Annotated in this window: 51 protein-coding genes (1 of these 51 running past the window's edge); 13 read left to right on the forward strand and 38 right to left on the reverse strand. The window is 71.8% G+C overall.

Annotated features, from left to right (window positions below):
* Positions 1-2 precede the first annotated feature (2 nt).
* The 3 genes from AC5L35_RS25980 to AC5L35_RS25990 form a co-directional block, all read right to left on the reverse strand.
* A complete protein-coding gene (locus AC5L35_RS25980) occupies positions 3-965 on the reverse strand; it encodes a VOC family protein (RefSeq protein WP_495062312.1) in 963 nt (320 codons plus the stop codon).
* Between the two features lie 58 nt (positions 966-1,023).
* Entirely contained in the window at positions 1,024-1,752 is a 729-nt protein-coding gene (locus AC5L35_RS25985) for a GntR family transcriptional regulator (protein WP_495062313.1), read from the reverse strand.
* Between the two features lie 149 nt (positions 1,753-1,901).
* Entirely contained in the window at positions 1,902-2,591 is a 690-nt protein-coding gene (locus AC5L35_RS25990; RefSeq protein WP_495062314.1) for a hemerythrin domain-containing protein, read from the reverse strand.
* A gap of 113 nt (positions 2,592-2,704) precedes the next feature.
* Between AC5L35_RS25990 and AC5L35_RS25995 the strand changes: the two genes are divergently transcribed.
* Positions 2,705-3,334, forward strand: coding sequence for a TetR/AcrR family transcriptional regulator (locus AC5L35_RS25995; RefSeq protein WP_495062315.1), 630 nt, complete (start codon positions 2,705-2,707; stop codon positions 3,332-3,334).
* Here AC5L35_RS25995 and AC5L35_RS26000 read toward each other — a convergent pair.
* Positions 3,295-4,863, reverse strand: a complete 1,569-nt coding sequence (locus tag AC5L35_RS26000) for an MDR family MFS transporter (RefSeq protein ID WP_495062316.1) — start codon at positions 4,861-4,863, stop codon at positions 3,295-3,297. The two genes, AC5L35_RS25995 and AC5L35_RS26000, sit on opposite strands and share 40 nt — an antisense overlap.
* A 353-nt stretch (positions 4,864-5,216) precedes the next feature.
* Between AC5L35_RS26000 and AC5L35_RS26005 the strand changes: the two genes are divergently transcribed.
* On the forward strand, positions 5,217-6,008 hold the full coding sequence (locus AC5L35_RS26005; protein ID WP_495062317.1) for a transporter substrate-binding domain-containing protein: 792 nt from the start codon (positions 5,217-5,219) through the stop codon (positions 6,006-6,008).
* On the opposite strand, the gene AC5L35_RS26010 is transcribed toward AC5L35_RS26005, so the two are convergent.
* The 8 genes from AC5L35_RS26010 to AC5L35_RS26045 all read right to left on the reverse strand — a co-directional run bounded on the left by AC5L35_RS26010 (position 5,995) and on the right by AC5L35_RS26045 (position 15,049).
* Complete coding sequence (locus AC5L35_RS26010; RefSeq protein ID WP_495062318.1) at positions 5,995-7,008, reverse strand: alpha-ketoacid dehydrogenase subunit beta; 1,014 nt, start codon at positions 7,006-7,008, stop codon at positions 5,995-5,997. The two genes, AC5L35_RS26005 and AC5L35_RS26010, sit on opposite strands and share 14 nt — an antisense overlap.
* Positions 7,005-7,982, reverse strand: a complete 978-nt coding sequence (locus AC5L35_RS26015) for a thiamine pyrophosphate-dependent dehydrogenase E1 component subunit alpha (RefSeq protein ID WP_495062319.1) — start codon at positions 7,980-7,982, stop codon at positions 7,005-7,007. Before AC5L35_RS26015 ends, AC5L35_RS26010 begins: the two co-directional genes overlap by 4 nt.
* Position 7,983: 1 nt before the next feature.
* On the reverse strand, positions 7,984-8,973 hold the full coding sequence (locus AC5L35_RS26020; protein ID WP_495062320.1) for an alpha-ketoacid dehydrogenase subunit beta: 990 nt from the start codon (positions 8,971-8,973) through the stop codon (positions 7,984-7,986).
* Between the two features lie 42 nt (positions 8,974-9,015).
* Positions 9,016-10,047, reverse strand: coding sequence for a thiamine pyrophosphate-dependent dehydrogenase E1 component subunit alpha (locus AC5L35_RS26025; RefSeq protein ID WP_495062321.1), 1,032 nt, complete (start codon positions 10,045-10,047; stop codon positions 9,016-9,018).
* On the reverse strand, positions 10,044-10,913 hold the full coding sequence (locus tag AC5L35_RS26030) for a sugar phosphate isomerase/epimerase family protein (protein ID WP_495062322.1): 870 nt from the start codon (positions 10,911-10,913) through the stop codon (positions 10,044-10,046). Before AC5L35_RS26030 ends, AC5L35_RS26025 begins: the two co-directional genes overlap by 4 nt.
* Entirely contained in the window at positions 10,910-12,235 is a 1,326-nt protein-coding gene (locus tag AC5L35_RS26035; RefSeq protein ID WP_495062323.1) for a dihydrolipoamide acetyltransferase family protein, read from the reverse strand. The genes AC5L35_RS26030 and AC5L35_RS26035 overlap by 4 nt, the downstream gene beginning before the upstream one ends.
* Positions 12,236-12,282: 47 nt before the next feature.
* The gene (locus AC5L35_RS26040; RefSeq protein ID WP_495062324.1) at positions 12,283-13,773 is read right to left on the reverse strand and encodes an ABC transporter substrate-binding protein; all 1,491 of its coding nucleotides are present in this window, start codon (positions 13,771-13,773) and stop codon (positions 12,283-12,285) included.
* 235 nt (positions 13,774-14,008) lie between these two features.
* Positions 14,009-15,049, reverse strand: coding sequence for a helix-turn-helix domain-containing protein (locus AC5L35_RS26045; protein WP_495062325.1), 1,041 nt, complete (start codon positions 15,047-15,049; stop codon positions 14,009-14,011).
* A 121-nt stretch (positions 15,050-15,170) separates the two neighbouring features.
* Here AC5L35_RS26045 and AC5L35_RS26050 point away from each other — a divergent pair, with 121 nt between their 5' ends.
* Both AC5L35_RS26050 and AC5L35_RS26055 read left to right on the forward strand, forming a co-directional pair.
* Positions 15,171-15,557 (forward strand): VOC family protein, encoded by a 387-nt coding sequence (locus AC5L35_RS26050; protein WP_495062326.1) that lies wholly within the window; start codon positions 15,171-15,173, stop codon positions 15,555-15,557.
* 119 nt (positions 15,558-15,676) lie between these two features.
* A complete protein-coding gene (locus AC5L35_RS26055) occupies positions 15,677-16,714 on the forward strand; it encodes a zinc-dependent alcohol dehydrogenase (RefSeq protein ID WP_495062327.1) in 1,038 nt (345 codons plus the stop codon).
* A 3-nt stretch (positions 16,715-16,717) separates the two neighbouring features.
* Here AC5L35_RS26055 and AC5L35_RS26060 read toward each other — a convergent pair whose 3' ends face one another.
* Positions 16,718-18,067 (reverse strand): carotenoid oxygenase family protein, encoded by a 1,350-nt coding sequence (locus AC5L35_RS26060; RefSeq protein WP_495062328.1) that lies wholly within the window; start codon positions 18,065-18,067, stop codon positions 16,718-16,720.
* A gap of 98 nt (positions 18,068-18,165) precedes the next feature.
* On the opposite strand from AC5L35_RS26060, the gene AC5L35_RS26065 reads away from it, so the two are divergent.
* Complete coding sequence (locus AC5L35_RS26065) at positions 18,166-18,699, forward strand: PadR family transcriptional regulator (protein ID WP_495062329.1); 534 nt, start codon at positions 18,166-18,168, stop codon at positions 18,697-18,699.
* 85 nt (positions 18,700-18,784) lie between these two features.
* On the opposite strand, the gene AC5L35_RS26070 is transcribed toward AC5L35_RS26065, so the two are convergent.
* The 6 genes from AC5L35_RS26070 to AC5L35_RS26095 all read right to left on the reverse strand — a co-directional run bounded on the left by AC5L35_RS26070 (position 18,785) and on the right by AC5L35_RS26095 (position 25,822).
* The gene (locus AC5L35_RS26070; protein WP_495062330.1) at positions 18,785-19,198 is read right to left on the reverse strand and encodes a hypothetical protein; all 414 of its coding nucleotides are present in this window, start codon (positions 19,196-19,198) and stop codon (positions 18,785-18,787) included.
* A gap of 78 nt (positions 19,199-19,276) precedes the next feature.
* A complete protein-coding gene (locus AC5L35_RS26075) occupies positions 19,277-19,648 on the reverse strand; it encodes a hypothetical protein (protein WP_495062331.1) in 372 nt (123 codons plus the stop codon).
* Positions 19,649-19,745: 97 nt separating this feature from the next.
* Positions 19,746-22,949, reverse strand: a complete 3,204-nt coding sequence (locus AC5L35_RS26080; protein WP_495062332.1) for a sensor histidine kinase — start codon at positions 22,947-22,949, stop codon at positions 19,746-19,748.
* Positions 22,946-24,298, reverse strand: coding sequence for a hypothetical protein (locus tag AC5L35_RS26085; protein ID WP_495062333.1), 1,353 nt, complete (start codon positions 24,296-24,298; stop codon positions 22,946-22,948). The genes AC5L35_RS26080 and AC5L35_RS26085 overlap by 4 nt, the downstream gene beginning before the upstream one ends.
* 79 nt (positions 24,299-24,377) lie before the next feature.
* Positions 24,378-25,043 carry a response regulator transcription factor gene (locus tag AC5L35_RS26090; protein ID WP_495062334.1) on the reverse strand — a complete coding sequence of 222 codons (666 nt, stop codon included), beginning with the start codon at positions 25,041-25,043 and terminating at the stop codon, positions 24,378-24,380.
* Positions 25,034-25,822, reverse strand: coding sequence for a sensor histidine kinase (locus AC5L35_RS26095; RefSeq protein ID WP_495062335.1), 789 nt, complete (start codon positions 25,820-25,822; stop codon positions 25,034-25,036). The genes AC5L35_RS26090 and AC5L35_RS26095 overlap by 10 nt, the downstream gene beginning before the upstream one ends.
* 213 nt (positions 25,823-26,035) lie before the next feature.
* Here AC5L35_RS26095 and AC5L35_RS26100 point away from each other — a divergent pair, with 213 nt between their 5' ends.
* The 5 genes from AC5L35_RS26100 (at position 26,036) to AC5L35_RS26120 (ending at position 31,100) form a co-directional block, all read left to right on the forward strand.
* Positions 26,036-28,546 carry an Hsp70 family protein gene (locus AC5L35_RS26100; protein ID WP_495062336.1) on the forward strand — a complete coding sequence of 837 codons (2,511 nt, stop codon included), beginning with the start codon at positions 26,036-26,038 and terminating at the stop codon, positions 28,544-28,546.
* Positions 28,547-28,794: 248 nt separating this feature from the next.
* Positions 28,795-29,028: a hypothetical protein gene (locus AC5L35_RS26105; protein WP_495062337.1), complete on the forward strand. Its 234-nt coding sequence runs from the start codon at positions 28,795-28,797 to the stop codon at positions 29,026-29,028.
* A gap of 4 nt (positions 29,029-29,032) precedes the next feature.
* Complete coding sequence (locus AC5L35_RS26110; protein ID WP_495062338.1) at positions 29,033-29,206, forward strand: DUF7455 domain-containing protein; 174 nt, start codon at positions 29,033-29,035, stop codon at positions 29,204-29,206.
* Positions 29,207-29,441: 235 nt separating this feature from the next.
* The gene (locus AC5L35_RS26115; RefSeq protein WP_495062339.1) at positions 29,442-29,585 is read left to right on the forward strand and encodes a hypothetical protein; all 144 of its coding nucleotides are present in this window, start codon (positions 29,442-29,444) and stop codon (positions 29,583-29,585) included.
* Positions 29,586-29,618: 33 nt separating this feature from the next.
* Positions 29,619-31,100 carry a hypothetical protein gene (locus AC5L35_RS26120; protein WP_495062340.1) on the forward strand — a complete coding sequence of 494 codons (1,482 nt, stop codon included), beginning with the start codon at positions 29,619-29,621 and terminating at the stop codon, positions 31,098-31,100.
* Positions 31,101-32,026: 926 nt separating this feature from the next.
* On the opposite strand, the gene AC5L35_RS26125 is transcribed toward AC5L35_RS26120, so the two are convergent.
* Positions 32,027-34,819 carry an ATP-binding protein gene (locus AC5L35_RS26125; RefSeq protein WP_495062341.1) on the reverse strand — a complete coding sequence of 931 codons (2,793 nt, stop codon included), beginning with the start codon at positions 34,817-34,819 and terminating at the stop codon, positions 32,027-32,029.
* A gap of 193 nt (positions 34,820-35,012) precedes the next feature.
* Here AC5L35_RS26125 and AC5L35_RS26130 point away from each other — a divergent pair, with 193 nt between their 5' ends.
* On the forward strand, positions 35,013-35,234 hold the full coding sequence (locus AC5L35_RS26130) for a hypothetical protein (RefSeq protein WP_495062342.1): 222 nt from the start codon (positions 35,013-35,015) through the stop codon (positions 35,232-35,234).
* Positions 35,235-35,623: 389 nt separating this feature from the next.
* Here the strand turns inward: AC5L35_RS26130 and AC5L35_RS26135 are convergent, their stop codons facing one another.
* The 4 genes from AC5L35_RS26135 to AC5L35_RS26150 all read right to left on the reverse strand — a co-directional run bounded on the left by AC5L35_RS26135 (position 35,624) and on the right by AC5L35_RS26150 (position 39,493).
* Positions 35,624-36,457: an alpha/beta fold hydrolase gene (locus tag AC5L35_RS26135; protein WP_495062343.1), complete on the reverse strand. Its 834-nt coding sequence runs from the start codon at positions 36,455-36,457 to the stop codon at positions 35,624-35,626.
* Positions 36,458-36,621: 164 nt separating this feature from the next.
* Positions 36,622-37,902 carry an aspartate kinase gene (locus AC5L35_RS26140; protein WP_495062344.1) on the reverse strand — a complete coding sequence of 427 codons (1,281 nt, stop codon included), beginning with the start codon at positions 37,900-37,902 and terminating at the stop codon, positions 36,622-36,624.
* Positions 37,903-38,058: 156 nt separating this feature from the next.
* A complete protein-coding gene (locus AC5L35_RS26145; RefSeq protein ID WP_495062345.1) occupies positions 38,059-38,235 on the reverse strand; it encodes a hypothetical protein in 177 nt (58 codons plus the stop codon).
* A gap of 181 nt (positions 38,236-38,416) precedes the next feature.
* Positions 38,417-39,493: a PRC-barrel domain-containing protein gene (locus tag AC5L35_RS26150; protein WP_495062346.1), complete on the reverse strand. Its 1,077-nt coding sequence runs from the start codon at positions 39,491-39,493 to the stop codon at positions 38,417-38,419.
* A 630-nt stretch (positions 39,494-40,123) separates the two neighbouring features.
* Between AC5L35_RS26150 and AC5L35_RS26155 the strand changes: the two genes are divergently transcribed.
* The gene (locus AC5L35_RS26155; protein ID WP_495062347.1) at positions 40,124-40,945 is read left to right on the forward strand and encodes a DUF2382 domain-containing protein; all 822 of its coding nucleotides are present in this window, start codon (positions 40,124-40,126) and stop codon (positions 40,943-40,945) included.
* Between the two features lie 106 nt (positions 40,946-41,051).
* Here AC5L35_RS26155 and AC5L35_RS26160 read toward each other — a convergent pair whose 3' ends face one another.
* From AC5L35_RS26160 to AC5L35_RS26170, 3 genes are read right to left on the reverse strand one after another with little or no spacing between them, the layout of a single operon-like run.
* Positions 41,052-41,828: a DUF427 domain-containing protein gene (locus tag AC5L35_RS26160; protein ID WP_495062348.1), complete on the reverse strand. Its 777-nt coding sequence runs from the start codon at positions 41,826-41,828 to the stop codon at positions 41,052-41,054.
* A 2-nt stretch (positions 41,829-41,830) separates the two neighbouring features.
* Entirely contained in the window at positions 41,831-43,636 is a 1,806-nt protein-coding gene (locus AC5L35_RS26165) for a potassium channel family protein (protein WP_495062349.1), read from the reverse strand.
* 10 nt (positions 43,637-43,646) lie between these two features.
* A complete protein-coding gene (locus tag AC5L35_RS26170; protein ID WP_433273187.1) occupies positions 43,647-44,033 on the reverse strand; it encodes a DUF6394 family protein in 387 nt (128 codons plus the stop codon).
* Between the two features lie 125 nt (positions 44,034-44,158).
* On the opposite strand from AC5L35_RS26170, the gene AC5L35_RS26175 reads away from it, so the two are divergent.
* On the forward strand, positions 44,159-44,581 hold the full coding sequence (locus tag AC5L35_RS26175) for a nitroreductase family deazaflavin-dependent oxidoreductase (protein ID WP_495062350.1): 423 nt from the start codon (positions 44,159-44,161) through the stop codon (positions 44,579-44,581).
* 3 nt (positions 44,582-44,584) lie between these two features.
* Here the strand turns inward: AC5L35_RS26175 and AC5L35_RS26180 are convergent, their stop codons facing one another.
* The 11 genes from AC5L35_RS26180 to AC5L35_RS26230 all read right to left on the reverse strand — a co-directional run.
* A complete protein-coding gene (locus AC5L35_RS26180) occupies positions 44,585-45,763 on the reverse strand; it encodes a cytochrome P450 (RefSeq protein WP_495062351.1) in 1,179 nt (392 codons plus the stop codon).
* 125 nt (positions 45,764-45,888) lie between these two features.
* Complete coding sequence (locus AC5L35_RS26185) at positions 45,889-47,508, reverse strand: ABC transporter substrate-binding protein (protein ID WP_495062352.1); 1,620 nt, start codon at positions 47,506-47,508, stop codon at positions 45,889-45,891.
* A 289-nt stretch (positions 47,509-47,797) separates the two neighbouring features.
* Positions 47,798-48,328 (reverse strand): LeuD/DmdB family oxidoreductase small subunit, encoded by a 531-nt coding sequence (locus AC5L35_RS26190; RefSeq protein ID WP_495062353.1) that lies wholly within the window; start codon positions 48,326-48,328, stop codon positions 47,798-47,800.
* Positions 48,325-49,578 (reverse strand): 3-isopropylmalate dehydratase large subunit, encoded by a 1,254-nt coding sequence (locus tag AC5L35_RS26195; protein WP_495062354.1) that lies wholly within the window; start codon positions 49,576-49,578, stop codon positions 48,325-48,327. The genes AC5L35_RS26190 and AC5L35_RS26195 overlap by 4 nt, the downstream gene beginning before the upstream one ends.
* The gene (locus tag AC5L35_RS26200; RefSeq protein ID WP_495062355.1) at positions 49,575-50,837 is read right to left on the reverse strand and encodes an aconitase/3-isopropylmalate dehydratase large subunit family protein; all 1,263 of its coding nucleotides are present in this window, start codon (positions 50,835-50,837) and stop codon (positions 49,575-49,577) included. The genes AC5L35_RS26195 and AC5L35_RS26200 overlap by 4 nt, the downstream gene beginning before the upstream one ends.
* A complete protein-coding gene (locus tag AC5L35_RS26205; protein WP_495062356.1) occupies positions 50,830-51,369 on the reverse strand; it encodes a LeuD/DmdB family oxidoreductase small subunit in 540 nt (179 codons plus the stop codon). The genes AC5L35_RS26200 and AC5L35_RS26205 overlap by 8 nt, the downstream gene beginning before the upstream one ends.
* Positions 51,366-52,445, reverse strand: a complete 1,080-nt coding sequence (locus tag AC5L35_RS26210) for an ornithine cyclodeaminase family protein (protein ID WP_495062357.1) — start codon at positions 52,443-52,445, stop codon at positions 51,366-51,368. The genes AC5L35_RS26205 and AC5L35_RS26210 overlap by 4 nt, the downstream gene beginning before the upstream one ends.
* Complete coding sequence (locus AC5L35_RS26215) at positions 52,442-53,506, reverse strand: aminopeptidase P family N-terminal domain-containing protein (RefSeq protein ID WP_495062358.1); 1,065 nt, start codon at positions 53,504-53,506, stop codon at positions 52,442-52,444. The genes AC5L35_RS26210 and AC5L35_RS26215 overlap by 4 nt, the downstream gene beginning before the upstream one ends.
* Complete coding sequence (locus AC5L35_RS26220) at positions 53,503-54,642, reverse strand: M24 family metallopeptidase (protein WP_495062359.1); 1,140 nt, start codon at positions 54,640-54,642, stop codon at positions 53,503-53,505. The genes AC5L35_RS26215 and AC5L35_RS26220 overlap by 4 nt, the downstream gene beginning before the upstream one ends.
* Positions 54,643-54,659: 17 nt before the next feature.
* Positions 54,660-55,469 (reverse strand): ABC transporter ATP-binding protein, encoded by an 810-nt coding sequence (locus AC5L35_RS26225; protein WP_495062360.1) that lies wholly within the window; start codon positions 55,467-55,469, stop codon positions 54,660-54,662.
* Between the two features lie 14 nt (positions 55,470-55,483).
* Positions 55,484-56,286: the 3' portion of an ABC transporter permease gene (locus AC5L35_RS26230; RefSeq protein ID WP_495062361.1), read on the reverse strand. 73 nt of this gene lie beyond the right edge of the window; 803 of the gene's 876 nt are visible here — the last part of the coding sequence; its start codon lies beyond the right edge, outside the window — the gene reads right to left on this strand; the stop codon is at positions 55,484-55,486.

The following is a 56,286-nucleotide window of genomic DNA, read 5'->3' on the forward strand; positions in this document are numbered from 1 at the left end:
GCTCAGTGGCCGTCGGCCACCTGGATGGGTTCGAGCTGGTCGAGCAGCTCGACGCGGCGCGACTCGAACTGCTCGGGAAGCTGGAACCTCGACCCGAGCTCCCGCGGCGACTCGTCACACGTCCAGCCGCCTTCGGCATGGGTGACGGCGAGCTCGAACAGCGCACCGCCCGGCGTGCGCACGTAGACGGACTTGAAGTACTTGCGGTCCTTCAGCTCGGAGATGTCGGTGTAGCCGACGCCCTCGATCTCGAACTTCAGCGCGTCCTGGTTCTCCAGGGTCTGGGCGTTCCACGCGAAGTGGTGGATCGTGCCTTCCCCGTACCGCCAGGTGCCGGGCTCGTCCCTGCGGTTGACGACCAGCTCCACCGAACCACCCTGGCCGGGCTGTCCCACCTGGTGCACCACCCGGTCGCCCTCCTCGAGGACGGCCTTGCCGTAGAAGGAGTCGGCGAGGAACTCGACCATGTTCTCGGGGTTGGCCACGTGCACGCCGACGCCGTAGATGCCGTGGATGGCGTACTCCTGCGGAACGCCGCCGCCCGTCCACCCGACCCGGCTGTCGTCGGGCACGCCGACGAGGGCGTACTCGATCCCCGTCGGGTGCCGGAAGAGCAGCCGCCGCTGCTCGAGCACCTCGGCGTTCTCCACCTCCACACCTCGGGAGGAGAGCCGCTGCTGCCAGTAGTCCAGCGAGCCCGACGGCACCGCCAGGTGCACCTCGCGCGCCTGGTTGGTGCCGCGGCGGCCCCGGAGACCCGCCTGCCGGAACGGGAAGGTGGTGACCACCGAGCTCGGATCACCGGCCGCGTTGCTGTAGTAGAGGTGGTAGATCGGTAGGGACCCGTCGAACAGCACGGTCCTCTTGATGAACCGCATCCCGAGGGTGCCGACGTGGAAGTCGACGTCCTCCTGAGCCGGGCCGACCGACAATGTGACGTGGTGGCTGCCGTGGACGTGTGCCATCTCCTCCTCCTTCGAGCCGGACGGCTCATGGTGGGGCGGAACTGGTTGGGGCGGAACGTCAGCTGGTGGCGGCCACGAGCGCGTGCGACGAGTGGCGGACCGCCTCGATACCGGTGCGGGCCGCGGCACGGACGTGCGTGACCATGGCGTCGGCCGCGGCGCCCGCCTCCCTGGCTTCGACGGCCTCGACGAGCATCCGCAGCTCGGCCACGGCCTCCGGCGGCCGGCCGGGACCGGACGACAGCGAGCTCGCCCGCAGCAGGCTCACCCTGGCGTGCAGCTGGGACAGGCTCGCCCGCAACGCCGAGTTGCCCGCACCCGTGAGCAGCACCTCGTACAGCACGTCCTTGGCCTTGAGCACGGCCACCGTGCCCTCCCGGCGCTCGACCACGCTCTCGAGCTGGGTGAACGCGCGGCGCAGTGCGACCACCTGGGCGTCGGAAGCCCGTTCGACGAACTTCCTCACGAGGTGCCCCTCGAGGACCTCGCGGAGCTCGTAGAGCTCCTCGGCCTCCTCGGGCGACAGCGCGACGACGACAGCGCCCTTCTGCGGGATGGTCTTGACCAGCCCCTCGGCGGCGAGCTCGCGCAGCACCTCGCGGATCGTCGTACGGGAGACCCCGGTCATGTCGATCAGCTCGCGCTCGATGAGGCGCTGTCCGGGTGCGAATCGGAAACTGAGGATGGCCTCGCGCAGGACGTCGAGCACCTGGCTGCGGAGGGGCGCTGCCACCCGGCCGATCTGCGCGGCGAGACTCGTCACCTGCTCGCTCCCGGCTTCGCTCACCGGCTCAGCGTACGGCATGATCGTCATACAGGGAGCGGCTATCCAGGCCCGGCTGTTCGGACGAACACCCAGGATCGGACACGGACCCACCATAGCGCTCGAAGATCAGTCGCGCGCCACCCCGGCACGGATCCGGCAGAGCGCCCCCCTTACGCGACCCCGAGCGCCTTGCGGCGCGCCTGGTAGCGGCGCAGCAGCACCGGGCGCAGCCAGCGCACCGGCGGCGGGAAGTTCGCCACGATGGTGTCGTAGCCCGGGGCGGGCTCGGGATCGGAGAGCAGGCCGAGGACGAGGTCCGGACCGGACTTCGGAGCCGCCGCCACGATCGCCGCCCGCAGCGTGCGGATCTCGGCCGGGGGCACCTGGGGGAACAGCGCGCGCAGCACGGGCTCCTCGTCGTCCAGGTGCTCGCCGAGGGCGTCGCGGCAGACGACCGCCTTCGGGTAGCCCCTGTCCCCGGCCACCCGCACCGCCACCCGGCGTTCCGCGCGAGTACGTGCCGCGCCGAGCGCGTCGATGGCCTCGGACAGTGCGGTCAGGTCGGCGTCGAGCTCCTCGTGCTCCCGCGTGAGCCGCGTCAGGTCGTCTGCGGAGCCGGGGAAGAGCCGGCGCAGCAGCGGCCAGAACTGCGCGTCCTCGCTCCGGTGGTGATGGTGGAGGAAGCCGCTGTGCCACCGCGCCACCGACACGAGCGCACGGACGTCAACGGGACCGTCGCCCGCCAGCACCTTCAGCGACTGCGCGAGCAGCGCTGATCCGCGCCGCAGGATCGTGTGCACGGCCAGCAGCTCGTCATACATACGCAGGCCTTCGGCGGGGTCGGGCCGCAGGGCGGTCATGGAACACCTCTGATCAGGACGGGCCGGGCGGCGTGGTTCAGGTAAACGCTTGTTTCAGGTGAATGCCGATGCAATCAATACCCTACGCCTGCACCGACCCCTAGACTGCGCGCATGGCTTCGACGCGCTCCTATCGCTCGCCGCGCCGGGAGAGCGACGCGGCCGACACCCGCCGCGACATCCTGAGAGGCGCCCGCGACCTCTTCGCGGCACAGGGCTACGTCCGCGTCACCGTGGCCGACATCGCCAGGCACGCCGGCATCGCCGTCAAGACGGTGTACGCGAGCGCGGGCACGAAGGCCGACATCCTCACGGAACTGCTGACCGACGCCGTCCAGAACTCGGGCGCGCAGGAGACCCTCGCCGAGGTGCTACTGACCGAGGATCTCGACGCGGCCATGCGCGTGCTCGCCCACGGCACGCGCATGGGCAACGAGACGCACCACGAGACCATCCAGATCATGTTCTCGTCGATGGCGGGCAACGACGTCGCCGAGGAGATCTGGCGGCGGTCGACGACCTACTACCGGGACACCCTCCGTCGTGTCGCCGAGCACCTCCACACGCGGGGGCTGCTCGCTCCCGGCGTGGACGTGGACGCGGCCGCCGACCGCCTCTGGTTCTGCTTCGGGATCACCGCCTGGCGCACCCTCGTCGGCGACTGCGGGTGGACCTACGAGGAGGCCGAGCGGTGGCTGGGCCGTCAGGCCGTCGGGATGCTGGGCGACGCCGCCCGCGCCTGAACGTCCTCGGCGAAGGTCAGCTCAGTGGTCTTGCGCGGCATCAGCAGCACGGCCCCCACGATGACGACGCTGATCGCGAACATCACCAGGAAGACGTTGTGCGTGGCGTCGTAGAGGGCGCTGCGGACGAACGCGTCGACCGGAGAGGCCGGATCGAGGTGCCCACCCAGCACGAGGCTGGTGGCGTCGGCACTCGGTGGCAGGTGGCCGGCCACCGCGGCGGGTGGATGCGCGAAGCGGTTCGCGAGCGTGGCGTTGGCGATCGCCCCGAGTACCGCCACCCCGACGGCGCTGCCCATCGAGCGGTTGAACATGTTCGTGCCGGTCACCAGGCCGCGCCGGTTCCAGCCGACCGTCGACTGCACGGCGACCAGGGTGGGGACCGAGGCGAGGCCCAGACCGATGCCGAGCACGAATGCCGCGCCCGCCGTCTCCCACACCGTCGCCCCGATCGGCAGCAGCGCGATCAGCAACGCCCCGACGACGACGAAGACGCTCCCGATGAGCGCGGTGTCCCGGAAGCCGAGCCGCATATAGATGCGCCCGGCCTGGGACGCCGAGAGGGGCCACCCGACGGTCATCGCCCCCAGCGTCAGGCCGGCGACGAGCGCACCGGTCCCCAGCACGCCTTCGGCGAAGGTGGGCAGGTAGGAGCTCATACCGATCAGCAGAGCCCCGATGACCAGTGACGCCAGGTTCCCACCCACCAGCGTGCGCTTGCTGAACACCCACAGCGGCACCACGGGCTCGACGGCCCGCCGCTCGACGAACACGAAGGCGATCAGCATCGCCCCGCTGACGACGAAGATCAGAATGCCCTGCACCGAGCCCCAGCCCCAGGCCACGCCGCCTTCGAGCAGCCCGAGGATCAGCAGCGAACAGCCGAGGGTGAGCAGCGCTGCGCCCAGGTAGTCGATACGACGCTTGCGGCGCTCGACCGTCTCGGTGAACTTGAGGACCAGCACCACCACGGCGATCGCCCCGACGGGGACGTTGACGTAGAAGATCCACCGCCACGTCAGGTACTCGGCGAAGACCCCGCCGAGGGTCGGCCCGATCACCGACGCCATGGCCCACACGGTGGCGAGGTAGCCCTGGACCTTGCCGCGCTCCTCCACCGTGTACTGGTCGCCGACCATCGTCATGCTGATCGGCTGGACGGCTCCCGCCCCGATCCCCTGGATGGCCCGGGAGATGATCAGGACGGGCATGCTCCACGCCGCGCCGCAGAGCACCGAGCCGAGCAGGAACACCGCGATGCCCCAGAGCATCACCGGCTTGCGGCCCAGGACGTCGGCGAACTTGCCGTAGAGCGGGACGGTCACCGCCTGGGTGAGGAGGTAGATCGAGAACAGCCACGGGAACTGTTCGAAGCCGCCGAGGTCGCTGACGATGGACGGGACGGCCGTGGCGATGATCGTGCTGTCGAGGGCCACGAGACCGGTGCTCAGCATCACCGCGATGAGGACCGGCCCGCGCTCCGAGCGGAGGCCGATCCCCTTCGTGCCTGAGGGGACCACTCTGGTCACTGCTGGAACTCCTTGGAGGACGTCGGAGAGCAGGAAGCTGAGAAACGCCCGCTTCTAGTTCGCAATGCTAGTTATTTTAAGGCCCCTGTCGCCTTCCTTCTGGTCCGAGTGGCGCGGCACACCCCGCCACCGCTCCACGGCACATCCGGGCCGTTCCGGCCCACGGCCCGGACCCCATGGGGTGGTCCGCTGAGTGGCACAGTGAGCAGCGTCATATCCCGGGCCGACGCCCAGCTGAGGGCGTCGCCGCCGCCGAGCGGCCCGAATTGCGCGGTTATTTGTTTCAGCCATTGACGCTCGGACTGCTAGGTATCGATCTCATGAAAAGTCCGTGGCGTAGATGTGCCTTTGCCGTGACGGCCGCCGTTGTTGCGACGCTGGCCGCGGCGTGTGGTTCGACGGCGTCGGCCGCGGCGCCGGCACAAGCGCCGAACCTCGCCGACATCATCAAACAGGGCACGGTGCGGGTCTGCAGCACCGGGGACTACCGGCCGTTCACCTATCGCGATCCGCAGGGGCACTGGAGCGGAATCGACATCGAGATGGCCCAGAACATGGCCCAGCGCCTGGGCGTCGGGCTGGACCTCGTCCAGACGACGTGGGGCACCGTGCTGAAGGACCTGGGCACGAACTGCGACATGGCGATGGGGGGCGTCAGCGTCACCCTCGACCGGGCGCAGCACGCGCTCTACAGCGCCCCCTACCTGCGTGACGGCAAGGCGGCCATCGTCCGTTGCACGGACCGCTCGAAGTATCGGACATTGGCCCGGATCGATCAGCCGGGAGTACGCGTCGTCGTGAACCCGGACGGCACCAACGCCGATTTCGACAAAGCGAACATCCACCTCGCCACGGTCGTGAACTTCCCGGACAACAACACCATCTTCGGCCAGCTCCTCGACAAGAAGGCAGATGCGATGATCACGGACGCCAGTGAGGTGCGGTGGCAGACGAAGACGAACCCACAGCTCTGCGGGGAGAGCCTTGACCATCCCTTCACCTTCGAGCAGAAGGCCTATCTGATCCCGCAGAGCGATCCGGCCATGCAGCAATGGGTCGACGAGTGGCTGAACATCGCGCAGAACGACGGCACGTACGCGGCGATCAGCAAGAAATGGACGGGTCAGGTGATCAGCGCGACCTGAGGTCCGTACCGGGGTCACTGCGGCCGAGCGTCGCGAGCACGGCGGCCCGCACCTCGGCCGCACCCGGCAGGTACGCGTCCTCCAGCGGCGGGCTGACCGGGATCGGCTGGAACGGCGCGCCGACCCGCTCGATCGGGGCGTCGAGATCGTCGAAGCCCGCGTGCTGGACGGCCGCGGCGATCTCCGCGCCGAAGCCCCCGTGCTGCACCGCCTCGTGCGCCACGACCAGCCGGTTGGTGCGCCGGACCGACTCGAGGATCGTCTCCAGGTCGAGCGGGACGAGCGTGCGCGGGTCGATCACCTCCACCTCGATGCCCTCGGCGGCGAGTGCCTCGGCCGCCGCCAGTGCCTCGTGCACCAGCCGCGACAGCGCGACGACGGTGACGTCGCGGCCGGGACGCAGGATCGCCGCCCTCCCGATCGGGACCGGCGGGGTACGGACGGGCACGGTCTCCTTGCGGAAGTACAGCGTCTTGTTCTCGACCACCACGACGGGCCCGGGCTCGGCGATCGCGCTGGCCAGGAGCCCGGCCGCGTCGACGGCCCGGCTGGGCATCACGACCGTCAGTCCCGGGACGTGGGTCAGCCAGCTCTCCATGCTCTGGGAGTGCTGCGCCCCCGACCGGTGCCCCGCACCGCCCTGGGTGCGCAGCACCATCGGGACGGTCAGCTGGCCGCCCGACATGAAGTGCGCCTTCGCCGCCTGGTTGAACAGCTGGTCCAGCGCGAGGGTGATGAAGTCGATGTACATGATCTCCAGCACCGGCCGCAGGCCCGACTGCGCGGCCCCCACGGCGATCCCGCAGATGGCCGCCTCGCTGATCGGGGTGTCGAGCACCCGGTCGGTGCCGAACTCCTCGGCGAGCCCGGCCGTCGTCGTGAACGGCCCGCCCGCCGTGACGTCCTCGCCGATCACGAACACGGTGGGGTCGACGCGCATGGCGTCACCGATCGCCCCCGCGACGGCTGCCGCGTAGGTCGTTTCGTGCGTCTCACTCATGCCTTGCCTCCGGCCCGCACCAGCGATGCCGCCAGCGCCCCGTCGGGGAACGGGCTGCGTCGCGCCGTCTCCACGGCCTCGTCCACCTCGGCCCGCGCCGCCGCTTCCAGCTCCACCGGGTCGCCATCGGCCAGCCAGCCGTCCGCGGCCCCCTGGCGCTGCAGCCGCAGGATCGGGTCCTTCTCCTGCCACTCCGCCTTCGAGACGGCCTCGCGGTAGCGGTCGGGGTCGCCCTCGTAGTGCCCGCGCAGCCGGTGGGTGAGGCACTCCAGCAGCGCGGGCCCCTCCCGCGCCCGGACGCCGGCGAGCATCCGCCCGAACACCGACCACACGGCCGCGAAGTCGTTGCCGTCCACCGTCTCGCGCGGCAGGTCGTACGGGGCGACGACGTCGCTCACCCGCTCGACGTTCGTGTGCGCCGAACGCGGGCTGAACTCCGCGAAGCCGTTGTTCTCGCACACGAACACCACCGGCAGCTTCCACAGCGTCGCGATGTTGATCGACTCGTTGAACTGCCCGGCCTGCACCGCGCCGTCGCCGAAGAACACCACGGCGACGGCGTCGCCGCCCCGCATCCGGGCGGCCAGCGCGCTGCCCAGCGCCATCGGGATGTTGCCCCCGACCACACCGGTGGCCCCGAGCATCCCGTGCTCGACGTCCACGAGGTGCATCGAGCCACCGAGCCCCTTGCACAGCCCGTCGACCCGTCCCATCAGCTCCGCGAGCAGGGCCTGCAGTGGCGCACCCTTGGCCAGGGTGTGCCCGTGGGCCCGGTGCCCGCTGTAGACGGCGTCGTCGTCCCGCAGCTGACCACAGACGGCGGCGGCCACGCCCTCCTGCCCGACGGACAGGTGGATCAGGCCGTGCACCTCCCCGGCCCGCTTGAGCTGCCCGACGCGCTCCTCCATGGCCCGGATCCGCCACATGAGACGCAGGGCGTCCCGGAGCTGTTCCGGGCTCGGCGTTCCGCTCACGTCAGGCCACGACTCCCGCTCCGAGCACCTTCCGGACGGCGGTGACGATCTTGTTCTCGTCCGGGAGGATGTAGTCCTCCATCGGCTTCGAGTACGGGATCGACGCGTTTAGGGCTGTGACCTGCACGATCGGCGCCCGCAACGACGAGAACCCGTGCTCGGCCACCTCGGCGGCGATCACTGCCGACACCGACGAGTGCCGGGTCGCCTGGTCGACGAGCACGAGCCGGCCGGTCTTCGCCACCGACTCCAGCACCGTGGCGGTGTCCAGCGGAGCGATCGTGCGAGGGTCGATGACCTCGGCACTCACCCCCTCGGCAGCAAGCTGCTCGGCCGCACGCAGGGCGTGGCCGACGGTCCAACCGGTGGCCACGAGCGTGACGTCGGCGCCCTCGCGACGGACGACCGCCTGCCCGAACGGCACCAGGTGCTCGCCCTCGGGCACCGGCCCCGTCTCCAGGGTCAGCAGGTAGTGGTGCAGGAACAGAACCGGGTTGTCGTCGCGGATCGCCGTGGCCATCAGCCCCTTGGCGTCGGCAGGCGTGGACGGCAGCGCCACCTTGAGGCCGGGGATGCCCATGAACATCCCGTAGATGGAGCCGGTGTGCTGGCCCGCCCAGCCCGCGGTGAAGCCGTAGCCCGCCTTCAGCACCAGCGGCGCCTTCACCTGACCGCCGGACATGTAGTGGAACCGGTTCGCCTCGTTCACGACCTGGTCCATGGCCACGAGGAGGAACTCGGCCATCGTGCAGTCGACGACCGGCCGCTTGCCGGCGAGCGCCGCACCCGCCGCCATGCCGATCTCGGCGGTCTCGGAGATCGGCGTGACGCGCACGCGGCCGTCCCCGAAGGCCTTCACGAACGGGTCCTCGGGGTTGTTGCCGACGCTCTGGCCGAAGAACACGACGTCCTCGTCGCGGGCCATCTCCTGGTGGATCGCCTCGTTGATCGCGGCGATGTAGGGAATCTCGCGGGTCGTCTCGTTCGTCATGTCGGGCTCCCTCAGCTTTGATGTGCGTTCCGCAAGCTCCACTCAGGCGTGGACGTAGGTGAGCGCCTCATGGGGCTCGGGGAACGGGCTCTCCAGCCCGAAGTCGACGGCGTGCTGCATCTCCGCCCGGGCGGCCTCGGCGATCTCGGCGGCCCGCTCGGCCGTCAGCACGCCGGTCTCGACCAGGTGCGCCCGGAACCGCGGGATGGGGTCGCCGCGCTTGGCGGCCTCGTACTCCTCCACCGCGCCGTACTTGGAGATGGCCTCGTGCTCCGGGTAGTGCAGCGGCACCCCGGGCGGGGCGATCGAGTTGCCGTGCGCGGACAGCCGGTACACGAGCGACTCGATCAGCGTGGGGCCCTCCCCCGCGCGGGCCCGGTCGACCGCGGTCGCGACGGCCTCGTGCACGGCCAGCGGGTCGGAGCCGTCCACCGTGACACCGGGGATGCTGTAGGCCTTCGCCTTCATCGACAGCGGCTCGCCCGCCGCGGCGTTCGCGTCCTCCTGCTCGGTGCGCACCGTCGCGGAGAAGCTGTTGTTCTCCATGATGAACACCACCGGCAGCTTCCACACCGCGGCGATGTTCAGCGACTCGTGGAACGCCCCCTGCTTGGACGCACCGTCGCCGAAGAACGTGAGCACCACCTCGCCGCGGCCACGCAGCTGGGCCGCGTAGGCGGCGCCGGTGCCCTGCGGGATGTTCTGCCCGACGATCCCGGACGTGCCCAGGAAGCCGCGCGCGGGGTCGGCGAGGTGCATCGACCCCCCGTAGCCCTTGCAGATGCCGCCCGTACGGCCGTAGATCTCGGCCATCAGCGCGGCGGTGTCGCTGCCCAGGGCGATCGGGTAGCCGTGGCAGCGGTAGGTGGCGAACACCTGGTCGCCGTCGCGGATCGCGCCGACCGAGCCCACGACGGACGCCTCGGCCCCGTCGGCGAGGTGCGTGTGCCCGCGGATCACGCCGGGGTGCTCGGCGAACGTCCGCTTCACCCGCTCCTCGAACTCCCGGATGCGCACCATCTGCGAGTACAGCTCGACGAGCCGCTCCGGCGGGAAGCCGTGCGCAGCACTCATGCCTTCAGTCCCTTCTCGATCTGGGCAGTGGACGTCTCGACCGTCCGACGGAACATCTCCGGCAGGGTCAGGGCGCGCAGTGCGTCGGACAGCACCTCGACACCCCATGGGCCGGTGTAGCCGAGGTCGGCGAGGGCCCCGACGTAGCCGGGGATGTCGAACTCGCCCTCGCCGGGCAGCCGGCGGAAACGCGTGGTCTCGTGCGTGTGGTCGGGCATGTTCTCCTGCATGCCGTCGCTGAGCTCCACGTAGGTGAGCAGGTGACGCGGGATCGCCCGCAGGTCGTCCGGGGAGATCCGCATCTTGCCCAGGTGCCACGTGTCGATCGCGATGCCGCCGTTGGGCGCCCCGGCCCCGCCCACGATCTGCAGCACCGCCTCCAACGACGCCGCGTTGACGTCGAAGGGCATCAGCTCGTAGGTCAGCGGAGCGGCGTGGCGGTCCGCCGCGTCGGCGCACAGCTCGCCGAACGCCTCGGTGAGCCGGTCGATCGTCGCCGGCGTCCGCTGCAGGTTGCCGATCTTGATGTGGTGGGCGCCGAGCGCGGCGGCGGCGTCGAACAGCAGGTCACGCTGACCGTCGGACGCCACGCGCTTCTCGTCGCCCGGCGCCACGAACCAGTCGTTGAGGAACTCCAGCTCCAGATGCACCAACCCGTTGTCGTCGAAGATCTGCTTGATCTCGGCCAGGGTGTAGCGCTCCAGCAGGTGCTCGAGGTCGGTGTGCCAGAGACCGAGACCGCTCATGCCCACGCGCTTCGCCTCGGCGCACCGGTCCGGCCAGTCGAACAGGCTCCACTCGCGGCCGGTCCGGATCTCGACCGGGCCTGCCGTGGTCCAGTAGGCGCCCAGGATGTCGACGCTCATGCACGCTCCTCACTCGTCGTCGGGTGGTCGAGCAGCACTGCGAGCGGCCGTTCCAGCAGCTCGACGAGGCGGCGCAGGAACCGCGCCGACTCCGCCCCGTCGAGCACGCGGTGGTCGCTGGTCAGGGTGAGGGTGAGGACCGGCCGGACCTGCACCTCGCCGTCGATCTCGCGGGGCAGCCTGCGCAGCGCCCCGACGGCCAGGATCGCCGCCTGCGGAGGGTTGATCACGGCCTCGAAGACGGTGACCCCGAACATGCCGAGGTTGGACACCGTGAACGTGGCGCCCTCCAGGTCGGCGGGGCCGATCCGGCCGCTGCGCGCCAGCTCGGCCAGCTCGCGCGTGCGCACCGCGATCGAGGTGAGCGAACGGCTGCCGGCGTCGGTGACCGTGGGCACCAGCAGTGCCTCGGCCGTGTCCACGGCCACGCCGATGTTCACGCGCTCGAACATCGCGACCGTGCCCTCGCGGTAGGACGAGTTGACCCGCGGGTGCTCCCGCAGCGCCCGGCCGCAGGCCGCCACCACGAGGTCGGTGACCGTCGGGACGACGGTGCCGTCCCCGAGCTCGGCGATCCCGGAGCGCAGCTCCAGCGCCCGGGTCATGTCCACCTCGGCGGTGAGCGGGAACGAGGGCACCGTGCGGGCCGACTCGGCCATCCGGTCGGCCGTCAGCCGGCGGGCCCGCGACAGCTCGACGACCGTGACGCGTCCGCGCAGGTCGGGGCCGGTGTCCGCCCGCGCCGCGGGGACGCTCTCCTGGGCAGGGGCGGATCCGTTGAGCGCGGGCGCCGGTCCCGCGTCGGCCGCGACGGCCGCCGCCGCAGCCTCGATGTCCGCGCGCACGATCCGGCCGCCGGGACCGGTCCCCCGCACCCCGGCGAGGTCGACGCCCAGCTCCTTCGCCCGGCGACGAGCCAGCGGCGATGTCGGTACCCGGTTCGCCCGGCGCGGGGCGCCGGCCGCGGGCGGGGCGTCCGGCGCCGCAGCCGCCGGGTCCACGGAGGGCGGCGACGCGGGGGCCGGGGCCGCGGGGGGCGGTTCGGCAGCCGCGGCAGGAGACTCCGCGGCCTGCGACCCGCCCACCCGTGCGATGACCGCACCGACCGGGAGGGTCGCACCCTCCTCGGCCAGGATCTCCAGCACCCCGGCGGCATCGGCCTCGAAGCTCACCGTCGCCTTGTCGGTCTCGATCTCCGCCAGCTCGTCGCCGCGCTCGACCTCCGCACCCGAGGCGTGCAGCCAGCGGACGATCGTGCCCTCGGACATCGACTCCGACAGCCTCGGCATGCGCACCTCGAGCAGGCCGTCGGAGTCACCCACGCGCGTTCACCATCCGGTCCTTTCCCCTGCGGGCCCGCGGCCGGGCGTCACCGGTCCAGCCACAGCGACCCGTAGAACAGGTCGCGCGACAGGTACCGGTCGATGCCCTTGACGTCGGGTTTCGTGATCGTCGAGAGGTAGCTGCGGCTGAGCCACGCCACCGCGATGTCCTGGTTGGAGAGCAGCTCCACCTGCTGGTAGTCCTTCGCCCGCTGCGCGGCGTCGGTGGTGGCACCCGCCTCGTCGAGCAGGCGGTCGACCTCCGGGTTGGAGTACTTCCCGTAGTTGACGTTGCCGTCCGAGCGGAGCAGGCGGGCGGCACCCGGGTACGGGTAGTCGAACGTGTTGACCCAGCTGATCAGGTTGAAGTCACCGCTCTGGATCACCCGCGAGGTGAACTCGGCCAGGTCGTAGAACTTCAGGTCCACGGTGATGCCGACCGCGGCCATCTGGGCCTGCACGAACTCACCGAGCGAGACCTCGCTGCGGCTGGTGCTGAAGGAGAAGGACGCCTTGCCGCCGGAGGCGACGTAGTCCTGCACGAGCTGCTTGGCCTCCTCCGGGTCGTACTTCGGCCATGCGGCCGAGGACTCCGGGCTGTGGTACGGGCTGTCGTCCTGGAAGAGCCCGTCGGCGCCGATCAGCTGGCCCATGTACTGGCTCGCGCCGAGGGCGTTCAGGTCGATCGCCCGGACCACGGCCTCCCGCATGCGGCGGTCGTCGAACGGCTTCTGCTGGAAGTTGAAGTAGAAGAAGAACCCGCCGTTGCCGGGGCCGTAGTAGACCTTCAGGTTCGGGTTGCCGAACGCGCGCACCAGTTCGTTGTTGTACCCGCCGTAGATCATGTCGACGTCGCCGTTCTGCATCGTCGAGTAGCGGGTCTCGGTGTCGGGCAGCGGCCGGAACTCGATCGAGTCCAGGTAGGGCTGCCCGGCCTTCCAGTAGTTCGGGTTCTTCTTCAGGATCATCTTGTTGTCGCGGACCCAGCTGTCCATCACGAACGGGCCCGCGCCGACCGGGTGGTTCGCGATGTCGTCGCCGTACTGCGCCAGCGCGGCAGGCGAGACGATCATGCCGAGCGAGCCCGCGTTGAACGCCTGGGCGAAGAACACGGGGAAGTCGCCGAGCGGCTGCTTGAGCGCGAACTCGACGGTCAGCGGATCGACGGCCCGCATCGAGGCGATCGTGTCGGCGTACGCGTGGGCCGGGGACGTCGGCTTGTCGATGTGCCGCTGGGTGTTGACGATCACCGCGTTCGCGTCGAGAGCGGTGCCGTCGGAGAACTTCACGCCGTCCCGCAGGCCGAGGCGCCAGGTCAGGCCGTTGTCGGCGCTGTTGATCGACGACGCCATCCACGGCTGCACGGTGCCGTCCGGTCCGATCCGGAACAGCAGGTCGTAGATCGCCTGGGCGACGACGTTGCCGTTCTGCCGGGCCGGGTCGAAGCTGACGATCTCCCGGTCGTTGCCGATGATCAGGTTTCCGCCGGTCTTGGGGGTGCCCTCCGCCGCCAGATCACCGCCGTAGGGATCCAGCACGCGGACGCTCGTGGCAGCGTCGGTCGCTCCCCGGGTGTTCGCCCCCACTGCCCCGCAGGCAGCCAGCAGTACCGCGCAGAGAACCGCGCACACCGCTGTGCCGCCCCGGGACGGCCGTGATCGCCAACGCATCGCCCACACTCCTCGTCGAGTTCCGGCGGTTCGGAGACTCCGCGGGTACGAGGAGGAAGCCTGGGTCCCGGGCACCGGGTCAGGCCATCGGCTGCGCGCCGGATTACTTGCCGATGCGCGCAGGGGGGCGGGTCGCGCCGGTCGCCGCCCGCCGGACGTCACGCGGGGCCACTCCGTACTCGCGCTTGAAGGCGTGCGAGAAGTGGGTGGCGTCGGAGAAGCCCCAGCGGAACGCGATCTCGGTGATGGAGCCTGCGGACGGTTCGGCGAGGTCCTCGCGGCAACGGGCCAGCCGGGCGCGCCGCACCAGCGCCGCCACCGACTCCTCGGTGTCCTCGAACACGGCGTGGAGGGTGCGCAGCGACACCGACAGGGCCCTGGCGATCGTCTCGGGACCGAGCGCGGGGTCGGTGAGGTGCGCCCGCACGTACCGGCGGGCCCGGGCGCGCAACGCCTCGCGGCGGGCCGTGCGGGCCTGCGGAAGCTCCGGCTCCACCACCGCGCGCAGCAGTTCCAGCACGACGTCCCCGGCCGTGGCGGCGGTGCGCTCGTCGAGGTCGGGCAGCTCGTCGGCCAGTGCGTTGACGTAGCGCACGAGCAGCCGGGTGCCCGGCCGGTCGGCGAGCCACGGCAGCGCCTCGACGTCGGCGAAGCGCGGGCTGACCGCGTGCACCAGCTCCCGCGGGAAGATCAGCGTGCGCTTCGTGAGCGGCTCGAGGACCTCCACCCCCACGGCGCGCGCCCCGTCCCACATGCCCACGGCACCGGCGGCCAGCACGTGCTGCTGCGTCCGCGACCTCGTCACCCGCTCCGCGCCGCGCAGCACCAGCTGCAGCCCGATCCACCCCTCGCCCGTGTCGCCCATCACCGCCGTGCTGCGCCGCCCGGCGAACTGCGTGCACACGCAGTCGACCAGGTGCAGCTGTCCGAGGCGGTGCCGTTCGACGCTCCCGACGAACCCCGCGGCGTCCTTGTCGGGGAACCGCACGTCGAACGCCACGTGCGTGGCCGCGAGGACGTCCTCCCACTCGGCCTGCCACTGCGCGCTGCTCCGGCGTCCGCCGCCCACCCGCCACCGCTCGGCCCCGAGCGGCCCGGCCGTCATCAGCCCGTCCGGCATCGACTCGTCCGACAAGGCAGCCATCGCCCGGCCCCTCTCCTCGCATCGTTGCGTTCGCCGGCGCTGCGCCCGATCACCGGCTCCCGCCAGACTGACCCACCACACGGACGTGTTCAACACCCCCAGGGCAACGATGATGTCCGCCATGCCCGGAACACCGCCACGGATGACCCTGACCGCCACCGTCCTCGACGCCCCCGACGCCAGGGAACTCGCCGCGTTCTACCAGCGACTACTCGGGTGGCAGGTGGGGACCGACGAGCAGCACTGGGTGACGCTGCGGGCGCCCGGCGGCGGCGCGGGCCTCTCGTTCCAGACCGAGTCCGCCTACGTGCGGCCGACATGGCCCGCCCGGCCGGGCGACCAGCTGATGCTGGCACACCTCGACATCGCGGTCGACGACCTGGACGCGGCCTGCGCCCACGCCGTGGATACCGGGGCCGTGGTCGCCGAGCACCAGCCCCAGGACGACGTGCGGGTGTGCCTCGATCCGGCCGGGCACCCGTTCTGCCTGTACGTGCCCACCCCGTAGGCCCGGGAGCTCCTCCCCTGGCTCTGCGCGCACCGGTTCCTGCCGATTCGCGCGCGGTGGCCCCCGGCGTCCGGACCGCGGCCTAGCATCCCGGACGGAAGCGACCAAAGGGGGCCGACATGCTCGCCGGGGTGTTCAGGGGTGCCGGGCGGATGCCGGTCGAGGAGGTGCCCGACCCGGTCGCCGGACCTCGTGACGTCGTGCTCGACGTGCGCGCGTGCGGGGTCTGCGGGTCGGACCTGCACAGCTTCCGGTCGGGCGCGCACGCCCGCGACGGGCAGATCATGGGCCACGAGTTCGCCGGAGCGGTGCTCGACGTCGGGCGCGACGTCGACGGCATCGCGGTGGGCGACCGGCTCACCAGCCTGCCCATCCAGCCGTGCGGACGCTGCCGCCGGTGCCTCGGTGGCGCCCCGCACCTGTGCGAGGTGTGGACCACCCGCAGCATCGCGTTCGGCCTGCCCGGCGCGTTCGCGGAGCGGCTGCGCATCCCCGACGCCGTGCTCGGCGGGAACGTGCACCGCCTCCCGGACAACGCCGAGTTCACCGACGGCGCGCTGATCGAGCCGACGGCGGTGGCGGCGCACGCCGTCCGGCAGGCACAGGCCAGGCCCGGCGAGCCGGCGGTGGTGCTGGGGCTCGGCACGATCGGGCTCCAGGTCGCGCAGATCCTGCTGGCGGCAGGAGCCGCCCCCGTCATCGGGGTGGACCTGTCCCCGCTGCGCCGCGAGATCGGGGCCCGGCTCGGCATCACCACGGTGGACGGGGCAGGCGGCACCGGCGCGCTCCGCGCCGCACTGCACCACCACCTCGGTGAGCGCGAGGTGCCGCTCGTGGTGGAGGCGAGCGGGGCGGCCCCGCTGGTGGCCACGGCGGTGGAGCTCGTCCGGCCCCGCGGCACCATCGTGCTCGTGGCGCTGTACCACCGCCTCACGGAGTTCGACGCGATGGCGGCGGTGCAGCGGGAGATCACGTTGCGCGGCAGCGCGAACGTCACCTCGGAGGACTTCCGAGACGCGATCTCGCTGCTCGGTCAGGGCCGGGTGCGGATGCAGCCGCTGATCACCCACCGGCTGCCGCTCGAGGAGGTCGAGCAGGCGTTCCGCACCCAGGCCGACGCCGAGGCCTCGGTCAAGGTCATGGTGACCCAGGGCTGAGCGTCAGTCGGCGATCCACGACCCGTGGAAACCCGCGGGCACCCCGCGCGGCAGGGTGATGGCGGCGACGGGCTCTCCCGCCACGTCCGTCGCGTCGAGGACGAGCAGCTGTGAGGCACCGCCGTCGCGCCGGGTGGTGATCGAGAGCAGCCAGCCGTCGTCCTCCGCGCGGTTCGGGTCGGCGGAGGGCACGAACACCGCCTCGCCTGCGACCATGTCTGGTCCCAGCTCGTGCGCGGCCGTCGCGCCCCGCTCCCCGTCGAACCGCACGATGGCGCTGCTGCGGCCGGTGTCGTCCACGGCGTAGAGGTAGCGGGCGCTGCGCCCGACGCGGTCGTCGTCGACGGTGGGGAACTCGATGCCCCGGTCGTCGACCTCCACCGCGCTCGCCGTGCCGGTGGCGAGGTCCAGGGTGAACCGGTGCATCCGGGCGAGGCCGGTGACGGCGGCCGCGGCGCCCGGTCCGGCGGGGTGGGCCGCACCGCCGATGCCCTCCCAGATGGCGTGCATCCCGTCCCGGCTGTAGCGGGCCAGGTCCAGGACGATCCGGCCGGCCGCGTCCTCGTGGGCGTTGCCGACGTGGAAGACGTAGCAGGGGTCGATCTCGAACCAGCGCACCTCGCCGGGCCGGTCGAGCGGCATCACGCCCAGCCGGGCGCCGTACTCGTCGCTCCAGGCGTAGGGCATCCGCGGCCGCAGCTGGAACGTCATGGGCAGGTCGAGGAACACCGCGTAGTGCTCGGTGATCGCGAAGTCGTGCATCATCGTCGGCCCCGGCACGTCGATCGTCGCGCTCGCCACGAGCTGCCCGTCGGCCGAGAGCCGGTGGTAGGTGACATACGGCGGCGCGAAGCCGTAGCCGAAGAAGTGCAGCTCGCCCGTGGCCGGGTCGGTCTTCGGGTGCGCGGTCATCGCGGTGGTGAGCTTGCCGTCGAAGTCGATGGGGCCCACGGTCTCGAGCTCCCTCGTGACCTCGTGGGGGAACCCGCTCTCGACCAGGGCCAGCAACCGGCCCGCGTGCTCGATGATGTGCGTGTTGGCGACGCCGACCGTGCGGTCGACGGTGCCGTCCTCGGTGATGAAGGGCTTGCCTTCCAGCGCGCCCGTGCGCACCCAGCGGTTGCGGTACCACTCGGCCCGCCCCTCGCGCAGCCGCACGCCGTGCAGCATCCCGTGGCCTGCGAACCAGTGCCCCGGGTCCTGCCCCGGTAGCGGGTTGGGGCCGTTACGCAGGTAGCGGCCGGTCAGCTCCGGCGGCAGAGCGCCCGTCATGGGCAGCTCGTAGGCCTCGATCTCGTCGGGGACCGGGGCCATGTGCCCGGTCAGGTACAGCGGGGCGGTTCCGGTGGTCATCGTGGTTTCCCCTCGCGTCGTGGACGGGTCCGACTCTGCACCCGTCGTCTCGACATGTCAAGAACGACATGTCGATACTGGAAGGTAGGGTGTGCCGCATGTCCCTGTCCCACGCGCTCCTCGGACTGCTCGCCGTCGAGCCGGCCAGCGGCTACGCGCTGACGAAGTCGTTCGAAGAGTCCCTCGGCCGATGGGCCTGGCACGCGGGCCACACGAGCATCTACCCGGAGCTGAACCGCCTGGCCGAACGCGGCCTGGTGGAGGTGACCGCCGAGGGCGCGCGCGGCAGCCGCACCTACGCGGTCACCGCTGCCGGGCGCGAGGAACTGCGCTCCTGGTTGCTCCGTCCGCCGCAGCAGAGCGGGAAGGTGCGCAACGAGGAGGTGCTCCGGATGTTCCTCCTCTCGGCGCTCGACCCCGCCGACGCCCGCGTCGTGCTCGCGCACATCGCGGAGAACACCGCAGCAGGCGCCGCCGAGCTGCGCGAGGTCCGGGCCGCGCACGCGGGAGCGTCCTTCACCGGCCCCGAGGGCTTCGGCCAGCTGGCCGCCGAGTTCGGGCTGCGCCAGTACCAGGCGGTGCACGAATGGGCCCTCTGGGCGATCGAGCAGCTGGATGCCGACCCGGCCTGAGGTGCACCGCACACACCGGACAGCCACCGCGCACACGTCCTGACGTGTGCGCGGTGGCCACGAGGTGTGCGCGGTCCGCCCGCCGTCACCGCGCCCGCATGCGCAGCCGCACGACGAGCGCGACGAGGGCGAGCAGCGCGACGGCTCCGATGAACCAGGGGTCGGTCCCGCGGCCGCCCATGTCGAGGTCGAGCGCGTGGTTGAGCGCGTGGAGCGCGTTGGTGAACACCGCCCCCACCAGGACGACGGCGATCACGTCCCGCCACCACAGCGCGCCCACGAGCATCACCCCGATCCCCATCTGGAAGACCCCGGCGTCGTGCAGGAAGTGCTCGTGGTTGGGCCAGTTGGTGAACACGGCGAACGACGCCGGGTCCACCCAGCACCAGACCCCGGCCGCGAACATCCCCACCGCCACGAACAGGACCACGCCCACCACGAAGCGCTGCGCCCCCGGTCCGGCCTCCGGCCCGGCGGGCTGTTGCCGCGTCTCGGTCATCCCTCCCCCTCCCGCGCCGCGCAGAGGCGGCTCGCTCATGGGACGAGGTGCGGAGGCCGAACGTGACAGGCGACGAGCTCACCCGGCCGGCGTCAGCAACTGTAGGACCAGCGCCACGGCCAGCGCGGCGGACAGCCCGACGTCCACGAGCGCCGTGGTCCGCACCTTCCGCCCGGACGGTCCCCTGGCGAGGTCGACGAACGCGAGCATGCTCACCAGCCCGGCGATCATGGCGGGCACCCGCAGCGCCGGCACGAACGCCGCGGCCACGAGTGCCGCGCCCAGCAGCCCGAGCAGCAGAGCGCGGTGGCGCATCAGCACCAGCAGGTCGGGGTCCGTGATCGGCACGCCGTACAGCCGGCCCAGCCACCCGGCTCCGGCGACGCCCACGACCGGAAGCCCGTTGACCAGTCCGGTGGCGAGCAGGATGACGACGATGGCGATCTCCACACCCGGGGACACTGACGGCGAGCGCGGGGCCGATCAATGACCTCCCAGGTAGTCGCGGCCCAGATGGTCGCGGCACAGATGGTCGCGGCACAGCCGGTCAGTGCGGTGCCGCGGCCCGCCCGTCATGGAGTCCGGCGCGGGCGAGCAGCTGTTCACAGGTCTGCACGAGTACGGCCGCCACGTCCCGGAGGTCCTTGCCCGACATCGGGTGCGCCGCCAGGCCCTGCCAGCGGGCGAGCTGCGCCACCGCCGCCCGGGCGACCTCCCGCGGCCCGGCGGCCGGGGCGAGCGCGAGCCGGGCACGCGGTTCGGTGCCCTCCGCGCCGAGCAGCCGCTCGGCCACCTCGCGCTCCTCGTCGGGCAGGTCGAGCTCACCGGAGCGCAGCGCGTCGACCAGATCGATCTCGGTGAGCTCGTGCGCCGCGGACCGGATGCGGTCGAGCCGGTAGACCAGAGCACGGCCGTCGACGGGCGGCGGGTCCGCGCGCACCACGCTCTCCAGCGCGAGCAGCGCGGCGCGGGCCTTGAGGGACTCGGCACGGAGGGCGAACCTCGCGGCGATCAGCTCGAGCAGGTGCGGCACGTCGGGGCGCAGCGTGGCGGTGTCCGCCGGGTCCGCCGGCACCCCGATCGCGAGCGCGGGACGGAGCGGGTCCGGCAGGCCGGCGACGGGTGCCGCGTCCTCGGGCGGCCCCAGCAGCAGGACGAACGCCTCGGCGACGGGGACGAGGTCGACGTCCGGCCCGGAGTGCGGGACGGACATGTCGACGAGCGTCACGTCGAGCGCCGGGGCGTCGCCGCGGCCCGCCGTCGACCGCAGGGCCTCGACCAGCCCCGACACATCAGCATCGGCCGGCCCCGCCACCCCCACCCGCAGCGGCTCGTCGAGCCGTTCGGCGAGGACGCGCAACGGGCCGGCCCATGAGGTGCCGTGGTAGCGCTCCCGCGCGGCGCGCAGCGCGTCGCGCACCTGGTCGATCAGCGAGAGGCCGGGCGCCGCGGCAGCGACGGCGGGGCGGGCAGGCGCGGCCTCGTCGACCTCCGGTTCGTCCGCCGGGCGGGGCAGCGGGGCCGAGCCCGCCACGACCGTCCCCTCGCCCGGTTCCGAGCGGACCTCGATCCGCCCGCCCACCGCGGCGATGCGGGCGGTCAGGTTGCGCATGCCGCGGCCGGGTGAGCCCGCCCCGGCGGACGGGTCCCAGCCGGGGCCCTCGTCGTGCACGGTGAACCGCACGCGGCCGTCCTCCGTGGCGAGCCGCACCCCGATCGCAGCGCCGCCCGCGTGCTTGCGCGCGTTGTTCACCGCTTCCAGGCAGCAGAAGAAGACCGCGGCCTGCACGTCGGCCGGGATCCCGGCATCGGCGGCCACGCCGTCACAGTCGACGGTGACCGGCGGGTGCCCGCCGCTGAGCTCCGTGCACAGGGCCCCGACCAGTCCCTGCTCCGCCAGCAGCGGCGACGACACCCCGGTCGCCGTCTCGGCCAGGATCGACTCGGCCGTGTCGATCTGCTCCGCGACCTGCTCCAGCCGGCCCCGTGCCTGGTCGAACTGCCCCGTGGACACCTGGTGCTCCACCAGTCCGAGGGTCAACCGCAACGAGACCAGGTGGTGCTGAGCGCCGTCGTGCAGGTCGCGTTCGATCCGCCTGCGCTCCCCGTCCATCTCGGCGACGACCGCCCGCCGGGACGCGGCGATCTCCCCGGCGTGCGCCAGCGCGGCCCGCAGCTGCCGTTCGAGCTCGATCCCCGACCGGCTCGCCTGGAAGACCGCGCCGAGGCTGTCGGCGATGTCCTCCAGCAGGTGCCGACGTTGCCCCTGCAGACCCGCGATCGACGCGTCGTCGACCGCGATCGTGCCGATGCGTTCGCTCCCGTGCCGGACCGCGACCTCGGCGAGCGCGTCCGACTCCTGCGCCCCCGGCTCGACCCAGGTGTAGGTCCGGTCGTGCAGCTCCGGGCGCACCACGGTCAGCCGGCACGTGGTGGCTCCGAGCCCACGCCCGACGGCCTCCGCGACCCGCTCCAGGTCCGGTGCGTCACCGGTGGTGGCGCGGGAGAGGGCGGCGATCCCGGCGAGCACGCTGTACGGCGTGGGCCGGACACCGTAGAGCAGCAGGTCGACGAACCGCTCGACCCGTACGTAGACCGGCAGGAAGGCCAGTGCCGCCGGCACGACCGCGACGGTGGCCGCGCTGAACGCCCGTGCCGGGTCCCCGTCGTCGATCAGCTGCTCGAGGACCGTGCGCACCACGACGTACCCGCCGCCGACCAGTGCGGCGACCAGCGCCGCGACGAGACCCCTGCTGAAGAGCCCCTCGGCGGCCCACCCCGTGGCGCTCCCGGTCGCGAGGAACACCGCCGCGGCGATCGCGATGCTCGCCAGCCGGGCGAACCAGAACAGCAGGGCCGTCGGCTCGTCCGCGTCCGGCAGGCCCGCGTGCGCCGTCGGATCGACGATGCCCAGACCGGCGAACCCGATCGACCACAGCACCACCGTGATGATCGCCAGCACGATCGCCACGGCCATGGCCGCCGCGAGCACGCTGAACAGCATGCGGGCCTGGGCACGGGCCGCGGCGGTGGTGCCGTGGCGGATCCGCCGGGGGAGCGTCAGCAGCCCGGCGAGCGGCACGAGGAAGCCGAAGAACAGCACGCAGCTCGTGGTGTGCGGGAGCAGCGCCGTGCCGAACCCGACGAGCACCAGCGTGCCCACCCCCGCCACGACCAGCACGGCGTGGGCGAGGCCGCCCGGCCCGGCCGCGCGCTGGTCCGGGGGGAACATCAGCAGGGCGAGGATGTAGGCCGCGCAGGCGATGCCGTGCAGCAGCACCTGGTGCAGCCCGCCGACGGCCAGCCCGCTCGCCACCTGGACCGCGGTGTCCGCGGCGTGGGCCTGCAGGTTGAACGCGCCCGCCGAGCCCACCAGGGCGAGCACCAGCAGCAGCGCCGGCCTGCTGCCGCGGCGGCGGACCAGCAGGCCGACCGCCACCCCGATGCTCAGCAGGCTGAAGGCGTAGTCGAGGACGGCCTGGCCGAACGGCTCGCTGCGCGGGATCGCCTCCAGCACACCCTGCGCCCACCGGCTGCCGTCGGCCGCGGCGGCACCCAGCCCGGCCGCGACGGACGGGAGGTGGGCCGCCGCACCGACCACCGCACCCACGGCGAGCCACGCGAGCGACAGCACCGTGACCACCACGAGCAGCACGGCGTACCCGGTGACCACGAACAGTCCACCGCGTCGCGCCCCGGACGCCGTCTCGTCGCGGACGGCGGCATGGTCGAGCACGGCGGGGCTGCTCACGACGTGCTCAGCTCCGCGCCTGCTCTGCTGTCGACCACCGGCTCGATCCGGTCGGGCAGCCATGCGCGCAGGCCGAGCAGGCCCGCGGCACCGTCGTCCGGGCCCACCAGGTCCAGGTCACCGCCCAGCGCGACGAGCCGCTCGACGTCGTCCGCGAGCGCGGTGCGGACCTCCTGCGCGGTGACCGCGGGCGCCGGGTCGTCGATGTGCACCGTCGCACGCCCGTCGGCCCGGCCCAGGTCGACCACGAGCTCGCGCTCCGTCGGGCCGGCGGCGAGCGCCTGCATGGCCGCGGCGGCGACGTAGTAGAGGCCGGACTCGATCTCCCAGTCCAACCGCCCCCCGAGGCTCCCGGTGAGCCGCACCGGGCGCGGCAGATCGGCGGCGACCTCCTCGAGAGCGGCGGCGGGGCCCTGGTCACGCAGCACCGCCGGGTAGACGCCACGGGCGATCACCCGGAAGCGGTCCAGCAGCTCGTCGAGCCCGACCCTGGCCCGCGCCAGCGCATCCTGGGCCGACCGGGCGTCCTCCGGCCAGACCTCGACGAGGCCCGCCCTGGCGGCCGCGACCTCGGCGCGCAGCGCAGCCACGCGGTCTCCCGTGACGTGGGCGAGCTCCAGCACCAGCCGTCTGCGCTCGACCTCACGGGCCCGGGCGAGCCGCTGCCGCGACGCCTGCAGCTGTGCGGCGAGATCGTCGGCGCGGCGCACCCGCTCGGCCAGCTCGGCGTTCTGCGCGACGCCGCGCAGCAGCAGGGCCGCACCGTTCGCCACGTCCTGCACCAGCAGCTGGTCGGCCGGGGTGATCGACGCCCCCGGCTTCCCGATCGCGAGCGCCGCCCGCAGCGTGGGCCCGTCGAGCACCGGGACGACGTGGTCGGTGTCCGGCCGGGCGAGCAGGACCGCCAGGTTCGGCACGGTCCGGGCCGCCTCCGCCGGCGCACCGGCGGGATGTTCCGCCGCGACGACGAGGCGGTCACCGACCGCGAGCCACACCACGGCACGAGCAGCGCCGGTGCCGTCGGCGAGCACCTGGGCCAGGCCCGGCAGCGCCTCCTCGAGCGAACCGGCCCGGATGCGGGCCGCGGCCGCCGCGAGCGCCGAGTACGGCGTCACCTCGCGGTGGTGGGTGAGCCGCCCCACCGCGGTGTCGACGACGGGCAGCACGACCCCGAGGCAGACCGCGCAGACGGCCACGGCCAGGAACGGCAGCAGCACCGCGGGGCCCGAACCGACGCCCCCCAACCCGATCACCGGAGCCACGACGTCGACCAGAACCAGGAGCAGGGCGGCGACACCGCAGGCCACCAGCAGCGCCCGCAGCGCCCTTGCCACGATCGTCCGGTTCATCGCGCACCATCGGTCCCACTCGGATCGGATCCGGGTACTCGCAGGTCACGCTATGCGGCTCCGGGACCGCGGCCAACCCTCATTCGCCGTCGCGCTGCGATCGGAGGTACGTCAGGACGGCGAGCACCCTGCGGTGGTGCTCGGCCGTGTCGGCGTGCAGGTTGAGCTTTCCGAAGATGTTCGCGATGTGCTTCTCCACGGCCTTGGGCGTGACGAACAGCTGGGCGGCGATCCCGTTGTTGGACCGGCCCTCGGCCATCAGCCGCAGCACGTCGAGCTCCCGCTCCGACAGGGTGGCGATGACGCCCTTCTTGTCGCCGCGAGGTCGTTCGACCAGCCGCTTCGCCAGCACCGGCTCGATGACGATCTCACCGGCCTCGATCCGGGTGAGCGTGTCGCTGAGGACGTCGACGCTGCCCACCTTCTCCTTCAGCCGGTAGCCGATCGAGTCGGTGCCGATCTGCAGGATGCGCATCAGGTAGTGCGACTCGGCGTAGTGCGACAGGAACAGCAGCCCCATGTCCGGGTGCAGGGCCCGCAACCGCTCGGCCGTCACCAAGCCGCCGTCGGGCTCGGGTGGCATCCGGATGTCCAGGATCGCGACGTCGGCCGGCTGCGACGTCAGCAGCTCCACCAGCGAGTCGCCGTCGGCCGTGGACCCCACCACCTCGTGCCCCGCCGCCTGGAGCAGCATCAGCAGCCCCTCGCGGAACAGGGCACCGTCCTCGGCCAGCGCTACTCGCATGGAATCCTCGCTGTGATCGTGCCGGGGCCCGGGCCGCCGGCGACATCGATGGTCCCGCCGAGGCGGCGCACCTGGTCGAGCATCGACTCGGCGTGTCGGATGTCCACCCCGTTCAGGTGCACGGTCAGCACGGCCGGCTCGTCGGCCGAGCGTCGCACCAGCACCTCGACGGGAGCGGCATCGACGGGGGCGGCGTCGACAACCGCGGCGTCCACAGCGGCGAGGCAGTCGACCACGGCGAAGTACGCGGCACCCTCCGCCGCCGGGCCGAACCGGTCAGCGGGGGGCGCGTCGATCCGCACCGGGGTCTCCATCCGGTCGGCCACCTCGCGCAGGGCAGGGCCGAGCCCGGCCTCGTCGAGCAGCGGCGGGTAGATCTTGGCGGCCACGTCGCGCAGCTCCTGCAGCACGGCGTGCAGCTCGTCCTGGAGGCTGTCGATGGAGGCGTGCAGGTCGGGCTCGGCGTCGGGCACCTTGTGCCGGAACAGGCCGAGCTGCAGCGTGAGCGCGGAGATCCGCAGCGACGCGCCGTCATGCAGCTGACGTTCCAGGCGGCGGCGCCGCATCCACTGCTCGCGCTCCGCGCGGCGGCGGGCATCGCGGGCGGGGGCCGGGAGCCGGGTGGCGTGCGGTGGTTCGGGGTCCGGGGGATCGGCGTGCGCGGGGTCGGCCGGGGGTGCGGTGGCGGGCGGTGCGGCGGGAGACGGCTTCTCGGGCGTGCCCTGCTCAGGGGCGGTGCGGGGAGCGTCGCCGGCGCACTGCGCTGGCTCGAGCGTCATCGACCCATCGTGCGGCTCCTGCGGGTCGCCGGGAATGGGGTGCGCCCCACCCCGGGTAGGGTTCTCCCCCCTCTGCGGAGCCGTGACCAGGCGGAGTTCCGGCAAACGGGTAACACCGCGCGGGCGAATGCCGACCCAGTCCTCGTCCGATCGTGAGTCGATATACCACACGTGCCCAGCCGCGGGTACGGTTTCGACTCCCAGGAGGCCGACGTGGGTTATAACCTCGGAGTGGACCTCGGCACGACATTCGTCGCTGCCGCGATCGCCAACGAGTCCCGCGTCGAGATGTTCACGCTCGGGGACCGCACCGTGGTCACCCCGGCAGTGGTCTATCTGCGTGAGGACGGCACCCTCGTCTCCGGCGACGCCGCGGGCCGCCGGGCCGTCAGCAGCCCCGACCGGATCGGCCGCGAGTTCAAGCGCCGCCTCGGCGACCCCACCCCCGTGGTGCTCGGCGGCACCCCGTACCCGGTCACCACCCTGCTCGGGACCCTGCTCCACGACGTCGTCACCCGGGTCACCGAGACCGAGGGCACCAAGCCCGACAGCGTCGTGCTCACCCACCCGGCCAACTGGGGCCCGTTCCGCCGGGAGCTGTTCGACGAGGTGCCGCAGGTCGCGGGGCTCACCGCGCCGCGCACCGTCACCGAGCCCGAGGCCGCCGCCGCGCACTACGCGGCCTCCCGGCACCTCACCGACGGCGAGATCATCGCGGTGTACGACCTGGGCGGCGGCACCTTCGACGCCACGGTGCTGCGCAAGCACCCCAGCGGCATCGAGATCCTGGGCATCCCGGAAGGCATCGAGCGGCTCGGCGGCGTCGACTTCGACGAGGCGATCCTGTCCTACGTCAACTACGCCTCGAACGGTGCGCTGTCCGAGCTCGACATGAGCGACTCCCAGACCGCCATCGCGCTCGCCCGGCTCCGTCAGGACTGCGTGCTGGCCAAGGAGGCCCTCTCTGTCGACACCGAGACGACCATCCCGGTCTTCCTGCCCCACCGCCACTTCGACGTCCGTCTCACCCGTGACGACTTCGAGGACATGATCCGCGCGCCGATCGAGTCGACCATCGGCACGCTGATCCGCACCCTGCGCTCGGCCCAGGTCGACCCGAACGGGCTGTCGGCGGTACTGCTCGTCGGCGGCTCGTCCCGGATCCCGCTGGTCTCCCGGATGATCTCCGAGGAGCTGGGGCGCCCCACCGTGGTCGACGCCCACCCCAAGTACGCCGTGGCGCTCGGCGCCGCCACCCTCGCCAGGGCGGGCGCGGTCACCGCCGCCGGCGGTGCACCGCCCGCCGGGCCCGCCACCATCCCCGGGCCGCGCGGCGGACACGGCGGCGAGCCCGCCGGGGGCGGATCCGTCGCCGTCGACGCCGGGCCGGCAGGCACCCGCAGCCCCACCGGGCCGCCGCCGGTCGGCGTGCCGACGCAACGCAGCGCGCCACCGCCACTCGTCCCGCAACCGCCGCAGCAGCCGGTGGGCCGCGGCGGCCCGGCGGGTCCCGGCGGGCCCCCGACCAGCGGAGGTTCCGGCGACCGTCCCGGCGGCGAACCGCCCGGCCCGCCCCCCGCCCCACCGTCGAGCCCCACCGGGCGCGGCCGCCGGGGCGTCGCGCCCCTGGCAGCCGTCGCCGTCGTCGCACTCGGCCTGCTCGGCGGCCTCGTCTACCTCGTCACGAACCAGTTCGGGGCCGCCCCGGCCTCGACCGCCACCCCGCCCGTGGCGTCGGCACCTCCCGCCGCTGGAGCTGGAGCGCCCGCTCCGGAGGATGCGGCCCCGGCCGACCCGGCACCCGTCGCGGTCGCCGTGCCGATCCCGTCCATCGGACCCACGATCGCCGCGGGTGCCACCCCGGGCTTCGTCGTCGTCGCCCCCAGCGGGCGGCAGGCCTACATCGCCAACCGCGCCGCCGGCGTCGTCACCGTGGTCGACACGGCGGTCGACACGGTGACGGCCACCATCCCCGTCTCGGCCGGCCCCCCGCAGTACCTGGCCTTCTCCCCCGACGGGCGCACCGTCTACGTCAGCATCTGGAACGAGGCCAGAACCATCGCCGCGGTGGGGGTCCTCGACACCACCACGAACACGATCACCGCCACGATCCCCGTGCGCACCCGGCCCTTCCTCGCCGCCGTCACCCCCGACGGGACCGAGCTCTACGTGCCCAACCACGACTCCGGCACCGTCTCGGTGATCAACACGGGCACCAACACCGTCACCAGCGAGATCAAGGTGGCACCCAACCCGCACTGGGTCGAGTTCTCACCCGACGGCACGAAGGCCTACACGGCCAACCACGAGTCGAACCTCGTCTCGGTCATCGACACGTCGAACCACGCGATCCTCGCCGAGATACCCGTGCAGACGAGCCCGCACAGCGTGGCGGTGCACCCGACCCGGCCGCTGGTCGCCAACGTGAACTACGACGCCGCATCCGTCACCATGATCGACACCGGCACGGACAAGGTCGTCGCGGCGGTCGCCGTCGGGCGCAACCCGCAGGACGTCACGTGGTCGGCCGACGGCCGCTTCGCCTACGTCGTGAACGTCACCGACAACACCGTCTCCGTGATCAACCCCGACACGATGACGGTGACCGCGACCATCCCGACCGGCAAGTCACCGACCTCGGTCGCCGTGCTGCCGAACGGCACCGCCGCCTACGTCTCCAACCTCCAGGACGGCACCCTCACCACCCTGAACGTCGCCGGCTGACCCACCCACCCCGCCCCACCCGCCCGACCCCACCCCCGCGAGTCGCCCGAACCGAGCCCGCGAGTCGCCCGAATCGCGTGCGCGAGTCGCCCGGCCTGCGTGCCCCGGGCCGGCCGGCGGGGGCTGGCCCTACCTGAGCCGGCGGGTTCGCCCAGCCGTCCCTAGGGAGAACGAGATGTATCCCGGAGCCGGAGCGGCGCACTCTTTCCTCAGTCGCAATAGTTCCCGAAGCCGGATGGAGAACGACGATGCACATCACCACCGCCGCCCTCACACACCGCGACCGTGCCGTTCTCCGGGCCGTCGCCGCGGGACGCTGCGAGATCTCCAGAACGGGCGGAGTGCTCGTCGTCGACGGTCTCCGTTTCAGCGACCAGTTCGCCGGCCCCCGGCTCACCGCCGCCGGCCTGATCGCCACGGCGTCGCAGGCGGGACCCGCCCAGCTCACCTCGTCCGGCCACGCCGTGCTCGCGGCAGCGTGACGACATGACCGCCACCGCAACCCTCACCCGACTCGACCGCTGCGACCGCTGCAGCGCGGCCGCCCAGCTCCGGGCCCTCCTGCCCACCGGCGGTGAGCTGCTGTTCTGCGGCCATCATGCGCGCAGACACACGGCCCGGTTGCGCCAGATCGGCGCCGCCCTGAGCTCCGGCCCCTGACCCTCCCACCCCTCCTCGTCCCGAGCCCGGTCGCGTCCCGCGACCGGGCTCGCTGGCATGTCCGGGCCGGTGAGGGCGACGGCAGGAAGGGTCCACCCCAGCCCGAGACGGGGGACAACTCCTGCGACAGTGGGGTCTCCTCGGTGTCGGCATCGGCGGAATCCGGCGATTCTTTACATGGGTCCGGAACAGCGGGAAACAAACCCCGCGGCCCGATTACCGAAAGGTGCCGAGAATGTCGGACTACCACGAGGACTACGACAGCGACTACGACGAGGTCGACTGGGAGGACGAGGACTTCGACGAGTGGGAGGACGAGTACGAGGAGTCCGACTGGGAGGACGAGGACGAGGACTCCGACGAGTACGAGCACGCCTGACCCGTTCCGCCGCAATGATCTGAGGAGGACCCGATGAGCGCCCCGCCGGTGCTGGACAACGCGGCCACGAGGCCGCAGGACGTCCTGGACACGGCGATCGGCACGGCGCGGGCGGAAGGCCGGCTCGACCTCGTCGACCGGCTCTCCGCAGCCCGAAGCCTGCTGCGCGCTCCCTCGGTCACGGTGCAGGTGGCCGGCGGCGCGCTGCAGGGCAGGACCGAGATGGTCACCGCCCTGCTGCGCGCCGCTCCCGGCTCGCCCGACATCACCATCACCCAGGCCCGTGCCGCCGGCCCCGGCGAGGCGGCGGACATCGTGGTGTTCGTCGCCGACGCTGCGCAGGTCCTCACCACCGCCGAACTGGACCACCTGCGCGCACTGCACGACCGCTCCCCCGCTGTCGTGTTCGCCCTGACCGGGATCGACCGGAACCCGGACTGGCGCGACGTGTTCGACGCCGATCTCGATCTGCTGAGCTCGTCCGGAGTGGCCGCCGCTCCGTTCGCGGTGTCGGCTGCGCTGCACGCCGAGGCCGTCGCCACCGATCGACCCGCCCTCGCCACCGCGTCCGGAGTTCCCGCGCTCGCCGAACGGCTCCGCGACCTCGCCGGGCAGACCGAGCTGAGCGCGGCACGTGCCGTCGCCCGACAGGTACTCGGCGCCGTCGTCGAACTGGAGAGCCCCGGAACAGCACCGTCCGGGCCGTCCACCCGGCGCCCGCCCGCCACCGAGCCCGCTCCCGCCCCGCCCGAGCGGGGCCGCTGGCAGCAGGTGCTCTCCGACGGCTTCGCCGCCGTCTCGTCCGACGTGGACTTCGATCTGCGCACCCGCGTGCGCCTCACGGTGGCCGAGGCCGAGCGCGTCGTCGACGAGAACGACCCGGCGACCAACTGGGACGCGGTGGAGGCCTGGCTGCGCGACCGGCTCGACTACGAGGGCCGGCAGACCCGCGCGCTGCTGACCGCGCGCACCGCCGAGGTCGCCTCCGCGCTCGCCGCAGACCTGGGTGGCGCCGCGCTGCGCCCCGTCCACCTATCCGAAGTTCCCGACCTCTTCGGCCACCTCCCACCCCGCGACCCGCCGGCAGGAAGGCGCCGGCCGCTGGCGGCGCGCGGCCGCAGCCTCGTGATGTCCGGGTACGGCGGGCTGATGATGGCGCTGGTCCTGCCCCGCTTCGCCGGCATCACCCTCCCGGTCTGGATCATCGTGGGCGGCGCGCTGCTCGCGGCGGTACTGATGGGCGGCGCGGCCCTCAGCGGTGAGCGCAAGCGGCAACTCGACGCCCGCCGCGCCAGGGCGAAGGCCCTCGTGCGGCACTGCGCCGACGGCTTCCTCCTCGGCGCGGGCAAGTACACGCGCGACGCGATCCGCGCTGCTCAGCAGCAACTGCGTGACGAGTGCGCGGGCCGCACCGCCGAGAGGCAGCGCGCCCTGCCCCCGACCGGGTCACGCCGATCCACCCAGCCCCAGCCACCCCGCAGGCCGACCTCGCCGCCCTCCGCCGCCGCGCCCTGACCCTCCTCACCCGCCCCGCCTGACCGCCCGCCCCCGGTAACCCACCCGCGAGTCGCCCGTTTTGCGTGCGCGAGTCGCCCGTTCCTGGTCCGCGAGTCGCCCGATCTCCGTGCGCGAGTCGCCCGGCCCACGAGCCTCGGAGGCTCGGAGGCTCGGATGTGAGTCACCGTTCCAGGGGCCGATCCGCTTCCTACCTCACAGGGCGCGCACCGCGTCGCGTCGGCCTGCACGACAGGCAATTGTTCTGCCGAGTGCGGGCCGCCCAGACCCCCAGGAGTCTCCCGCTCCAGGGACGCCGGTCGGGACTGTCGCCGGGCCCCTCGCACGGCGCCCGCGCACCCGCGTGGTGCTTGGGTACGGGAGTGACGCCGCCGTTCTGGACGCTAGGACCCGCGGACGTTTCTGTGCCACGCATCAGCCACGCTGCTCCCGCCGACTGTGCGTGAGATCCGACCTGATCGGCAGGTCAGGCTGCGGTGGCGCACCGTCGCCGACGCTGGGCTCACCCAGATCCCGATCAATCGGGCGCGCCGGACCTGCGTGGCCGGTCGGCGTACAGCTCGACCGGGGCCCGCACGATCCGGCCCGGGCCATGGATGTCCCGATGGGCGGGCCGAGCGCCGGGTCGCGCGGGAGTCACGGGCTCCGACCAGCTGCGGGGTCACGACCGGCGATGGTCACCGCACAGCTCGAGGCTCGGTGACCTCGTTCCCGCGCCGCACGGTCTCAGCGTCATCCCGCTCGGCCCGGCCAAGCTGCTCTACCCCGACGAGATCGACCTGGTGGGGGTCCGGCGCGAACGCGGCCCCCTCACGTTCGATCTCGGCCGTCGCCCGGCACTGCAGCGTGGCACGCGCACGAACCCGGCGACTCGGGCGCTCGGAACGGGCGACTCGCGCACGCAAAACGGGCGACTCGCGGAGGGGCTACCGCGCGTCCTGGCCGGACGGCGAGCCCACGGAGGCGAGCGCATCCCGCAGCGCGGCGCGGGAGGTGATGCCGAGCTTCGGGAAGACCCGGTAGAGGTGCGCTCCGACGGTGCGGTGCGACAGGTACAGGCGTTGCCCGATCTCCTTGTTGGACAGGCCCGACGCGGCCAGCACCGCGATCTCCCGCTCCTGCGGCGTGAGCAGGCCGGGGTCGGGTGTGAGGGTCCGGTGATGGCCCGTGGCCCGCAGTTCGTGGGCCGCCCGGTCGGCCCACGGCCGGGCCCCCAGACGGTCGAACGCCTCCCGCGCCGCGGAGAGCTGGACCCGGGACGCCGCGGCGGCCCTGGACCGCCGGAGGTGCTCGCCGTACGCGAGCCGGACCCGGGCCAGCTCGAACGGCCACCGCTCGGCCTCGGGGACGGCGAGCGCCTGCTCGAACAGCGCGGCGGCGCGGTCGTCGTCGGCCGCGATGGCCGCCGATCCGGCCGTCACCAGTGCCAGTCGCGGTGAGAGCTCCCCGATCCGCGCTTCCCGCATCGCCGTGACGTGCGCGGCCGCCTCGGCCCGTCGTTCGGTGCGCGCCGCGGCTTCGACGAGGTCCAGCATCACCCACAGGGCGTTCGGGGCGTGCGAGGCGAACGTTCCCGGCGGGCTGATCGCGGCCGCCTGCTGGTAGGCCTCCTCGAAGTCGTTGCGCGCGACCGCGGCCAGCGCGCGGGCGTGGTGGGCGAACGCCAGCGCGCCGGCGGCCCCCCGCGGCAACGCCCACCCGACGATCTCGTCGGACGCGGCGCGGGCGGCGTCCTGGTCACCGCGGACGGCAGCGGCCAGCGCCTTGAAGTACTGCAGCTGCCAGCGGAAGTAGCGGAACCGATGGGCATCACACAGCTCGAGACCCTCGTCGGCCAGCTCCGTCATCTCCTCCCACCGGCCGGCACCGAAGTCGTCGTGGCACAGCTGGACGATGGCGAGGATCGCCTGGGTGACCGCGCCGCCGTCCCGGCCGTCGCCGAGCACCCGCCACGCGCTCTCCCGGCAGACCGCCAGCCGGTCCACGTAGAGGGCGGAGAGCCCGGTGCGGACGATCCCGACGGGGTCGACCTCGCCGCCCAGGTCACCGCAGACGGCGACGATCTCGTCGAGTACGGGCAGCGCCGTGCGCACCGGGTCCGGGGTGGTCTTCTCGAACAGGGCGAGGACCGTGGGGGCGCGCGGCCGGAGCCGGGCGACCGCGGCGTGGACGGGCTGCCACGACTCCGGGCTCCCGCTCAGCCAGGACAGGAACGACAGCGACCAGATCGCTTCGATGAGCTCCTCGTCGGTGGCGTCGGCCTGTTCGGGATGGCGGGCGATGGCCGCGTTCAGCAGGCCGTGGGCGGTGTCGATGTCACTGCCCCGGTCCATCAGCAGGTACCCGGCCGCGGTGGCCACGGCGTACAGCGACGCGCTGTCCTCCGGGAGGGCGTTGGTGAGCAGTTCCGACGCGCCGTCCACTCCCCCGACGGTCAGCGCGCTGAGGTAGGCGGCCTCGGCCAGCCGCCTGCTCCGTTCGCCGCGCAGCGGGCTGAGGTCGGCGGCACGGGTCAGCCTGGCGACGGCACCCCCCGGATCCCCGCGCCCGAAGAGTCGGCGCGCGGCCTCCTCCAGCAGACCGGCCACCGCCTCGTCGGGCTCGACGGTCGCCTCGCCCAGATGCCACGCGCGGCGTTCGGGCTGGTCCGGCTGTACCTGGGCGAGCGCCAGGTGAGCACGGCGCCGCTCGTCGGTGGTGGAGAGCTCCACGACCGCGGAGCGGGTGAGCGGGTGGCGGAAGGTGAGGGCGGCGCTGCTCCCGTCCACCTGCACGAGGCCCGCCTTCTCTGCCGGGGTGAGATCCCCCGGCGCCCCGCGCACGGAGGCGGCCGCCTGCACGACACGCAGGTCGCCGGTGCCGTCCAAAGTCGCGAGCAGCAGCAGCTGCCGGGTCGGCTCGGGGAGCTCGGAGATCCGCGACGCGTACAGCGCCTGCAGGCGCCGGCTCAGCGGCAGCACCTCGGGCAGCGCGCGCAGGGCCGAGCGTTGCGGGTCGCTCAGTGCGGCGGGCAGCTCCAGGAGCGCGAGCGGGTTGCCCTGCGACTCCGCCACCAGGCGTCCCCGGACGCCCCGGTCCAGCGCCGGGAACCGTTCGCTGACCAGTCCGAGCGCCGCGTCGTCGTCCAGCGGCTGCAACTCGAGCTCGGGGAGACCCGAGCGTTCGAAGAAGCTGTCGGCGCCCGGGCGGGACGCCGCCAGGAACCCGATGCGGTGACCGGCCAGCCGCCGCGCCACGAAGCCGAGCACGGCCGCGCTGGTCCGGTCGAGCCAGTGCACGTCGTCGATCACGATGAGCACCGGGCGGTCGGCGGCGACCCGGCACAGCAGGGCGAGCGTCGCGGCCGACACCACCAACCGGTCCGGGGCCGGTCCGCTCCCGAAGCCCAGCGCCGCCGACAGCGCTTCGCGATGCGCCTCGCTCAGCTGATCGGTTTCGCCCAGGAGCGGCAGCACGGTCTGGTTCAGGCCGGAGAACCCGAGGTCGGCCTCGAACTCCACTCCGGCCGACCGCAGCACCAGGCTGTCCGTCGCCGATGCCTCGTCCACCGCGACGTCGAGCAGCATCGTCTTGCCCACGCCCGGCTCGCCGACGATCAGCAGCGCGGCGCCCTCGACGGCCGCCGCCGCGAGGACGGACCGGATGAGCCCGAGCTCCTGGCCGCGCCCCGCGAGCCCCGCCGCCACACCCCGCGGGTGCGAGAAGCGATCACTGGACATGTCGCCCCCACTGCGCAGAACAGGATCCGTGGGCAGAATAGCAATCACGGGAGGATTGGCGATTATGCCTGATACTACTCACAGTTCACCGCGGACCGCCCCGGATTCGTGGCGAAATCCCATACCGCGCATTCACTGAAACTGGTACCGCCCGATGCACGAATTCCCTGGATCCACCCGGTAGAAGCAACCCGTGGGTCGGACCCCGATTCGTACCAGCTACGCGCTCGGCAGGGTGGCGGGGGTCGGCGCGATGCTCGCCGACCAGGTGCCGGTGACGCAGCGCGGTACGACGGCCGGCGCGTTCGGCCTGTGCCTGCCGGTGGGCGTGGTCGCCGGCACGTATCTCGTGCAACTCGTCTCCCCCAGGTCCTTGCCATGTTCGTGGTTCCGGGCGCGGTCGGCGGCCCGCTGATCCTGCTGTTCACGGCCTCGTTGCCGGACCGCCGGCTGGACCCCGCCGGCAAACCCCCGTGGTCCGTCCGGGAGTTCGCGCTCATTTGCCGTCGACCCGCGCCGCCGTCCGGACTTCGCGCTGTCCGACGTCACCGGCTGCCGCAAGATCTTCGGCCTCGCTCTGTTCCTCATCGCCGACGCGGCCGGCTTCGGTGACTTCCTCGTCGTCATGGCGGTGGCCGGACTCGGGCTGGGCGTGTACGTCGCCCCGGCCATCGCGCCCGCGACTTTGACGCTCAGTGACGGGTCCTACACATTTCTCTTTTCACTGGCTGCGATATTCCCGGTACTGGGAGCAATCACCGTTCCCCCCGTGCAGAGAGTCCGCTAATCGCTCGCCCGGCCGCGCTACTGTCCGAGGAAGTCGAGGAACGCCTTGTTCAGCTCCTCGGAGTGGGTCCAGCCGATGTTGTGCGGACCGTCCTCGATCTCCACGAGGCGCGCGTCCTTGATGAGTGCCGGCAGCCGCCTCCCGGTGGAGTCGATGGGCAGGATCCGGTCCTCGACGCCCTGGACGACCAGGGTGGGGACGTCGAACTTCGGCAGGTCGTCTCGGAAGTCGGTCAGCCAGGAGTCGACGCAGCGCAGGGTCCCGATGGCCGAGGCCCCGACCGCGGTGATGAAGCTGGCCTGCCACGCCTGCTCGCTGATCCGGGTGCCGCCCAGCTTGTCGACGTTGTAGAACTCGTCGAGGAACGCCTTCTGGTACGCGGGGCGGTCCTTGCGGATCGCGTCCTTGAACCCCTCGAAGACGCTCCCCGGTACCCCCTCGGGGTTGTCGTCGGTCTGCAGCAGGAACGGCGGGATCGGACCGAAGAGGGCGGCCTTGGCCACCCGCTCGGTGCCGTAGCGGCCGATGTACCGCGTGACCTCGCCGGTGCCCATCGAGAAGCCGGTGAGCACGATGTCGCGCAGGTCGAGGGCGTCGATCAGCGTCTTGAGGTCGGCGGCGAAGGTGTCGTAGTCGTAGCCGTCCGCGGGCTGGCTGGACTTGCCGAAGCCCCGCCGGTCGTAGGTGATGACGCGGTAGCCGGCGTCGAGCAGGACCGGTGTCTGCTTCTCCCATGACGCGCCGTTGAGCGGGAAGCCGTGGATCAGGACGACCGGCTGACCCGAGCCGTGGTCCTCGTAGTACAGGTCGATCGATCCCGAGTTCTCCTGGCCAACGGTGATGTAGGGCATCCGCATCTCCTGGGTCGGTCCGGTACGAGCAGCGCCAAGCTATACGCGAGTTTTCGACTGTTGTCGCACGTCATCGCGCTTCTGCCGGGTTCGTCGCCCGACCGGGCGCAGGGCGTGCGCCCGGTCGCGCGACGCCGTTCCCGCGGATGTCGGAGGCACCGCCATCAGGCGGCGTCAGCCGGCGAGTGCAGGTCGGAGACCGTCGCGCTTGCGGCGGCGGGCACGAAGGTCTCGTGCAGCAGCCGCACCGCGTCGTCGACCCGGGACGAGGACACCGCAACGGTGATCCGGCCGGGAGTCGTGGTGACCAGCCGCGGGGTGATGCCACCCGCCTCGAGGGCGGCCAGCGCGCGAACCGGGATGTCGGGCTTGCGAGCCACGCCGAGGCTCACCACCGAGACCGAACCCAGATCCTCGTCGACCTTCGCGGCGAGATCGACCGCGTCGAGCGCGGCGGTGACTTCGACGGGGTCGGCACCCGGAGCGGTGAACTGGACCCCGGAGGTGGTCGGGACGATGGCACCCACGGTGATGGCCCGCTCGGCGAGAGCCGCCGCGACCACCCCGGCACCTGCGCCGTCGACGGCGAAGAGGCTCTCCTCCCGCCGGTGCGCGATCCCGGCGACCTCGGCGGTCCCCTCGAAGCCGGCCGCCTCGCGCCGGATCCAGGTGCCTTCCTCGGTGCTGAAGCTCGAACGCAGGTGGATGTCCACGCCGTGCGCCAGCGCCAGCTCGACCGAACGCGGCTGCAGCACCGCGGCTCCGGCCTCGGCCATCTCGAGCATCTCCTCGTGCCGGATCGACGACAGCCTGCGCGCGTCGGGAACCACCCGGGGGTCGGCGGTGAACACGGCCGGGACATCGGTGAAGATCTCGCACTCGCCGGCGTTCAGCGCCGCCGCAACGGCGACCGCCGAAGCGTCCGAGCCGCCACGGCCCAGCGTCGTCACGTCGCCGTCGGGCGCGATCCCCTGGAAGCCCGTGACCAGCACGATCGCCCCATCGGCCAGTGCGTCGTTGATGCGCTGGGGATCGATGCCGACCAGCCGGGCGTTGCCGTGCCGGGCGTCGGTGCTGATACCGGCCTGCGGCCCCGTGAGCGACACCGCGTGGGAGCCCAGCTCGGCCACCGCCATCGACGCCAGCGCGCAGGAGATCGACTCACCGACCGACAGCAGGGCGTCGAGCTCCCGCAGAGGCGGCCTCGACGACATCGCGTACGCCTGGTCGACGAGCTTGTCGGTGGACTTGCCCATCGCGGAGAGGACCGCGACGACCCCGCGGCCGGAGCGCTGTGCGGCGACCATGCGTTCGGCCACCGCGCGCAGGCGGTCGTGGTCGGCGACGGAGGTCCCGCCGAACTTCCACACGAGCGGCGCCGCCGGCGCGGCGGTTGCCCGCCGGCCCCCCTCGATGGCCACCTCAAACGTGTTGCGCGTGCTCATCCGAAGATCCTCCCCTGGTGGTGCCGTGTCCCCATCCCTTGCGGGAACACCGCCTTGCTGTGTGGAGGAGGAGCCTGCTGGAGCGAGACCAGCAGATTGATGGTGTGCTCGCCCGACCGCCGGGTGTCATCCCCCGTCCGGCGGTCGGGTGCGTTCTCAGAGCACATGAGGATCCTGCCCTGATGCCGGCCCACACTCGTCGAGCCGAAGAAGCTCGCTCCGGTACGGCATCAGCTCGGCCCGCGACCCGTCGTCGTAGACGTTCTCCCAGGTACGGCGCCGGTCGTGGCTGTCCAGCTCGGAAAGCCGGTTCCCTGCACGTTCACCGAACATCGTTCACCTCGTCTCCGCACGGCGGGTCAAATGCCCGCGGTGGTCGCATCCGACGAGATTCCATCGGAGCGGCGCATCGTCACCATGGGACCTCCCCGCGTAGTGCGGGGTGGAACTCCCCCTCGTTGGTTAGTACGCGCCTACTGGCGTAACGGTTCGGTACTGCTGCATGAGCGCTCAATCACTCTCGACCGGGGAACACACGGGCGAGCTTCGCGAGGACCCCGAACACCACCTGCGTCGGGCGCTGCTGCTCGCCGTGCACGGCGTTGAGCACGACGAGGGCTCCGGTCAGCGCGGGGATGACCCACTGGCACACCGCCAGCTGCTGCTGGGTCCTCGCGATGTCGGGCGGGGTGTCGGTGGCAGGGTCCGTGCCGCCCTCGATCGGCGTGCCCTCCGCCCGCTGGAGCTTCCAGCCCAGCAGCCGGCTGTAGGCGGTCACCGCGAGCGCGGCACCGGTCACGGCCGACTTGGCGGTCGAGGTGGCTCCGACGCCCTGCTGCGTGGCCACCCTTCCCTTGTTGCCGAGGAGGAGCCCGGTCGCCCCCACGAGATGGATGATGATCGCGACCAGGTTCACCGGGGTCCAGCGGGCCCATCCGGCGTTGGCAACCCGGAGTCGCTGCTTCTCGTCCGGAACGTCGGCGGCGGCTCCGTTGACGGCGACGGCACCGGCCAGTGAGCCACCGAACCAGGCGGCCAGCCCCAGGTCGTTCAGACTTCGCACCACGGTGTTGCGCTGTGACATGTCAGGTTGCCCCTTCCACTGCCGACGCCGCACCTCGGCGTCGCAGCCGGGGGCATACCCGGGAAGTGCCTGATCACGCGAGGTCTCCACGACCGTGTCAGAGGCGAGTGCGGTGGTCGCCTCGCCGTCGTCCACGCCGGCGTCCACGCCGTCGCGGTCGGGATCCGCCGTACCCGCCGCCGGGGCCCGGCGTTCGTACTCGATGCCGTAGTGGCGGTAGAGCTGTTCCTCCTCCTGCGGGGACAGGTGGGTGTCCTCGCAGATGAAGGGGGCGTCCTTCACCGTCGCCCTGCCGTAGGCCAGGGTGATCCGCTCGTCGCCGAACTCGGCGCCCTCCACCGGGACGAAGCTCTCGCAGGTGCCGAAGAGCCCGGTCTGGACGGTGACCCAGGTGGCCTGCCCGGTGTCGTCGTCGACGTAGACCTGACCGACCGTCCCGATCTTCTCGCCTGCCCGGTCGTACGCCGTCGATCCGACCAGGTCGCGCAACTCGTTCCCGGACGTCATCGGTTGAACTCCCTCCTGCGGCGGTGTCCGGGAGCCGTGGCACCGGTTCGGCTGTGGCGAGTGCTGGTGCCGGTCTACCCACGCAGGCGGGAAATCATGGCGAACCGGAGGGAATGCCCTCAATCGATTCCGGCGAGACGACGGAAGAGCGACGCGATCAGTTCTCCCGGGCCGCCCGGCGGCCTGCCGCGACGCCGGCGACGGGGTGCGTCCCGAGGACACCGGTGGAGAAGAGCGTCAGCATGGATCAGGTGGGTATGCCGGCGATCCTTCCGGCTGGTGTTTCCGGCGGTTGCGTCGAGCAGGCCGGCGCAGTGGCGGGGACATACCCCGGGGGGGCTGCCTGTTCACGCGGGGCCACTCCCGACCTGGGGGACGCCGTTCGCGGTGGCCCGGCGCTCGCCGTCAACGGGGAACAATTGGTCGCGCGATCTTCCACCAGTTGCCGGAATGAATTTCAGGCATTCAGCGCATCAATGGCGATCCGAGCCAGATTTGTAATGATTTCTCGTGTGTGTGGGGTCGGCGCGGGTAAGTCCGCCGCGCCCGAAGGAGACGCAGCAGAGCACTCCGGCACAGCCGGTCCGGTGCCACGGCTGCTGGAACCACCACAAGAGGAGAACTCAGCACATGACTTCAGGGAACGACCTGCGCGACCTGATCGGATCGACAGCATACGACCGCTCCGGTGACAAGATCGGAAAGGTCGGTCAGGTCTACTTCGACGACGAGACCGAGCAGCCCTCGTGGGTCACTGTCCACACCGGGCTCTTCGGAACCGGCGAGAGCTTCGTTCCGGTGGAGGGCGCCGAGCACGGAGGTGACCGGGTGACCGTGGCCTACGACAAGGCGACGGTGAAGGACGCGCCGCACATCAGCGAGGACAGCCACCTGTCGCCTCAGGAGGAGGAGCAGCTCTACCGCCACTACGGCATCGAGTACGGACGACGGGACCAGGTCGCCGGTACGACCGGGGACCGGCACTCGGACCGGGACCGCGACGGCGACGGCGTGTACGACGACAAGGTGAGCACCGCGGTCGGCCGGGACACCTCAGGTCCGACCACCGACGACGCCATGACCCGGTCGGAGGAGCGGCTACGGGTCGGCACCGAGACCCACGAGGCCGGGCGGGCTCGGCTGCGCAAGCACGTGGTCACTGAGCACCAGCAGGTTCAGGTGCCCGTCAGCCGGGAGGAGCTCCGCGTCGAGCGGGAGCCCATTACCGACGCCAACCGTGGTGACGCCCATGACGGCCCCGCGATCTCGGAGGAGGAGCACGAGGTCGTCCTGCGCGAGGAGCGGCCGGTCGTGGGCACGGAGGCCGTGCCGGTGGAGCGGGTGCGGGTCGGTACCGAGACGGTGACCGAGCAGCAGACCGTGGGCGGGGAGGTCCGCAAGGAGGAGATCGACCTCGACGACACCGCGAGCGAGGGTCAGCACCGCCGCTGACCTGGCGAGCCGTGCCCCCGGCCGACGTTCGGCCGGGGGCACGGACGTGTGCGGCCGTCACCGGACCGGCAGCGCCTCCCAGGTTGCCCGGTGGCCCGCGATCCCGTCAGCGGACGAAGTGCGTCGTCGGCCGCGGCTGGGGCTCACCGTCCAGGACGACGTCGACCTTCTCGTTGTAGAACGCCACCAGGCCGGCGATCGGCAGCAGCGCCGCGGTCGGGAAGTCGTAGGCCCACGCCAGGTCGGGGTACAGCTGGTCGCCGATGCGCACCGACCAGTACTCGCTGGTCCGGCCCTTGTACGGGCACGGGGTGACCGTGTCGCTCGGCTCCAGGTGCTCGAAGTGCACGGCGGTGCGGTCGAGGTAGTAGCGGGTGGGCAGGCCGGTCTCGAACACCATCACCGGCGCCGACGACTCGGCCAGCACCACACCGTCGAGCTCGACCCGCACGGTGCGGGTGGAGCGCAGCGCGTCCACCCGGGTGTAGGGGTTGCGGGGGTGGACGAAGACCTGCTCGTCCTCCTCGAACCAGGAGTCCATGGCGGCCCAGTCGAACCGCACGGTCGCGGCGAGCCCTTCCACGGCCTCGTCGGTGTACACGCGGGCCGACCCCGGACGCTCGGTGTCGCCGACGCGCAGCCCGTGGAGCCGGGTGACGCCGCGGCTCACCCGCTGGACGTGCTGCTCGTCGACGAGCACGTCCGGGTCCACGTCGGACAGTGGGATGTAGTACTGGGGGTAGAACGGCCACTCCCAGACGTAGAGGGCGTGGACGGTGTCGAGCACCACCCGGCCGCCGAGCACGGCACGAACCCTCCGGGGCACGGGCTCGATGCCCTCTGGCGGGGTCATCGACTGCGGGTAGTCGCGCATGCTGTCCATGCTTACCCCTGTTTCCGGGAGAAGCGGCGCCAGATCCAGCCGGCCGGGACATGCCTGCCGGTGACCACGTACTGCAGCGCCCCGTCGACGACCAGGGTCGTGTCCAGCGCGCGGCGCGCCGCGGGGCGCCCGGCCAGGAGCAGCTCGTCGCCCGTGGCGAGCACCGTGTCGTCGTCGGGCGTCACGAGGCACTCGCCGGCCCGGAGGATCATCAGGACCACCACGTCCAGCCGCTCCTCGCGGACGTCGGGGTCGCGCAGGAGATCACCCATCCGCGCATCGCCGGCTGCCAGCCACCCGGTGAGCGCGGGCGCCTCGTCGTGGGTGAGCCGGATCTTCCAGAGCGACTCCAGGTGCCGGCTGCACTGCTCGGTCATCCGGTCGACGAGCGCAGCCGCCCAGCGGTCGTCCCGGTGGGGCACCTCCCGCAGGAAGCGCCACAGCAACGGGGTGCTGAGCTGCGCGAACACCTCGTGGGCCACCACCTCGGTCGGCACGAGCAGCGAGTCGACGTCCATCACGGCGAACAGCGGCCCGCTGGACGGGCGGTTCTGCCGCGCCGCCACGAAGATCGACGGGTTGGCCCGCCGGGCGGCGGCGATGAGCGACAGGTTGCTCGTGTCGTTGTCCGTGCCCGCGACGAACCCGACCGCGTCCGCCACGCCTGCCCCCTCCAGCACCGCGGGCTCGAACCCGTGGCCGGAGACGAGGGTGGTCTCCTCCTCCGCGTCAGCCGGGCGGTCGGCGACGGGATCGATGATGGTCACGTCCAGGCCCTCGGCCTGCAGGTCCTCGACGATCTCGCGGCCCAGCCTGCCGTACCCGCACACCACCCAGCGGCCCTCGGCGGGCGGCCTCGCGCGCGGCGGCAGCTCGGCCCCCGGCCCGCTCTCCAGCCACGTGATCAGCTGGTAGGTGGCGGGCGCGCGCAGCGCGATCCGCAGGTGGTCGCCGAACCGGTCGAAGGGGTTGACGACCGTGGGGGTACCGAAGGCGTGCATCCGCTCGGCGATCACGGTGGAGACCGTGCGCGCGATGACCGGCAGGTCCGGCCGCAACAGGGCTGCCGTCATCGTGACGGCGAGGTTCGCCTCGTCGTCGTTGGTGAGAGCCAGCACGGCCTCGCAGTGCGGGTTGCCGAGCCCCGCCACGCCGAGATGACCCGGGTCGCGGGCATCGGCCACCAGCCCGGGCACGTCCGCGTGGTACGGGTCGAGGTCGAGCCCGTCGATGCGTTCGTTCTCGACGTCGACCACGACGAACCGCCTGCCGAGCGCGTCGAACGACCGACCGAGCAGCTCACCGGTGCGCCCGTACCCCACGATCAGCAGGAACGGCTCGCGCAGCCGCGACACCTTCCGCGTGAAGTGCTGCAGGGCGAGCGCCTGGCGGAACGCCCGGTCCTGCACGAGCGCGAGCAGCGAGCCGATCGCGTAGGCCCACCCGATGACCGTCAGGTAGATCGTGGCGGTCACCCACAGCCGCTGGGCGTCGGTAAACGTGTAGGGCAGCTCGCCGAAGCCGATCGTCGAGGCGGTGTAGCTCATGAAGTAGAAGGCGTCGAAGAACGTCATCCGGTACGACAGCCCCTCGGCCGTGCGGCCGGGTACGAGGGTCAGGCCGAGCACGGCCACCGCGAAGATCGTGATCAGGACGATGAGAGGCACGCGCATCCGGCGCAGGATCAGGAAGATCGTGGCCGAGGCCTGCACCGCCGACGCCATCGGGATGCGCCTGCGTAGCCGGCCCGTCCGCTGCTCGTCCTGGCCGAAGAGACGCCACCAGAACGAGAGCAGTGGATTGCCCACCGGAGCACCCCTACCGGCGGTGGTACGAGACGGTCTCGACGACGAGCAGCACCACCGAGACGACGTTCGCGAACAGCGCGCCGCCCGACAGGGACACGACGCTGGCCATCGCGGAGGGGGTCAGCCCGTCGGTCGAGATGTGGGCCGCGTAGGTCCAGGCCAGCGCCGCGGCAATGAGCTGCAGGTCGGCCACCAGGCTCGTGGCCAGGTGCACGGCGCCGATCTGCGTGCGGTCGCCGAACTTGAGGACCGTGGCGATCAGGCTGACGACGACCGCCGCGAACAGCTCGTAGATGTTGTGCAGCGCGGGGTTGGCGATGTCGCCGATGAAGAAGCCGAAGTTCAGGGTGGCGGCCAGCAGCACGAAGAAGCCGAAGACCACCTTCTCGAGGTTCATCCGCAGCACCCCCGGTCGGGACGGGCGCGGCCGCGCCGCGGGTCACGCTAACGCGAGGTGTCCTCGCATGTCGGATGAACAGGCCATCATGTCCCTGATCGGGCGGATCGAGACACGGAGGACGGATGAGCAGACCGGACATCACCGACATGGCGGAGATCAACCGCCGGACGATCGAGCAGTTCCGGGCCGGTGGCGAGATCCCCGGCATGCAGCGCGAACGCCTCGTCCTGGTCACCACCACGGGACGCCGCACCGGGCAGCGGCGCACCACGCCGATGATGTTCCATCCCGACGGCGAACGGCTGCTCCTCATCGCGTCCAACATGGGGGCACCGCGCCATCCCGAGTGGTACCTCAACCTCGAGGCCGATCCCCACGTCACCGTGGAGGTGGGCGAGGAGACCTACGAGGCCACGGCTGTGGCCGCCACGGGCGAGGAGCGCGAACGCCTCTGGACCGTGTTGAAGGAGAGCTACCCCTTCTTCGCCGACCACGAGGCCGCCACCGACCGCGTCATCCCGGTCGTGGTGGTGACGAGGGCGTGAGCGTCACCAGGTGACCGGCAGGGACCCCACCCCGTAGACGACGTTGTAGGAGCGGAACTCCACCTCGGCGGTGGGATCGGCGAGGGCGAGCGACGGGAAGCGCTGCAGGAGCGCGGGGAGGGCGATGCGCAGCTCGGCGCGGGCCAGCGGCGCTCCCAGGCAGTGGTGCACCCCGTGCCCGAACGCCACGTGCCGGGTGACGACGCGGGTGACGTCGAGGCGGTCGAGGTCCTGACCGAGGGCGGGGTCGCGGTTGGCGACCGGCAGCGACAGGATCACCAGGTCGCCCGCCGCGATCCGCTCACCGGCGAGCTCGGTGTCCTCGTTCGCGAACCGCGGCACGCCGCTGTGCACCACCGAGAGGAAGCGCAGCAGCTCCTCCACCGCTGCCTCGACGCCGTCGGGCCGGTCGCGCACCAGCCGGAGCTGGTCGGGGTCGCGCAGCAGGGCGAGGACACCGAGGCCGATGGTGTTGGCGGTGGTCTCGTGGCCTGCGATGAGGAGCAGGCTCGCGATACCGGTGAGCTCGCCGGTGGTGAGCTCGTCACCGTGCTCCCGCACGAGCATGCCGAGCAGGTCGTCCCCCGGCTCGACGCGCGCCCGCGCCACCAGCTCGGCCATGAACGCCCGCGACTCGACCCGCGCCTGCGCGCGCACCTCCAGGTCGAGCGACACGTCGAGCTGGCGGCGCGCCCGTCCCTGGAACTCCCCACGATCGGCGTAGGGGACGCCGAGCAGCTCACAGATCACCAGCGACGGCACGGGCAGCGCGAACGACTCCACCAGGTCGGCGGGTGGCCCGGCCTGCTCCATCGCCGCCAGATGGTCCTCGACGATCTCGGTGATCCTCGGCTCCAGCCGCCGGATCCGCCGCACGGTGAACTCCGGGCTCAGGAGCTTCCGCAGCCGGGTGTGCTCGGGCGGGTCGCTGAGCAGCAGCGATCCCTCGGTGTCGGCCCCGGCGAGGCCGGGGAACCCGGGCGGGCGCCTGCCGTTGCTGAAGCGCACCGCGTCGGCCAGCACCTCACGGACTTCGGCGTAGCGGGTGACGACCCACGCCGAGAACCCGAACAACGTCTCGATCCGGGTGAGGCCCGTGGTGGCCTGCACCTCCGAGAGCTCCGCCGGCGGGTCGAAGCCGTCACGCCGCATGTGGATCGGCATCGGGCGTGCCTGCGTCATCCCGGAGTCCCTTCGATCGGAGCGGCGCCGGGTGGCGTCGGCTCGTGCCCTCTCGGTACCCGACCCGACCCACCCGGCGCCACTGTCCGTCGCCGACGGACCTCAGACTTCTCTCAGCGCCCGCCTCACGGGGCCGTCCGGTCCAGCCAGGTCGTGGCGTACCACATGTCCCGCAGGATGAACCGGTCAATGCCCTTCACGTCCTTCTTCGTGATCGTGGACAGGTAGCTGCGGGTGAAGAAGGCCAGCGGCAGGTCCTTGCCGACCTGGAGCTCCACCTGCTGGTAGTCCTTCGTCCGCTGGGCCGGGTCGGTGGTCTCGGCGGCGTCGGTCAGCCACTGGTCGACCTGCGGGTTGGAGTACTTGCCGTAGTTGCCGGTGCCGGTGGTGGACAGGATCCGCGCCGCCGCGGGGTCGGGGTAGTCGAAGGGGCCGACCCAGCTCGTGAGCTGGAAGTCGTTGCCCTGCAGCACCGATGAGGAGAACTGCGCCAGGTCGTAGGTCTTGATGTCGACCTTGATCCCGATCGCGGCCATCTGGGCCTGGATGAACTCGGCGAAGGCCTGGCGGGCGGTGGTCGTCTTGAACGTGAAGTCCGGGTTCCCGCCCGATGCCCGGTAGGCGTCGACGAGCTGCTTGGCCTTCGCCTGGTCGAACGTGGGCCACTCGTCGGAGGCGGCCTGGGTGTGGAAGGGACTGTCCTCGATGAACAGGCTCTTCGCCGGGATCATCTGGTTGTTGTACTGGCTGGCGGACAGGGCTCTGAGATCGATCGCCCTGATGATCGCCTCGCGCATGTTCCGGTCGTCGAAGGGCGCCTTGGTCAGGTTGAAGTACATGTACTCGCCCGCGCTGCCCGGCCCGTAGTAGACGTTGAGGTTCGGGTTGGCCAGGCCACGCACGAGCTCCTGGTTGTAGCCGCCGAAGATCATGTCGACGTCTCCGTTCTGGATCGAGGAGTACCGCGTCTCCGTGTCGGGGAGCGGGCGGAACTCGATGCCGTCCAGGTAGGGCAGGCCGGGCTGCCAGTAGTCGGGGTTGCGGGTCAGCACCAGCTTGGAGTCGCGGGTCCAGCTGACGAAGGTGAACGGGCCGGCGCCGACCGGGTGGCTCGCGATCTGGTCGCCGTACTTCTGCAGCGCCGCGGGAGAGATGATCATCCCGAGCGTGCCGCCGAAGAACGCGCCCCCGAAGTTGAGGGCGAAGTCGCCCATCGCCTGCTTCAGCGTGAAGACCACGGTCTGCGGGTCCGGAGCGGTCATCGTGGCGATCAGGGCAGCAGCCGGGTGGGCCGGCGAGCTGGCCCTGTCGATGTGCCGCTGGACGTTGATCATCACCGCCTGGGCGTCGAAGGGCGTGCCGTCGGAGAACTTCACGCCGGGGCGCAGGCCCATCGTCCAGGTCTTGCCGTTGTCGGAGGTGTCCATCGACTTGGCCAGGAACGGCTCGACGGTGCCGTCGGGCTTGGCCTTCAGCAGCGAGTCGTAGATCGCAGAGGCGGCCGGGTTCTGGTTCTGGACCGTGGGGTCGAAGCCGATGATCTCGCGGTCCTCGCCGACCAGCAGCGTGCCGCCCTTCTTGGGCGTCCCCTCCGTGGCGAAGTTCCCGCCGTAGGCGTTGACCGCCTGGATCGTGGTGCCTGGAGCACCTTGCTTGACCTCACCGCATGCCGCCGCCACCAGGGCGACGGAGAGTGCTACGGCTATCGCCGCGAAGGTTCGGGACGAACGGGATCGCAACCGCATGGCTCGTCAACTCCTCATCGAGTTTCCGCCACCGATCGACGGGACGTCGCACTGCGACCTCACGCTCCACGGGAGGGGGGCGCGGCTCTGCAGGCCGGTCACCGGGGGCGTCAGGAGCATAGGCACCCCGGTGATCCATTGGCAACCAGATTGTTAACGATCCTGGTGACAAGTTGGGGTGGCTCCGGTCGCGCCGGATCCAGGACACCTGTCGCTGTCCGGGAGCGACATCGGTCGCGAGATCCGGCTGTCGGCCCGGGGCGGGGCGAACAGCCGGATCTCGCGGCGATCAGCCGGCGGGGTCGAAGAGGTCGGTGCGCACCTTGGCCAGCGGGATCAGGCCACCTGCCAGCAGCATCTCCAGCAGGAACGCGTCCGGTGGTGCGACGGTGCGCTCCTGCCCGGTCGCCTCGTTGCGGAACGTGCCCGCGGCCACGTCGACCGCGAGGACGTCCCCCTCGGTGACCAGTTCGGAGACACCGGGCAGCTCCAGCACCGGCAGGCCGACCTCGAACGCGTTGCGGTAGAAGGTGCGCGCGAACGTGTCGGCGACGACGCAGCCGATGCCGGTGGCCTTGAGCGCCTTCACCGCGATCGCCCGCCCGGACGACTGCCCGAAGTGCTTGCCGGCCACTACGATGTCGCCCGGCCGAACCTCCAGCGGGAAGCGCGGGTTCAGGTCCTCCAGCACGTGCTGCACGATCACGGACATCGGCTCGACGACGTACTTCGTCTTCACCAGCCGGTCGGTGGGGATGTTGTCCCCGAACGTCCAGCACCGCCCGCGGGCCTGCAGCACGGGGACGTCGACGGTGGTCATGCGAGCTCCCGTGCATCGGTGATCGTGCCGGTGACGGCCGACGCCGCCACGGTCCGTGCAGCGGCCAGGTACATGTTCGCCTCCGCGCTGCCGTTGCGGCCGGGGAAGTTGCGGGCGTGGGTCGAGATCATCGACTCCCCCGCGGCCATCGCCCCCATGTTGTAGGCCTGGTTGGAGCCCGTGCTCGGCGGGAACCACGTGGCCCCCGCCTCGTGCAGCGCGAGCACGAGCCCTTCCCGGACGGCCTCGGTGAAGACCTCCCGGCTCGACGGCACCACGTTGAACCGGACGTCCGGATGCACCCGGCGCCCCTGCAGCACCTCGGCGGCGGCCCGGAAGTCCTCCAGGCGCCCGCCGGCGTGCCCGCCCAGCTCCGCGTACTGCACCGGCGTGCCGGCCAGAGCCGAGACGTCGGCGAGGTTGCCGACCGTGGGCGGGTACGCCACCTGGGGCGCCACCCCGCCGACGTCGAACCGCAGCACGCGGGCGGCCTCGCCGCCGTCGCTGTGCTCCAGCCGGTCGGCGGCCCCGGGCGGGAGGGAGCGGACGAACTCCTCGGTCACCTCGTCGGGCTCCACGAAGCTGCACTTTGCGCCGAGGTCGACGCACAGCAGCGGGAAGAGCCACCGGTCCCAGAACGACAGCTCCTTGACGTACGGGCCGGCGAACTCGACGGCCGCGTAGATCAGCCCGCCCTCGCCGATCTGCCCGACGAGCCACAGCGCGACGTCCCGCGCGGTGGTGCCCGGAGGCGGGGTGCCGACGAGCTCCACCCGAACCGTCTCGGGCACCCGGAACCACGCCTTCCCGTACGGCAGCACGGTGCCGGCGTGGGAGTCGTTGCCCAGCGCGGCGGCGAACGCGCCGAGGGCGCCGTGCACCGGCGTGTGGCTGTCCGACCCGACGACGATCGCACCCGGCCGGACCAGTCCGCGCCGCACCACGGTGTGGTGGATGTTGCCGTTGCCGCAGTCGAACAGGTGGATGCCGTTGCGCCGCGCCCACTCGCGGTTGGCCGCCAACATGTCCGCGGCGTCCTCGGTGGGCGGGGAGTAGTGGTGGTCGAACACCATCGCCACCCGGTCGGGATGGCGCACCGGCCCGCCGACCTGCTTGTCGAACACGCGGCTCGTGAGCCACCCGCTCAGGTCGTGCATGATCAGCAGGTCGACCTCGGCCACCACCACGTCGCCCGGCTCCACCGACGGCCGTCCGCTCGCCCGCGCGAGGATCTTCTCCACCATGTTCATGCCAGCAGCTCCTGCGGGTTGCTGATGACCCCACGGATCGCCGACGCCGCCGCCGTGGCCGGGCTGCCCAGGTAGATGCTGCTCTGGTAGCTGCCCATCCGGCCCTGGAAGTTGCGGTTCGCCGTGGAGAAGGTGACCTCTCCGTCGGCCATCGCGCCGCCGCTGCCGGCACACGCCCCGCAGCCGGGGTTCGTGATGAGCGCTCCGGCCTCGAGCAACGTCGAGACGATCCCGTCGGACGCGGCCTTCGCCATGATCATGCTCGACGCCGGCGTGACGATCAGCCGCACACCTGGCGCCACCGTGTTGCCCGCGAGCACCTCCGCCGCGATCGCGAGGTCGTCGTACTTCGCATTGGCGCACGAGCCGATGAACACCTGGTCGACCTTCGTGCCCGCGACCTCGTCCACCCCCACCACGTTGTCCACGGTGTGCGGCACCGCCACCTGCGGAACGAGGGACCGACCGTCCACGCGCTCGACCTGCCGGTACTCCGCATCCGGGTCGGGCAGCAGCACCTCGTACGAGCCGCGGTCGGCGCCTGCCCCGTCGAGGTAGGCGAGCGCGGTGTCGTCCGGGGGGACGAAGGCGTTCTTCGCCCCCATCTCCATCGCGAGGTTGCACAGCGTCATCCGCTCGGACACCGACATCTGCTCGACGTAGGTGCCGTGGAACTCCACCGAGCAGTACGTGGCGCCGTCGGCCCCGACGTCGCCGATCAGGCGCAGCATCACGTCCTTGGGGTACGTGCCCCGCGCGAGCGGCCCGTCGACCTCCACCTTGATCGACTCCGGCACCTTCATCCAGAGCTTGCCCGTGACCCAGGTGGCCGTGATCTCGCTGAAGCCCACGCCGGTGCCGAGCGCGCCCAGCGCGCCGTAGATCGTGGAGTGCGAGTCGGTGCCGATGATCAGTTCGCCGGGCTTGATCAGCCCGCGCTCCATCAGCACGACGTGCGCGATCCCCGCGTTGACGTCGAAGAACTTGCGCACGCCCATCCGGTCGGCGAACTCCCGGCACAGCGCGTGGTAGCCCGCCGTCTTCGCGTTGTCCGCCGGGGAGATGTGATCCATCACCATGGCGATCCGGTCGACGTCGTACAGCTCGTCGACGCCCATCCGCTCCAGCGTGCGGATGCAGCGCCAGCTGGCCGTGTGGCTCATGTAGAGGTCGGGGAAGGCGTCGACGATCTGGCCGGGAACCAGGTCCTTCTCCCCCGACGCCCGCTCCAGGGCCTTCTGCGCGAACGACTTACCCACGTTGTCCTGCTTTCGCCTGCTGCATGAGGTGCGGGATCAGCCCGCCGGCCTCGAGGATCACCTGCAGGCCCGGCGGGTACGGGGCGAAGCCGAAGCTCCGCCCGCCCACCGAGACCGTGCCCGCGCCGTAGTCGACCAGCACCTCGGCCCCGTCCTCGACGGCGTCGACGGCGTCGGGGCACTCCACGGCCACCAGGCCGGTGTTGATCGCGTTGCGGAAGAACACCCGCGAGAACGACCGCGCGACGACGGCGCTGATCCCGGCCCCGATGAGGCACGTCGAGGCCTGCTCGCGGGCGCTGCCGCAGCCGAAGTTCCGCCCGGCCACCACCACGTCGCTCGCCCGCAGCCGCTGCTGGAGCTCCGGCCCGAGCGGCTCGAACGCGTGCTCGGCCAGCTCGGCCGGGTCGATGCTGACGAGATAGCGACCCGGGATGATCACGTCGGTGTTGACGTCGTCACCGAAGACGATCGCCGTCCCACCGACCACTGACCCGCGCCGTCCCGATGGTTCGTTCGCAAGCTCACTCACGGCGACGTCTCCTCGAGGAACCAGTCCGTCGGCACCTCGTGCCCCAGGCCGCGCTCCTCCGCCAACGCAAGAGCCCTGGCGCACACCGCGGCGAACTGCAGGCCCATGCCCGTGTTGTTGGCGAAGATCGTGGTCTCGTCGGCGCGGGTGCGGCCGGGAGCAGTGCCGGCCAGCAGGTCGCCCAGCTCGTGGATGTCGTCCCAGCTCATCCGGCCGCGGTCGACCGGGCCGAGGATGTCGTACTGCTTGTCGTGGTGCACCTGCTCGCGGGAGAGCACGACGATGCGGTCGGCGCGGTCGAACGTGGCGTCGTCCAGCTCGCGGCGGGTGGCGGTGCCGTCCGGCGAGGTGATCGCCGTGACGTGGCTGCCCGGCTCCAGCCAGGCACCCTCGAAGCAGGGGTCCATCGCCGCGGTGGCACAGGTGACGATCCGGCAGCCCTCGACGGCGCCGCGCGGCTCGTCCACCGCCACGATCCGCCGCCCGGTGCGCTCGCTCCAGGTGGCGGCGAACTTCTCCCGGTTGCCGGGGGTGGGGCTGTAGACCCGCACCTCCTCGATCTCCGGGCGCACCATCAGCAGGCACTCCAGGTGCGACTCCGCCTGCCAGCCGGAACCGAACATCCCCGCCACGGTGACGTCCTCGCTCGCCAGCTCGCGGATGCCGAGCGCCGAGGTGGCGCCGACCCGCATCTTCTGCACGACGCTGTCATGCAGGATCGCGAGCGGCTCCAGCGTGGTCATGCTGTAGAGCGTCACGAGCCCGACGTACCGCCCGCCCGGCGCCGCGGGGATCAGGCGGCGGCGCTGCACGCCGTTGGCCAGCGTCTCGACGCCCGCGATGTCGGAGGTGATCCGCAGGGCCCACACGCCGCTGCCGACCGTGCCGCCCTCCTGCGACTTGAACCGGAACCGGAACCCGGGGTGCCGGGCGTCCTCCACCGGGAAGTAGGTGTGGTTGCGCGGGCGGTTCGCGCCCTTGCCCTGAGCCAGCTCCACATAGGCGGACTCCAGCGCGGTGAGGCACTCCTCCGGCGTGAGCACCTGCTCGATGTCGGCGTTCGACAGAACTCTCATGCGTGCTGCTCCTCGGCATCGAGGTCTTCCGCGCCGGTCACACCGACGCGGACGGTGTCGGCGACGGCCACGCGGCCGCCGTCGGGGAGGAGGACCTCCACCCCGACCACCACCACGGCACCCAGCGACAGCTCCTCGTCGGAGCTCGCGTAGTCACCACCGGTGGACAGGTCGGCCTGGTGCACGACCGTGGTGTGCAGGACGGCCCCGGACGGGAGCCCGGTGGTGAACGCGTTCTCCGCGGCTGCGGCGGGCACGGCGGCCCGCACCCCGGGCGCGACGGCGCCCCGGGCCGCGGCCAGCGCGTTCTGCACCGCGGCCGCCCAGGACGGCAGCGCCACACCCGCATGGGGAGCGACGAGGCGGGCGACACGCAGCCAGCCGAACCGGTACTGCCCGGTCACCTCCACGGCCGACACGCCGTCCGGGCCGTGCACGACCTCGACCATCAGGTCGGTGTAGCCGGCACCGCGCAGGAACTGTTCGAGGATCGCGATGCGCTCGCCGTCCGGCAGGTCGGGAGCGGTGCCGGCGTCCAGGGCGCTCCGCAGGTGGGCAGCGGCGCGGCCGAGCAGGCCCAGCTCCGCCGCCGACGGGACGAGCCGCTGCTCGCGCACGAGCCCTCCGAGCGGGCGCACCTCCCAGCCGGGAGCGGCGGCCCGCACCTCCTCCACGGCGGTGGCGGGCCACAGTGCCGCGTCGACGAGGCCGATCACGCCGGGCTCCGTGCTCTCGACCAGCCCCTGCACGAGTGCGGTGAACCCCTTGCCGCTGCGCAGGTCGGTCAGCGTCGACGAGCGCCGCATCCACCCGTGCACCCGCGGCGACAGCTTCATCAGGAACGCGGGCTCGCCGTCGGCAGGCACCGCGAGGATGCCCTCGTTCCAGTAGATGCACAGGTTGGTGAGGTAGCCGAGATCGTCGGAGCGGTGGACGTCGGCGTAGACGAGCCCGATCGTCACCCCCTCGTCCGCGAGGCGCCGCTGCAGCCGCGCGACCCGGTCGGGGCGCTCCTGCTCCGGCACCTCCGCCGCGTCCAGTACGACGAGACCGCGCTTCATGCTGCAACCCCCTGCGGGGTCTCGAAGAGCACCCGTTCCGTCTCGATCAGCACCTCGTAGCCGGTGGCGGTGACCACCACCGGGTCGCCCAGCACGTGGTAGCCGGCGATCGGCGTGTAGGTGTTCGGGTGGACGATGAACACGGCCCGCTCCGGCAGCACCGTGTGGTTGCCCTCGATGATCGGCGTCTCGTCCAGGTGCAGCCCGTGCCCGTGGCCCCGCACGCGCGTGTACTTGGCCGTGCAGTACTCGCCGTAGCCGTGCTTGCGGAACACGTCGTTCTCCGCCACCGCCACCTCGTGCGCGGTGATCCCCGGTCGCACGACCGAGAGCCCGGCCTCCACGGCCTCGTTGAACAGGTCGAACGAGCGGCGCTGGGCGTCGCTCGCCTTCCCGACCACCGCCGAGCGGCAGATCTGGAGCCAGTAGCCGTTCATCTGCGGGGTGAGCTCGGTGCGCACCATGTCGCCCTCTTCGAGCAGCCGCGGGCCGGGCGGCGTCATCCCCATCACCTCGTCGCCCCCGGAGGCGATGAGCATGAAGTTGTCCTCGGCCCCGAGGCGCTTCAGCTCCGCCTCGACCTCGGCGACGATGCGGTACTCGGGCAGGCCCGGCTCCAGCACGTCGACGAACTTCTGCCAGCCCGCCGCGCAGACGGCGGCCGACCGGCGCATCTGCGCGAGCTCCCAGTCGCTCTTGACCATCCGCGCGTCGTCGAGCAGGCCGGTGGCCGACACGACCTCCGCACCGGGGGCGCCCTTGGCGATCGCGTCGGCGATCGCCTGCGGCAACAGCTCGAGGTGAGCCACCCCGATCCGGGACGGGGCGAGGTCGCGCAGGCGCTCGACCAGCACCGTTGACGCGGGGAAGTCCAAGCGCACCACGTCGGTGACCCAGCCGCGCTGCGCGATCACGCCCAGGTCGGAGGGCCGCACGGAGAACGCCGCCGGCTCTCCTGCCGCAGGCACCAGCACCAGTGCGGCACTGCCGGTGACCCGGGCGTCGGTCAGGTAGCGGATGTTCTCCCGGCGCCACCCCGGTCCGTACGCGAGCAGCAGGTCCAGGCCGTTCTCGGCCATCGCCGCGCGCACTCTGGAATAGCGCAGCCCCTGCTCTGCGTCGTCTGCTCCGTTCACGTCGTTTCCTTTCAGGATCATCCGGCCGCCGCCTCCTCCATCTGGATGAAGTCCTTGGTGACCTGCTTCTCGATCTCGAAGAGGCGGTCGTCCTCCGGCACCCGCGGGTACGGGACGTCGATCGCGATGTCCATGTGCGTGGTGCACGGCCGCGCGGTGACGACCAGCATCCGCGTGGACAGGAAGACCGCCTCCCGGATGTTGTGGGTGACGAACAGGACGGTTCGGCCGGTGGCCCGCCAGATCTCGGTGAACTCCCGGCGCAGCTTGCGGGCGGTGATCTCGTCGAGCGCGGAGAACGGCTCGTCGGCCAGCAGCAGGTCGGGTTCGATCGCCAGGCCCCGCGCGAGGGCCACCCGCTGCTGCATGCCACCGGACAGGCGCAGCGGGAAGTAGTCGCCGAACTCGCCGAGGCCGACGAGATCCAGGTAGCGCTGCACCCGCTCGTCGGCCTCGGCGCGCGGCACGTTCAGCTCGTCGAGCGGGAGGCGGACGTTGTCGCGCACCGTGCGCCACGGCAGCAGCCGCGGCTCCTGGAACACCACGCCGATGCGCACCGCCGAGCGCGATCGGGCGCTCACGACATGGTTGTTGATCACGATCCGGCCGGACGTCACGTCGTCGAGGCCGTTGATCATGTTGAGGAGGGTGGACTTCCCGCAGCCCGAGGGGCCGAGGATGGACAGCAGCGACCCGTGCTCGACCGCCACGTTCAGCCCGTCGATGACGGTGAGGGGCGGCTCCCCGCGGCGCGGGAACTGCTTGCGGACGTTGTCGATCACGAGGTAGGGCTCGCCGCCGTCGCTGCGGGACACCTTTTCGGACACGATGGCTCCCCTGGTCAGTTCTGCATCGACGGGCGCCAGCGCGTGAGCCAGTACTCCGTCGGCTTGAGGATCACGAACTCGATGAGCAGCAGGACGATCGTGAACAAGATCGTCCAGGCGAGGACCTGGGTCATGTTGAACAGGCCGAACCAGTAGCTGAGCTGGTAGCCGACGCCGCTGGACAGGCCGATCAGCTCGACGACGGTGGCGATCTTCCAGGACAGGCCGAGCGCGTAGCGCAGAGCGGCGAGCAGGTACGGGATCACCTGCGGCACCACCAGTTTGCGCAGGATCGCCGAGCGCGAGAAGTGGAAGGCCTGCCCCATGCGTACCAGCGACAGGTCGATGGCCTTCACGCCCTGCCACATGTTGATCGCGACCGCCGGGACGGCCGTCACCCCGATCGCGACGATGGCGGCGGCGTCGTTCAGCCCGAACCAGAGGATCGCGAGAATGCCGTAGACCACCGATGGCACGGTGAACGCGACGAGCACCCAGGAGTCGAGGAACTCCTCGCCGAACTTCGACAGGCCCATCACCAGGCCGATGACCAGCCCGAGCACGACGGCGATGAGCATGCCGGCGACGACCCGGTAGACGGTGGTCCAGAGGTGGAAGTAGGTCTCGGAGTCGCCCAGGTTCGACACCAGCGTGCCGAACACCCTGATCGGCCCGGGCAGCACGCTCTCGTCGAAGAGCAACGAGGCGATGAACCAAACCACCACGAGCGAGACCAGGGAGAGTGCCCGGAGCCAGACTCCCCGCCACGAGCGGCGCGGAGTCGGGACGAGGTCGGTCTCGCTCGCCACCGGCACGA

Source organism: Pseudonocardia sp. OZ21, from assembly GCF_059359135.1.

What these genes read in the sequence shown, in the direction of transcription:
- AC5L35_RS25980 (WP_495062312.1), bottom strand. Translation starts at nt 965, where the DNA reads ATGGCACACGTCCACGGCAGCCACCACGTCACATTGTCGGTCGGCCCG.
- AC5L35_RS25990 (WP_495062314.1), bottom strand. Translation starts at nt 2,591, where the DNA reads ATGACCGCCCTGCGGCCCGACCCCGCCGAAGGCCTGCGTATGTATGAC.
- AC5L35_RS25995 (WP_495062315.1), top strand. Translation starts at nt 2,705, where the DNA reads ATGGCTTCGACGCGCTCCTATCGCTCGCCGCGCCGGGAGAGCGACGCG.
- AC5L35_RS26010 (WP_495062318.1), bottom strand. Translation starts at nt 7,008, where the DNA reads ATGAGTGAGACGCACGAAACGACCTACGCGGCAGCCGTCGCGGGGGCG.
- AC5L35_RS26020 (WP_495062320.1), bottom strand. Translation starts at nt 8,973, where the DNA reads ATGACGAACGAGACGACCCGCGAGATTCCCTACATCGCCGCGATCAAC.
- AC5L35_RS26025 (WP_495062321.1), bottom strand. Translation starts at nt 10,047, where the DNA reads ATGAGTGCTGCGCACGGCTTCCCGCCGGAGCGGCTCGTCGAGCTGTAC.
- AC5L35_RS26030 (WP_495062322.1), bottom strand. Translation starts at nt 10,913, where the DNA reads ATGAGCGTCGACATCCTGGGCGCCTACTGGACCACGGCAGGCCCGGTC.
- AC5L35_RS26045 (WP_495062325.1), bottom strand. Translation starts at nt 15,049, where the DNA reads ATGGCTGCCTTGTCGGACGAGTCGATGCCGGACGGGCTGATGACGGCC.
- AC5L35_RS26050 (WP_495062326.1), top strand. Translation starts at nt 15,171, where the DNA reads ATGCCCGGAACACCGCCACGGATGACCCTGACCGCCACCGTCCTCGAC.
- AC5L35_RS26055 (WP_495062327.1), top strand. Translation starts at nt 15,677, where the DNA reads ATGCTCGCCGGGGTGTTCAGGGGTGCCGGGCGGATGCCGGTCGAGGAG.
- AC5L35_RS26060 (WP_495062328.1), bottom strand. Translation starts at nt 18,067, where the DNA reads ATGACCACCGGAACCGCCCCGCTGTACCTGACCGGGCACATGGCCCCG.
- AC5L35_RS26065 (WP_495062329.1), top strand. Translation starts at nt 18,166, where the DNA reads ATGTCCCTGTCCCACGCGCTCCTCGGACTGCTCGCCGTCGAGCCGGCC.
- AC5L35_RS26070 (WP_495062330.1), bottom strand. Translation starts at nt 19,198, where the DNA reads ATGACCGAGACGCGGCAACAGCCCGCCGGGCCGGAGGCCGGACCGGGG.
- AC5L35_RS26085 (WP_495062333.1), bottom strand. Translation starts at nt 24,298, where the DNA reads ATGAACCGGACGATCGTGGCAAGGGCGCTGCGGGCGCTGCTGGTGGCC.
- AC5L35_RS26090 (WP_495062334.1), bottom strand. Translation starts at nt 25,043, where the DNA reads ATGCGAGTAGCGCTGGCCGAGGACGGTGCCCTGTTCCGCGAGGGGCTG.
- AC5L35_RS26095 (WP_495062335.1), bottom strand. Translation starts at nt 25,822, where the DNA reads ATGACGCTCGAGCCAGCGCAGTGCGCCGGCGACGCTCCCCGCACCGCC.
- AC5L35_RS26105 (WP_495062337.1), top strand. Translation starts at nt 28,795, where the DNA reads ATGCACATCACCACCGCCGCCCTCACACACCGCGACCGTGCCGTTCTC.
- AC5L35_RS26110 (WP_495062338.1), top strand. Translation starts at nt 29,033, where the DNA reads ATGACCGCCACCGCAACCCTCACCCGACTCGACCGCTGCGACCGCTGC.
- AC5L35_RS26115 (WP_495062339.1), top strand. Translation starts at nt 29,442, where the DNA reads ATGTCGGACTACCACGAGGACTACGACAGCGACTACGACGAGGTCGAC.
- AC5L35_RS26120 (WP_495062340.1), top strand. Translation starts at nt 29,619, where the DNA reads ATGAGCGCCCCGCCGGTGCTGGACAACGCGGCCACGAGGCCGCAGGAC.
- AC5L35_RS26125 (WP_495062341.1), bottom strand. Translation starts at nt 34,819, where the DNA reads ATGTCCAGTGATCGCTTCTCGCACCCGCGGGGTGTGGCGGCGGGGCTC.
- AC5L35_RS26135 (WP_495062343.1), bottom strand. Translation starts at nt 36,457, where the DNA reads ATGCCCTACATCACCGTTGGCCAGGAGAACTCGGGATCGATCGACCTG.
- AC5L35_RS26140 (WP_495062344.1), bottom strand. Translation starts at nt 37,902, where the DNA reads ATGAGCACGCGCAACACGTTTGAGGTGGCCATCGAGGGGGGCCGGCGG.
- AC5L35_RS26145 (WP_495062345.1), bottom strand. Translation starts at nt 38,235, where the DNA reads ATGTTCGGTGAACGTGCAGGGAACCGGCTTTCCGAGCTGGACAGCCAC.
- AC5L35_RS26150 (WP_495062346.1), bottom strand. Translation starts at nt 39,493, where the DNA reads ATGACGTCCGGGAACGAGTTGCGCGACCTGGTCGGATCGACGGCGTAC.
- AC5L35_RS26155 (WP_495062347.1), top strand. Translation starts at nt 40,124, where the DNA reads ATGACTTCAGGGAACGACCTGCGCGACCTGATCGGATCGACAGCATAC.
- AC5L35_RS26160 (WP_495062348.1), bottom strand. Translation starts at nt 41,828, where the DNA reads ATGGACAGCATGCGCGACTACCCGCAGTCGATGACCCCGCCAGAGGGC.
- AC5L35_RS26170 (WP_433273187.1), bottom strand. Translation starts at nt 44,033, where the DNA reads ATGAACCTCGAGAAGGTGGTCTTCGGCTTCTTCGTGCTGCTGGCCGCC.
- AC5L35_RS26175 (WP_495062350.1), top strand. Translation starts at nt 44,159, where the DNA reads ATGAGCAGACCGGACATCACCGACATGGCGGAGATCAACCGCCGGACG.
- AC5L35_RS26180 (WP_495062351.1), bottom strand. Translation starts at nt 45,763, where the DNA reads ATGACGCAGGCACGCCCGATGCCGATCCACATGCGGCGTGACGGCTTC.
- AC5L35_RS26185 (WP_495062352.1), bottom strand. Translation starts at nt 47,508, where the DNA reads ATGCGGTTGCGATCCCGTTCGTCCCGAACCTTCGCGGCGATAGCCGTA.
- AC5L35_RS26190 (WP_495062353.1), bottom strand. Translation starts at nt 48,328, where the DNA reads ATGACCACCGTCGACGTCCCCGTGCTGCAGGCCCGCGGGCGGTGCTGG.
- AC5L35_RS26195 (WP_495062354.1), bottom strand. Translation starts at nt 49,578, where the DNA reads ATGAACATGGTGGAGAAGATCCTCGCGCGGGCGAGCGGACGGCCGTCG.
- AC5L35_RS26210 (WP_495062357.1), bottom strand. Translation starts at nt 52,445, where the DNA reads ATGAGAGTTCTGTCGAACGCCGACATCGAGCAGGTGCTCACGCCGGAG.
- AC5L35_RS26215 (WP_495062358.1), bottom strand. Translation starts at nt 53,506, where the DNA reads ATGAAGCGCGGTCTCGTCGTACTGGACGCGGCGGAGGTGCCGGAGCAG.